Source organism: Deltaproteobacteria bacterium (assembly GCA_016218975.1).
Classification (GTDB): Bacteria; Desulfobacterota; Deferrimicrobia; order Deferrimicrobiales; family Deferrimicrobiaceae; genus JAENIX01.
Map to the genome: position 1 here is coordinate 54439 of JACRCO010000069.1, position 57279 is coordinate 111717.

Consider the following 57279-nt stretch of genomic DNA (forward strand, 5'->3'; position numbering starts at 1 on the left):
ATGCCCGCACCTCGGGCGAGGGGTCTCTGAAAAGCGCGGCGGTGAGATACGGAACGTACGCGAGCTTTCCCATGCGGCCCATTGCGCGGGCGCATTCCGCCCGGACGAGAGGGTTGGAATCGTTCTGGAGATGTTCCGTGAGGGCAGGTTGAGGGCCGGGAAATTTAAGCAGGCCGATCCCTTCGGCGGCGGCCCGCCGAACCGCCGGGGATGGATCGGAAGACAGCCGGCCGAGGAACACTTTATGCGCCTCGGAATCTCCGAGGATCGCAAGGGCGCCCAGGCTTCGCTGCCGTACCCTTTCGTGCGCATCCCCCGCCGCCATCGTTCTCAGGAATGGGATCGCTTCCTTGTCGCGGCTCCACATCACCTGCTCTATCCAGGGTATCCGGTCGCAGGAATCGGCGGCCGCCCTGCAGTTCGGGGGACGAGGCAGGACTGCGGAAGCGGAATTCGCGAACAGGCAAAGAATGGCGGATGCGGCAAGCGCCGGGGCGAATTTGAAGGAGCGTCGTTTCATACCGTCCGCCTACATTTCCGGGTGGAAGACGAACGGGAAGACGACACGCACCGCCGTTCCGCGGGATTTGGGAAATTTCCAGTGCGCGATCTTTTTGACCACGGCGTCGTCCAGTGCCGGCCAGTTCACGCCGCTCTGGCGGATCTCAGGCGATTCCACCGATCCGTCCGGGCGGATGACGAACGACACGACGATCTTGCCGCTCAAGGAGGGATTTTTCAGCAATTCCCTGTTGTAGGCGTACCGGATGCCGCTTCGGTAGCTCGACACCCTGGAAGCGATGGCGCCGGTGGTCCGGTTTTCATCGTCGATCCCTCCGCTGATTTCGGCGTCCAGACCGGAATCGGTCCGGAAAACCTGCGAGGAAAGGACGCGCGAAGCCCTCGGCGCCGTGGCCACCTGCTTCCCGATTCCGGGAGCCCTGCCGACTTTCGCCGGGTCTTCTCCTCCCGATGCGGGATTGTACGGGACAGTCTGCGCACCCTTCGATGCGACGCGGATCTCGCGGGGGATCTTTATCCCGCTTAGCGGATCGGCCCCGGCGTCACCCCCTCTTTCCCTGGCGAGCATCCTGAGGATTCCCCGTTTGGCGACCTTCTCGCGGATCGCCTCACGCGAAGGAACGGGGCTCGGCGCGGGAGGCGCCCCTCCCGGGCCGACATGCGCAGCCGGGGGCGGGGGAGGCGCCTTTTCCACCGGCAGCATGGGTATCTTCGGAAGCTCCTGCGAAGGTATCTCGGCGATGTCCACCTGCAGGAAATCCTCGGGAGTCGCCGGCCGCGATTGCCAGTATGGACTGGTCAGGAGGCCCGCGATGTGAAGAGCGACGGACAACAGGAGCCCTATGCGGAAAAACCGCTGCTGCCTCGAATCCAACGAGCAGAAGAATCCGGCGGAATCAGGGCCGGGATCCCCGTTCATTCCGGAAAATCCTCCGTGCCGCGGCATTCCCGCAGGAGGTTTTCCTTGCCATCCCGCCGGTAGCGAACGGGAAGGAGGCGGAACCTGGCCTTTGGGAGGAAAAAGAGGACGCCGGGATGTTCTGCGCTTCCCGTTATCCTCACCTCTTCGAGACGGTGGATGTTCTTTCCGTCAGGCCTTCGCTGCGGTTTCGCGGCCTTCGGATTCTCTCCGAAAGCGAGTGAGACCGAGAGAAGGAGGATCACCGCCGCGGCTGCGATTTTTCCAGCCATTCGATCCACTTGCCGACCTCGTCCTTTCTCAGGCCCCCCAAAGTAACATATCGGCGATAACATTCCAGGGCTTCAGCCGTTCTCCCCTCGTAGATCTCGCGGAAAATGCCGAGGCCGATCCAGCCCTGCGGCATCTCCGGTTTCTCCTTCACGGCTTTTTCGAGGCTTTCGCGGGCCTCTTTCCATTTCCCCCGCTCCATGCGCACAAGCCCCGCGTTGGCGTGGATCTCCGGGAAGAAATCCGCGTCCTCCGGGTTCCGCGTGAGGATGATTTCCGCTCCGGGAAGGTTCCCCTTTCGGTATTCCATGAACGCTGCAAGGTTGGCCGCCTGCGCCGCCATTCGCCGCTGGGCGGCCGGGACGTTGTCCAACGGAGGAAGCCGGTCGGATTCCCTTTCCCATGCGAATCGGGATGCGGCGACGGGCAGCAGGCCGGCGGCTTCCGGGGACATTTCCGATGCGTAACTGCGGGCCGCCGTCACGTTTCCCTTACGGTAAGCGAGGACGGCCATGTTCCAGGGAAGGGAGGGAACGGCTGACTTTCTTGCCCGCATCGATAAAAGGAGCATGGCCGCACGGTCGGTGTCGCCAAGCTCCACCAGGGCGGCGGCCACGTTCGCCGCAAGCTCGGGAAGCATCCCGGGCGGGAGCCCCGCTCCGGCGGGCAGGACACGGTCGGCCAGCATGCGCGCGTTCCGCAGGTCCCCCCGCATTATGTAGATACCAAGGAGGTTCGCCGCGCCCGCCTCGTGCACCGGGGTGCGTTCCGCGAGCCTGCGATACCGGTCGGCCGCCGCCTCGATATCCCCTCCGAGGTGCAGCAGGACACCCTGGTGGAAGATAGCGTCCGCCTCCCAGGGGCTTCCTTCCAGCGCTATCCACAGCGGAAGCGCATCCTTCCCCGCGCCGCGCGAGATCGCCTCCTTCGTCCGTTCGATCGCCGACGCGTAGGCTTTGGCGTATTCCTGCCGTTTCTTCGCCTCGTCGGCAGGCGCCGCGGCGGATTCCTTCCTGACTTCGCTGGGAGGCGCCGGCAGCAGGACGCCTGTCCTGGGGGCGCATGCGCAGAGGAACAGGGCGGCCGCGATAGCCGTCGCCGGGGCAGCGAGGCGTAATATCACGGCGCGCTCCTCTCTATTATTCCGCGAAATACCGGGACGGCCAGGACGGGGAATGCGTACTCCCCCTTTTTTCCGTAGCGCGCGGGGCGGAGGGCTTTCAGCCGCTGCAGGCTTTTCTCCACCCATTCGGAACGGAAGTCGCCCGCGACGGCCTGCCGGAGGTTCCTCGCATACGCCTCCACCGCCTTTTCCTCGATCGGTGCGGCTTTTTCCTCGAGCAGGAAACCGTACTCATCACGCTCCGGATCGGACAATCCTTTAGGCGGAGGAGAAGACAGGATGGCGGAACGGAAATCCTCGAACGCCTCCCCGAGCCTGTGCAGCGATGCGGAAACGATCGTTGCGTCTCCCCATCGGATCGCCTCGACGTAAAGATTCGCAGAGACCTCAAGGGCGCCCTGTTTTGCGGGGAAAGACTTTTCGAAGGGCGGGGCGATCGATAGCTCCCGGTATTTCCGTAAACGGAATTCCGCGCGCTGGAACAGCGCGCTGCCCGCAAGCGCCGGAGCGGCCTCCGGCGCGGCATCATGCGCGGAGACCGCCTCCCCGTAATAACGATCGGATTCCTGCATCCTTCCTTCCGCCCGGGCGCTCTCCCCTGCGCGAAAAAGGCATTGCACACGAAGCGCCGGAGTTATCCCGGGCAGGCCGGCGGCCGCCGCAAGGTTTTTTCTCGCGCGCTGTTCATCCTTTCCCCGGGAGAACAGCCCGGCGGCCCGGAGCAGGTTCTCCGTGCGGTCCTCGAGCGATGCCCCGGCAACGGACGCGAGCCGTTCGTATCGGTCTCCCGCGGCCGGCATGTTCCCCGCCTTTTCAAAAATGCTCGCCAGCCTCCTCGTTGCATCGATGGAAAGGTCCGGGTCCGAATTCGACGATTCGACCGTAAGCAATGCCGCAACGGCCTCCGCGCTCTTTCCCGCCTGCGCATAGGCCGTTCCCGCCCGTAACCGGGCGACAGGCGCGATTTCCAGCGAGGGGAACTCCCGATCGACGGCCGAGAAAATCGCCGCCGCCTCCGCCGCCCGGGAGGAGGGGAGCTTTTCGGCACGCCGGAAGAGCGAGAAGCCAATCCACTTCGCGGCTTCCTTCGCCTCTTCCGGCGCAGGTCCCGCCGCAAGGAGGGCCCGGAACGCTTTCTCGGCTTCCGCGAAGTCCTCCTTTTCGAAGTACGCGTCGCCTGCGAGGCGGAGGGCGGCGCGGAGTTCGACCGGAGTGCGGGCGAGCACCGCAGCCCTGTCGGCGGCTTCGGCCGCAAGAACAGGCTGCCGGAGGTTTGCGTGCGCCCGTGCCCGGTCCATGCTTACAAGGTATATCCGCTCGCCTCGGGGAAAGGATCGTTCGTACTCCCGGCAGAGACGAATGACCTCTTCCCGGGAAGGCGCGTCGGCGGGGGATGAGACGTCCTTGGCGGACTGGACGGCCATATACCGTGAGGCTTCTCCTCTTGCACCGCGGGGACGGAGGGCGACCGCCTCGAAGGCCGCGGCAGCCTCGCGCTTACTTCCGTCCTCGAACAGCAGCCATGCCCGCTGGTAAGCGATCTCCTCCGCCTTCGGCGATGATGGATACAGCGAAAGGGATGCGTCGTAAAGCGACAGCACGGTGCGGCGGTCGCCCGGAGGCGACTGCCGGGATCGCGCGTGGAAATAAAAAGCCGCGGTGCGCAAGGCCTCCTCGGAAACGGCGTCCGCCCTGACCGCTTCTTCCCGGGTCCTTAAGGTATGCGCACGCCATGCGCTACCGGTACCGAAGAGCAGGTGGAACTTCGCCTTGCGCGCGTGACTTTCCTCTTCCCTGCCGGCCTTCAGGAGCGCATCCGCCGCGGTCATTTCCGCGGCGATCCTTTCCGCCGCCGTGGAGTATTTCCTCCCCAACCGGTCTGCTACCGATACCGCCTCCGCGTAATGATTCTGCGTCACCTGGAGATCCTGTATAAGGAGCAGGAGGGCGGGCGCGTATGCCGATCCCCCGCGCCGCTCGAGCAGCGCCTCCGCATCGACGTCCATCTTCCCTTCCACAAGAGAGCGTGCTGCCATCGCGAGCGCTTCGGCGGGGACTCCGCCGGTGCGCCGCGCGTCCGGCGATAACAGAATGGAGGAAAGGAACGGCTCGACCGCCTCCCGGGGGCGTCCCTGGAGAAATATGGACCAGCCCGCCTTGAAAAGGGCGGTTGACCTTATTTCGGGGGCGGCGGCGCCCGACACCCGACCGTAGGATTCTTCGGCGCCGGGAAAATCGTATTCATCGAACGCGTATTCTCCCAGCCTCAAGTTGATCTCGTCGGCGAACCGTGTGCCGGGGTTGCGCGCAAGCAGCGCCTTCATGGTCATCACTGCGTTGTCCGCCTCGCCGTTTTCCTGGAAGGAGAGCGCTAGCCCGTAGGCAGCCTGCTCCCAATAAGGGCTGTCCGGATACTCCTCGATCACCCTCCGGAAGAGGGATGCCGGAACGGAGTAGTCGGATTTCCCCCCGGGAACTTCCTCCTTCCCGAGGTACCGGGATTCCTCTTCCTCGTAGCGCAGCTCCGCAAGGGCGTACAGCGCTTCGTCGGCTACGGGGCCGCGGTCGCCCGGAGCGGGAAGTATCGCTTGCCAGTGCCCGATCGCTTCCGCGAGAAGGTCCTGCCTCCGGTCTTCCAGCCGCCATTCCGTCGCCGCCCGCGCTGCAAGGTACCGCGCATTGAACTCGCTCCGGCCGATCGCCGCAAGCAGCTCCCCTACCGCACCGGAAAGCTCGCGCCGGGCCGCCGCATGCGTTTCCGATTTTCGCCCGGCGAGCTTCAATGAATCGTCGTCGAGGCGCTTGCGGTACGCATCCAGCGTCGCCTCCCATACGGCAAGCTCCTCCCGCGCCGCTTTCAGGGACGGATCGGCTCCCTGCGCCTTCGAGGCCGTCATGGCCATGGCCTCTGCGGCGATTTCGGCCTTCTCGAGCTGGACCGAAAGGCGGGCCACGTATTCCGCCTTCCAACCGTTCCTGATCACCGCCTTGCGGATCGCCGCCATGCCCTCAAGGGCGTAAAGCGCGTCTTCGATCCCCGCGAGCCGCCGCCGGGCGTAGAGGAGCATCCTCCTGTCATCCGGGCGAAGGGCATGCGCGGAATCCCCGCTTTCCACCGCGTCAGCCGCGGTCCGGATGCGCGCGATGCGGTCGTGGATTTCCATGGATTTCGCGTCCACCTTCCCGATCAGCGCGGATCGTCGAGGATCCATCTTCGCTCCCCACGAGGGCAGCGAAAGGGAACGGGCGGATTCGCGGAGCCTCTCCCTCATGGCCCGGATCTCGCCGCCGCCGTCCTGCGCCGCCTTGACGATCTCTCCGGCGCGGCGAATCCCTCCTTCCACGGACCGCTTGCGCAAGACCGTTCCATCCTTCGCGGCGGCGATGCGGCGGGAAAGGTCCACGATTTCCGACTCGAGCTTGCGATGCCCTTCGTGGAGCGCGGATGCGGAGAGGAACCGCCCTCCCGCCGCAAGGAACCTTCCCGCGTCCTCGTCATACGGAAAGAGAGCGGACAAGGATTTCCAAAGGCGGTCCGCTCCATCCACGGTGCCGTCCCAAAAAGCTCTGCGTTCCGCCTCCGTTTTCCAGCGGGCCGAGGTAGAGAGCGCTTCCTTCGCCGCGGCGAGGGAGCCGTGATGGTCCTTCCGCGCTTGTAGCGCAAACGCCAGCGCTTCGAGCGTCGCCGCCCGTTCAGGGAACCTTTCCGCCGCCATGTTATCGACGGCGGCCTTCAGGTCCCTGGGGTCCGCCGTCGCAACCCCGGCGCGGGAGAGCGAAAGGGCATTTGCGGGGAACGACGGGAATCCGGGCTTCGCGAGCGGCCGGAAGGCGGCTGCGGCATCCGCGGCGTCTCCCGCAGCGAGGTATCCGGAAAGGAAAGCGGCCGCACCGGGGGAGAAGGCGGACACAGCCGATACACGGCGATAGTATTCGGCCGCCTTGTCGTATTCCTTTCGCCGCCGATGGATGTTTCCGGCTTCGAAGAATGCCTCCGAACGTGCCGGTTCCCTCGTCGCCTCAACCTCTTCCGCGAGAAGGAAGAGGGCAAGGTCGGAACGGCCCGCATCCGCAAGCCGGCGCATCAGAACCGGAAGCAGGGGGGAACCGGCCCGGGCTGCGGGAGGAAGCCCAAGGAAATTCCGCATCGCCTCCCTCGGCATCCCGCGTCCCAGAAATGCTTCGGGGGAGAGAGCCACGGGCGAAGAAGGGGGGCCTGCCCAAGCCGCGCCGCACCACAGGAATAACGAGGCGACGATAGCGAGGCTTGGGATTATCGGACGTTCCCCCGGCAAGCGCTACTTTTCCCGGACCGGGGCGAGGACCGGCTCGGATTTCCCGGGAATCGGGGATACGTTCAGTTTAAGCACGAAGGTTTCGCCTTTTTTAAGGATTGCCTGGAAGTCGGCCGACGGCGCGACGGTCCAGGATGGATGCACGATCTCGAACCGGGCGGAATACGTACCGGGGAGGAGCGGGGCCTGGAAGCCAAGCGGAGCGCCACCCGAGAACGCGTCCCTTTCGGACTTCGTCCAATCCCGTTCATTTTCCGTTTTCCCGCCGATCGACAGGCGTCCGGAAAACGGCGCGGGGAACCCGGCCCCGCCGACTATTTCCACGCGGATCGCGGTGGCCTTGGGCGCAGCGGCCAGGTCCTGGATGCGGTCGAGCTCCGAAGACATCGCGTCCATTTCCTTGATGATCGACGAGAGGTCCTTTTCTATCGCTTCCAGGGAATCTCCTTCGGCAAGCAGGATTGCGGGATGGAGCAACAGGAGCAGGAGAACGGCGGTTCCGAATCGGTTCATGGCCATTCCTCGCACTAATTAATGTTTCAGTTCCCGGATCGTTCCCGCCGGGAGAGCCACCTGGACCAGTTCCACGCTTTTCACGGCGGGAGACACGACGATCGGACCGAAGACGCGGACGCATTTGCGGGAAGGGGAACCCGCGAACATCACGACGGTCAGGTAGGCGCGGCACGGTTTTTTCCCCCGATAGTACTCGACGGAAAAGGTGTAATAACCCGTCGCGATCCTGTCGATGGTGAATACTTCCGGTCCGAACCCTGCGCGGTTGTCCAGCAGCAGCTTTCCTTCGGGGATCGCCCTTGCGTGCTCGAGGACGCTGGGGGCGTCGTACCAGGTGTGGCGCCCGCGGTCGTCGGTTATATGGAGATCGAGATCCACGTCGTCCTCGTCCCAATGCAGGATCGCCATAAGCGGGCGCTCGGCGATCCCTCTTGCGGTTACCCTGCGCTCCTCGCTCACGCCGGTCCTGCCTTCACGGTCTTCGGCTTCCACCGTGAAGACGTCCTCATCGGTTATCATCGCCGCCGGCTGCTCGAATGTTCCGTCCCGGCGAAAACGGATCCGTATCGGGGTATCGTTCTGTATCAGGTACGCCGCCTGCAGCGGGGTCCGGCTTTCGATCCTGCCGTGCACGTTTATGACGGGGGAGCGGGATACGTCCACCACGGCGTTCCTCGGCGGTGAACCGAGCTCGATGGAAGGCTTCGGCGGCGCGTAAAGAACGGTGCGGGAAGCGTGCAGGGCGCGGCCGTAAGGGTCCAGTCCCGTGACCACGATCCGGTTTTCGCCGGGACGGAGCGATATGGGCACTTCGAATTTCCCCCCGTACACGGCGGCGGTCTTCGTTTCCTGGCCGATCGAAATGGAAACCGTGCGCACGTCGCCTTCCACGGAACCCGAGAGGACATGGCGCGCCTGCTCGGTCTTCTCCACGGCCGGCTCGAGGATGCGCAGTTTCCCCTCGGGAGGAAGCTCCTCCCGCTCGTCCGCCGCGATCTCGCGGTCCATGAGCCACGGACCGCCCTGTACGCCCTTCATGGTGACCTTTTGCGCTGCGGCGAAACCGTCCCAGCGGGGGCGCTCGAAGAGTCCTTCGTCCGCGATTCCCGGCACGATCAGTATCCTGTCCTGCCGTATGCCGGATTCGCGCAGCCTCTCCGCAACGGCGTGGGAAAGTTCAAGCGCGAAATCGGCGTTTTCCTCCTTCCGTCCGATCGGGTCGATGGAAACCTGCACGATCAGGAAAATTCGACGGTCCTTTTTCATACGTTCGCGAAAATATGAAACATCGCGAAGCTGGGCGGGAGACCATTTCGACGGGAGTAGTTCATTGAGCGGGAAGGCCGTCTCAAATAGAATGTGGGGAGTGATTTCCGGTCCGAGGACGCCGGGATAAATCGCCGTGCGTTCCCCGGCCGGGACGGCGCCGGGGGCGAACAGGCATGCCGCGCAAGCCAGAAACACAAGGATGGCGGCGCGAAGGATCATGGTTCTCCTGTCCCGAGGGGTCCGCTCCGATAGACATCATAGAATACCGGGGGCGTTTTACAACCCAAGGAAGGCGGAAAAACGTGAGGAATACCGGAAAGGCGAGCATGGCCGACGTTTCGGGAAAGCCCGCCACCGCGCGGGAGGCGATTTCGGAGGGATGGGTGCTGCTGTCGGGCAGGGCTTGGGAAATGATCGGGAAAGGGGAGATCCCCAAGGGGGACGTCCTTGCCGTTGCGCGTGTCGCGGGGATCATGGCGGCGAAGTCGACCCCGCGGATCCTCCCGCTTTGCCATCCCCTGCCGCTTTCTTCCGTGAGGGTGGACTTCTCGCTTCCGGAACCGGGGAAGGTCCGGATAGAGGCGGGAGTCAAGACGGTCGCATCCACGGGTGTGGAAATGGAGGCCCTGACAGCCGTGGCGGCCGCGGCGCTGTGCATCTACGACATGGCGAAGCCGATCGACAAGTCGATAGAGATAGGAGGGATACGGCTCCTGCGGAAGACGGGCGGGAAAAGCGGAGACTACGCCGCCCCGCCGCGGCTTATCCCGCGCGCGAGGAGGACAGCGACACGGACGGCCTCGCGGGCATCGTCGGGCGAAAGGGGGACCGCGCCGAAGCGGTCGCGATGATACAGCGACAGAAACCGTGAGGCGTCGCCTGCCAGGGCCGGACGCGCCCGCACGGCCCGGCGGAGCATCTCTTCCAGCGTAGTACCCGGCGCTCCGCGGCATCCGGCGGCGGCAAGACGCGCGAGAAGCCGCGCATACGGCCTCGGGAGAGGCGTCGTTCCGTCGCCGCGCAGCCTCGCAATGGATCCTTCCGGGCCGCCGAATCGCCTTATGACGATCCACGCTGCAATGGCCATTGCGAGGAACACAGCGACGACTGCCGCGGCGTGCCGCCGGAATTCCTTCATCGGCCCGAACGCTCCGGACAAGCCCGTCCCTGCCCTGCGGAACACGCCCCATCCTTTCGCAACCCCCTGGGCCTGCATCTTCAGGGAGTAGTTGACCACGTACTTGTCCCACCGCTGGCGCGCCCAGTCGAGATAAATCGCCGCCGTCCCCGTCCTGGCGAAGAACGGCGATTGCTCGCCGAGCGGCGGCGTGGCGTCCAGGGTCACCCACTTTCCATCTATCCACGCTTCGGTCCACGCGTGCGCGTCGGATTGCCGGACGATGAGATATTTCCCCGGGTCGCTCCATTCCCCGCCGAGGTAGCCGGCGGCGATCCGCGAAGGGATCCCGGCCGCCCTGAGAATGAGCGTGAGCGCAGTCGCGTAGTGCTCGCAGAACCCGGCGTTCTTCACGAAGAGGAAGTCCCGGACCGAGGAAGCCGGATCGGTTACGGTGTAGCGGAAGCCGGTTCCGAAATGCCGCACGGCAAGCTCCGCCCGCTCCGCGTCCGTTCTTCCTCCCGCGACGATCCGCACGGAAAGTTCCCTTATATCGTCCAGGCCGGGCGGCAGTTCGAGATATTTGCGCATCGTTTCCGTGTCCATGCCGCCGGACTGCGCCGTTTCAGGCGAATACATCACGCGGTATCGAAGTGCGGGATGGGCGGACCACCCGATGGAATAGCTTCCATCCCCCTCCATCCAGAGGTCTCCCAGGTTCCCTTCGAAGTAGACGGGGGTTCCGTAAACGAAAATCGCCGGGTTCTCCATCGCTTCGAGGAAGATTTCCGCTTCCGAAAGGCGGACGCGGGGGGGGGGAGGGGATGCGCTGTAATAGAAGCCGACTCTCTGGATCCGCTGGGGGGACCGCTTGCCGCGCATCCACGTCTTGCCGTCGAACTGCGAATAAGTCGCTCCGCGCAGGTAAAGGCCGGCGGTCGATGCCGCGCCTGCCGATCCGGGGAATTCGATCCGTGCGGCGACGCGCCTGTCGGCCTTCACGCCGGTCACGCCCCGGAGGGTGATCGTGTCCGGGAAGCCGGTGATGCCTTCCGTGCGACGGAAGCTGCGCAGCACCTGCCCGAGGCCGATACGCGGCGTCACGAAGAAGAGGATCGCCGTGAACAGCGCTCCGCCGACAGCCGCAAGGAGCAGGATTTTCGCGGCGAACGCGGGCCGGACGATATGGTAGGCCGCATCGCCGTCCCCTCTTTCCCCTTCCGCCTGGAGAGCCCACATCGCCCCGGCGCAAAGGCCGAGGTATCCGAATGCGAAGGCTGCAAACTGGATTTCAGTGGTGGAAGCCGCCGATGCGAGGAATTCGAGGAAGGAGATCGCGGAAAGCTGCCACCCGTCGCGGACCCCCTTGGGTAGAAGGAACTTTACCGCCTGGATTCCGAGGATGAGCACGGAGATCGAGAAGAGAAGGTCCCTGCTTCCGAAAAGGAAATCGGCCGCCGCCGCCGCCATGGCGGCGAACAGGAGGGGCGTTGAAGCGCGAAGCCAGAGTTTCCTTTCCGCCCCTTTCCGGTCGAGATGCACTCCGGCGAGTAGGGCGGCGGCGGATGCCGCCAGCGCCGCGCGGGAAACTTCCGTGAGGAATGCCAGAGGGAGGAGCCCCCACGCCCACTGGGCGCGCAGGATCCACCAGAGAGGTCCCGTGGCTGCTGCGGACGGGCGATCGCCGCTCATGCCGCGTCTCCGCCGCCGGCGGTGCCGTCCGGGCGGACGAGGGCGAGGACCGTAAGAGCGTCGGTTCTCCGGCAGCCTCCGGAGGCATCCACGCGGAGGCGGCCGCCCGCGAAGATGCGATAGGGGCGCCCCTCCCGCTCGCATCGCAGGACCGCCGCGCAGGTCCTGGAAACGGCCCGCTCCAGTTCCTGCGGGGTGCAAGGGACAGGTATGCGCAGGTCGGCGACCCGCGCCGCTTCCTTTTCCCGTTCCTTGACCATCAATCTCCCCGCCTTGGCGGATGCCTTCCAATGGATGTCGCCCACGGGATCGGCGGGCAGATGACGCCGGGCGCCCCGGATCCCGTCCCCCCGCCTGCCGGAGGGGGCTGCGCTTCCCGATGCTTCCCGGGCTTGCCTTTTTTCCACATGTTCCAGGGCTTCGTCCGGTTCGGGGTAGGCGACAAGCGCGGCTCCGGGATCCACGTCCCTTGCCTTCTCGAAAAGGGCGAACGGAAATTTCGTGGAAATGGAGCACGACGGAACGGCTATCGGTCCTCGGCGCTCCGGGCGGAAAGCGACGACGCGGGTCGCCGTCCCTCCCGCGGGGATTTCCGGAAATCGAACCGCCGATGCATTACCGCCGAGCGGAAGGGACACCTTCAGCGAGATGGACGGGAAACGTTTTCCCGCCGCGGAGCAGGTGACGGCGAGGAGGCTTTCCCGCGACGCGAACGCTTCGTTGGCGTGGCGGACCCGCACGTCCGTCCTCCGTATGCACCACTCCGAAAGGAAACCCGATACGAGGATGAGGCTCAAGTTCATGCTGAGGGCGACGTAGAGGAGGTTGTTGCCGGTGTTGATAGCCGCCGCCCCGACGCCGAGGGTGATCAGCAGGAACCATTTTCCCTCGGGAGTCACGCGGAGCCTTCGCGGCGGCCGGAGGCGCCGCCGGAGGTCGGAAAGTCTCATAACGGCGCCGGTACGGCCTCCAGGATCTCCGCGAGGACCGCCGCCGCGGCGTCGGCGGCCGAATCGGCTCCCGGGGACCCTTTCAGGAAGATGCGGTGGCAAAGGACCGCAGGCGCAATCCTCCGGACGTCGTCGGGAATCACGAAGTCCCGTCCGGAAAGCAGCGCCATCGCCTGGGAGATGCTCTTAAGTCCTATAGCCCCCCTGGGGGACGCGCCGAGGCGGACGGCGGGATGGGTGCGCGTGGCTTCGACGATCCGGAGGATGTAGGAAATGACCGGCTCGCGGACCGCTACCCGCGCGAGCGCACGGCGGCACTCACGCGCCTGCTCCGGTGTCAGGACGGGGGGGATCCCGTCGCGGGTGGTGAACAGGTTGTTTTCCCGGATCAGGCGCAGCTCCGATTCCCGGTCCGGGTAGGAGAGCCGAAGTCGCAGGTTGAACCGGTCGAGCTGCGACTCGGGGAGGGGATAGGTCCCGTGCTGGTCGAAGGGATTCTGCGTCGCGATCACCAGGAAAGGGTCGGGCAGCGGATAAGTCCTGTCGTCCACCGTCACCTGCCGTTCGCTCATCCCCTCGAGAAGGGCGCTCTGCGCCCTCGGGTTGCTCCGGTTGATCTCGTCCGCGAGGACGATGTTCGCGAAAAGGGGGCCTGGGGCGAAGGTGAAGCTTCGCTTGTCCGCGTCGAAAACGTGGACCCCCACGACGTCCTGCGGCAGAAGGTCGCTCGTGAACTGGACGCGGCGGAACGTGCCCGCGATGCTTGCGGCGACTGCGCGGGCGAGCGTAGTCTTGCCCGTCCCCGGGATGTCTTCCAGCAGGATGTGCCCTCCGGCGAGGAAAGAAGAGAGGGCAAGCTCCACCGCTTCCCGTTTCCCGAGGAGCACCGACTCGACGTTATCGCGGAGACTGCGGATAAGCGTTCTGGCTTCTTCGAAGTCCATTTGATCATTATCGCCGAAAGAAGGGGTGAACTTGCCCGATTTTTTGGAATGGTTCTTGAATCGCATGCGGGAATCCAATGGCGGAGGAAATCCCGGTGGGAAAATCGCCCGGCCGCGACGGAAGGCCGCTGGAAGCAACGGAGGAGGAATCGCTCTTCCGCATGGCGTTCCCCGAGGATTGGCAGGGGATGCGGGCCGCCGCGCGCGGAGAGCCGCACGCCGGAGATTCCCGCAAGGCGAAGTGGGAAGCGTCGGTGGAGATCGTCCGCCGGGCCCTCTCGGCCCCGCGCTCCTTTCCGGAGCCGTTCCGGACCGCGGCCGACGCCTTCGACCGGTATCGCTACCTTCTGTCCGATTACCCTGTCGAGGTCTTCCTGGCCGTTCTCCTGGACGTCAAGAACCGCCGTATCGATGACGTACGCGTTTCGACGGGAATCCTGAACGGCAGCCTGATCCACCCGCGGGAGGTGTTCGCCCCCGCTGTGCGGGAGCGTGCCGCGTCGGTGCTGCTGGTCCATAACCATCCGAGCGGAGATCCATCGCCGAGCGCCGAGGACAGGGAAGCCACCCGGCGCCTTCGCTCCGCGGGCGGAATCGTGGGAATCGCCGTGCTCGACCATGTAATAATAGGGGACGGCTCGTTCTACAGCTTCCGCGAGGAAGGAGACTGGTGATCCGGGGAATCCTCACGTCCGTCGCGATTCTGATGCACACCCTCGTCGGTTCCCTGCTCATCTATATTTGCGGGGCCGTCGCGCGCTCGGAGCGGGGTTGTTCACGCCTCATGGACTGGTGGGGAAGATGGTTCGTCCGGCTCGGAGGTTGGAGCGTGCACGCGGAAGGGATCGACCTCCTGCCCGAGGGCGGGGCGATCCTCGTATCGAATCACCAGAGCCTCGTGGACATCCCTCTGCTCATCACCGCGCTGAACCGCGGTGTCGGGTTCCTGTCGAAACGCGAATTGGGCAGGATCCCTCTCTTCGGGAAGGCGATGGCGTACGGCGGAAACCTGTTCATCGACCGGGACGACCCCCGGGACGCGCTGCACCTTATGCGGGACGCGGTCAGGCGCATCAGGGAAGGAAAACCCGTCGTGATCTTTCCGGAAGGAACCCGCAGCGAGGACGGCACGATCGGCGAATTCAAACCCGGCGCATTCTACCTGGCCCAGAAGGCCGGCGTACCCGTGGTGCCCGTGTTCATAGACGGGGGACGTCGCGCGCTTCCCAAGGGCTCCCTCCTTTTTCGTCCGGCAGGGCTGGTCGTGCGCGTCCTTCCTCCGCTTCCGCCGGAGGCTGGATCCACCTTTTCCCGGCAGGAGATCGCCTTCGAGGCGAGGCGCAGGATCCTCGCCGCGGCCGCCGTTGAGGAACGCGGCGCCGCATTGTGATATTTTTATGGTTATTTTTGCGGTGAATTTCAGGGAGAGGTGAGGATGCCGCTTCGCGTCGTGCCCCTGGGCGGGCTCGGGGAGATCGGTCTGAATTCCATGCTGTTCGACGACGGCGGGTCGGCGGTTCTTGTCGACGCGGGCCTGATGTTCCCCGACGACACGATGCTGGGCATCGATTTCGTCATCCCGGATTTCGGATTCCTGCGTGAATCGGCGTCGCGGCTTTCCGGCCTTCTCCTCACGCACGGCCACGAGGACCACATAGGAGCGGTCGCCTTTTTCCTGAAGGAGTTCGACGTTCCGGTATACGGGACCGCGCTGACGCTCGGGCTCCTGAAACACCGCCTCACCGAATACGGATCGAACGGATCGGCGCGCCTGGTGGAAATCGGCCGGTCGGAGCGGTTCCGGGCCGGGAGCTTCGACGTCGAGGCGTTTCCCGTCTGCCACAGCATCCCGGACGGAGTCGGCTACATCCTGCGCTGCGGGGAAGGGGTTTTCGTGCACACCGGGGATTTCAAGATCGACTCCCGCCCGCCCGACGGCGTGCCTACCGCGATAGACCGCCTTGCGCGGCTGGCTTCCGAGGAGAGCGTCACAGCGCTTTTCTCCGATTCCACGAACGTGGAACGGGAGGGGCACACGCTTTCGGAGTCGTTCGTGGAGGAGGCGCTGTCCGATATCTTCGACGTGGCGCGAGGCCGTGTCATCGTCGCGATGTTCTCCTCGAACATCCATCGCATCCAGGGGGTTCTTACAGCCGCCGCCCGCAACGGACGCCGGGTTGCGCTCTGCGGAAAAAGCATGGTGCGCAACGTAGCCACTGCGCTCGATCTCGGATACATGACGCTGCCGCGGCCGGATATCCTCCTTCCCATCGAGGATGCGGAGACGCTTCCCGACCGCAGCGTGGCCGTGCTGACGACCGGCAGCCAGGGGGAGCCACGGTCGGCTCTTACCCTCATGGCGCTGGGAGAGCACAAGCATTTCCGTATCCGGGAAGGGGATACCGCGGTGCTCTCCTCCAAGTTCATCCCCGGCAACGAGAGGGCGATCGCGAGCGTCATGAACCATCTTTATCTCGCCGGCGCCGAGGTGCTGCACGAGAGGATTTCCGAAGTCCACGTGTCGGGGCACGCAAGCCGCGAAGAGCTGAAGGTCATGATCGAAACGGTGCGGCCGAAATGCTTCGTGCCGGTCCACGGGGACCCCCGCTTCCTCTTCAGGCATCGGAACCTCGCGCGGGAGTCGGGGGTCCCGCATGCATTCGTGGCGCAGAACGGGGACATCCTGGAATTCACCGGCGGGGAGGTATCACTCGCGGGGAAGCAGGCCGTCGGGCGCTTCTTCGTGGACGGGAAGGGGATGGGGGACGTGGAGAGCTTCGTCCTCAAGGACCGTTACAAGATTTCCCAGGTCGGCGTGGTGATCGTTGTGCTCGCCATTTCCTCCGCAACGGGGGAGATCCTGTACGGCCCGGACATCGTGACCCGCGGAGTCGTGACCGAGGACGGCTCCGAGGCCAGCATCGAAGAGGCCCGCGAGATCGTTATGAACGCCTGGGAGGAGACGGGTGTCGAAGCGAGGAAGGATCTCTCTGAGGTCCAGACCGATCTCAGGCGGGCGCTGCGGCGCTATTTCAACAAGCGGCTCGAGCGGAAACCGGTGATCCTTCCGGTCGTGATGGAACTGTAACATGGGGGACAAGATCCGGCGGGACGCTCTGGCTATCCTGTTCCTGGCTCTCGGGGTTCTGCTCACCGTGGCGCTGGTATCGTTCCACCAGGTGGATCCGTCCCTTTCCGCATGGAGCTCAGGCGGCGGGGGCATCAGGAATTGGGGCGGGTGGATCGGCGCGATTCTCGCCGACCTGCTGCTTCAGCTATTCGGCATCGGAGCCGCAGGCTTTCCGCTTCTCTGTCTGGCGCTGGCCTACTGGACGTTCAGGGGCGAGGGAATCTCCGGGAAGTGGGGGCGCGCGGCAGGGGGGCTGATCGCCGTCTGTTCGCTTCTGGGCGTCTTGAGTTTCTTCACCGGGCACATACGCATATTAGAGCAGGACATCTTCCTGCCCGGGATCGTGGGGTATCTGATCGGCGTCAATTTCTTCGGCAAATTGCTGAATCCGGTGGGAGGGCTGATCTGCCTTTCCGCGCTGCTTCTCTTCTCGGTGATGCTGTTCACCGGCATGCCCCTTTCGGGGATGCCCGACCTGTGGAGGAAGAAGAAGGGACCCGAACGGGTGCGGGCCATGGTCAAGGAGAAACTGCTCACCGCGGAAGAACCGGAACCGGAAATGCCGCCGGAATCGTCACGGAGCAGGGAGCAGGAACTTCCACCGCGGATCGTCGCCTCGTCGCCGGCGCCTGCCGATCCCGGCCGGGCTTTTCGGGCGGCCGGAAAGGAATTCACGCTTCCGCCGCTCGAACTCCTGGAGCCGTCCCCGGCCGGCGGAAACGGCGCGGACGAGGAGACGCTGCAGAGGAACGCCCGGGCACTCATCGAAAAGCTCGCGCAGTTCGAGATCGACGGCACCATCACCGAGATCCGGACCGGCCCGCTCGTCACCACATACGAGTTCCGGCCCGCTCCCGGCATCAAGGCTAACCGGGTGGTGGCGATGGCCGACGACCTCGCGCTCGCGATGCAGTGCGAGTCGGTTCGCGTCGTCCCCAACATCCCGGGGAAGGGCGTGATGGGATTCGAAATCCCCAACGAGGGGCGCGACCGTATCCTTCTCAGGGAGATCCTCGGCAGCCGGGCGTACGCGGAAGCGGACGCGGTGCTTTCGCTCGCTCTCGGGAAGGACATCTTCGGCGAGCCGGTCGTCCGCGACCTTTCCAGGATGCCGCACCTGCTGATCGCAGGTGCGACCGGCTCCGGCAAAAGCGTCGCGCTGCACACCATGATACTGTCGATTCTCTTCCGGGCGACGCCCGAAGAAGTGCGTTTCATTATGGTGGACCCGAAAATGCTGGAGCTCACTCCGTACGAAGGCATACCCCACCTGCATCACAGCGTCATAACCCAGCCGAAGGAAGCGGGCCGGGTGCTGAAGTGGGCGGTGGGGGAGATGACGGGCCGCTACCAGCTCATGCAGGAAAACGGAGTCCGGCACATCGACGCCTACAACCAGCTCGTCGAGAAGCGGTCCCGCTCCGCGTTCCGGCCGAAGTCGAAGAACGGAGAGGGGGAGGAGCTCGCCCGGCTTCCCTACATCGTCATCGTGATCGACGAGCTGGCGGACCTCGTCATGACGACCGCCTCGCGGAGGGAGGTCGAGGACACCATCACCCGTCTGACGCAGATGGCTCGGGCGGCCGGCATCCACCTCATCTTCGCCACGCAGCGTCCCTCCGTGGACGTTCTCACGGGGGTTATAAAGGCGAACTTCCCTGCGCGGATCTCCTTCAAGGTGGCGTCGCAGTACGACTCGCGGACCATCCTGGAGCAGTCCGGCGCAGAGACGCTCCTTGGATTCGGGGACATGCTCTTCCTCCAGCCGGGCGTGGGGGGGATACTGCGCCTCCACGGTCCTTACGTGAGCGAAGGGGAGATCCAGCGGGTCGTGGAGCACCTTCGCGCCCAGGGGGCGCCCGTGTTCGAGCCGTCCATCGCCGTCCAGGCGCCCGACGAGGAAGAGCCCGATCCCTCCCGCGACCCGAAGTTCGACGATGCGGTGGAAGTGGTCGTGGCGGCCGGGCGAGCGTCCGTGTCGCTGCTTCAGCGCAGGCTTCAAATTGGGTTCAACCGTGCCGCCCGCATCATAGAGGAGATGGAGCGGCAGCGGATCGTCGGTCCCTCCGAGGGAGGGAAGCCCCGAGAAGTTTATGTTGCGCGCAAGGATTGACCCGGAGAGTCTAAAGGAATGAGGAGAAGCGCATGGCGATCCGGGCGGTGATCTTCGATTTCGGGAACGTGATCTGCGCGTTCGACAACGACGTATTCCTGCGGGCGCTTTTGCCCTGCTCGGGATTGGGGCTCGACGCGCTCAAAGAGGCGATCTACGGCTCGGATCTCCCGCGGAAATACGAATCCGGACGGATATCTTCCGGCGAGTTCTATCGCGAGGCTGCGCAACGGGGGAGCCTGTCCGTATCGATGGAAGAATTTTTCCGGGCCTTCAACGGTATCTTCACCCCTATCCCTTCGACGTCCGCACTCATCAGGGAGCTGAAAAAACGGTACAAGGTCGGGCTCCTGTCGAACACCAACGAATGGCATTACGAGCATTACTTCAAGAACGTGGAAGTCTTTCCGCTGTTCGACTCGGTGACCCTTTCCTTCGAAGTGAAGGAGATGAAACCGGGAGGGAGGATATACAGGGACGCAATCGAAAAGCTGGGCGCAAGGCCGGAAGAGTGCGTATTCATCGACGACATCGAGGACTACGCCGAGGGTGCGCGGCGCGAGGGGATGAAGGGGATCCGCTACGTGTCTCCCGAGTCCCTTCTGGATTCGTTGCGGGCGCTCGGTGTCACGACCGGCTTCCGGGACGCTTCTGGTGTAAACTTGTAATTTAAAGTCCTGTTGCAGGAACAGGGGGTTCGGTGTCGGCATATCGGGGATTGCGGGTCGCGGTCGCGGCCCTCTTTATTTTTCTGGGCGGTACCGCGTCGGCCCCGGGCGCCGGGGATGACCCCGGCGAAGCGCTGATTCGAAAGGTCGCGCGTAAATACGCGGCATCGAAGACGTTCTCCGCCAGGTTCCGCCAGGAGATCCCGTTGCAGAACCTGGGGATCGTGCGAAAGGCGTCCGGGCAGGTCTACTTCGAGCGGCCGCTGAAGATGCGGTGGGATTACCATGGGAAGGACGCGCAGATCTTCCTTGCCGACGGGGAGTACTTGTATTTCCGTCCCGCCGATTCGCCGCAGGTGTTCCGGCGCAAGCTGGACGAGAAGTCGCTGGGGGGGAGGGTTCCTCTCCTGTTGCTCTTCGGAAAGGGCGAGATCACCGATCTCTTCCGGGTGGAGCAGGCGGTTCCGAGGAAGGGGGGCGAGGAAACAGCTCTGCGGCTCGCGCCGCGCGGAGACGGCGCGCCCGAGGTCCGGCGGATAGACCTCGTTGTGGGAAACGGGGATTTCCTGGTCCGGGAGATACACATTTACGACCGGATGGGCGGGGGGAACCACCTTTTCCTTGACGGGACGCAGCTCGACCCGTCGCTTCCCCCGCGCCTGTTCAGGTTCCAGCGGCCGGCGGGAATGGAGGTCGTCGACGGATGAGTCATGGAAGGGCCCCGACGGTGCGCATCCTGACTCTCGGCTGCGCAAAGAACACGGTGGACAGCGAGGTAATGACCGGACTCCTTGTCGAGGATGGTTGCCGTGTCGTCTCCGGAGGCCGCGCCGACGTGGCCGTCGTAAACACCTGCGGGTTCATCCGCGACGCAAAGGAGGAGTCGATCGAGGAAATCCTTTCCCTCGCTCGCGCCAAGGAGAAGGGGCGGATTCGCCGGCTGGTCGTGGCAGGCTGCATGGCTACGCGTTACCGTAACGACCTGCCGGAACTGCTGCCGGAGGTGGATTTGTTCATCGGCCCAGGCGATCTCCCTGCGCTTCCGGGCCTGCTCAGGAAACTGATGGATGGAGACGTTCCGCGGACGCGGATCGAAGGGGGCGCGCTTCCCGACGAGTCGTATGCGAGCCGCGTTCCGGCGAATGGCGGCGCATCGGCCTTCCTGAAGATACTGGAGGGGTGCGGCAACCGCTGCTCGTATTGCACGATCCCGGCGATACGGGGGCCGCTCCGGAGCAGGTCGAAGGAGTCCGTCATGGCAGAAGCCGGGATGCTGTTGAAAAGGGGAGTGCGCGAGATCAACCTTATAGGGCAGGACATCACATCGTACGGTGCGGACCGCGGCGAGAAGGGGGCGCTGGCGAAGCTTGTCCGGGATATCTGCCGGTTGCGCCGCGTACGATGGGTGCGTCTCCTTTACCTGTACCCGTCACGTATCGACGACACGCTTATCGACCTGCTGGCGACGGAGAGCAAGGTCTGCCGGTACCTCGACGTGCCCGTCCAGCATATCGACGCGGGCATCCTTTCCCGTATGGGCAGGACCTACGGCCCGGAGGACGCCGCAAGGCTCGTCGCCCGCCTGCGGGAACGCGTGCCGGGCATCTTCCTGAGAACATCCCTGATCGTGGGATTTCCGGGAGAGACCGCGTCCGCGTTCGAGCGGCTGCTCCGGTTCGTCCACGAGACCCGCTGGGACTATCTTGGCGTTTTTCCGTATTCGCGGGAGGAGGGGACGCCCGCCTTTTCGATGCCCCGGCAGGTTCCGGAACGGGAAAAGCGGGAGAGGGCGCGCCTCATCCAGGACATGCAGGCGGATCTCCTGGCCGCGGGGAACGCGGCGCGGAAAGGTATGGAAGTCGAGGTCCTGGTCGAAAAGACTCTTTCCGGGGGGCGTGCCGTCGGCCGCCACCGCGGACAGGCGCCTGAGGTCGACGGAAACGTTCTTCTATACGGCTACGCAGGAGAGGCGGGAGGGTTTTGCCGGGCTGAAATCACCGGGGCGCGGGAGTGGGACCTGATCGCAAAACCCGTTGACACCGGCGCATCTCCGGTTATACTAACGTAATTTTTTCGTTGCCATGGATGGCGACGTGCCGCGAAGGCCAGGGAGGGCCGGGAGCGGCCACACCGTTTCTGGGGGGTTGCGACGCATGAAATCGCTTAAGGACATGTTATTCCACATGCGCGAGGACCTGGTGCGGGACATCGCGCGGCGGTCCAGGACCACCACCGAGGGAACCACGCCGGACATCGGCGACATCCTGGATTCGGTGTCGGAAGAGCGGACGCGCGAGCTGGACATGATCCTTACCGACCGGGAGAAGAAAAAGCTTCTGCAGATCGACGACGCGATCGACCGGATCGAGGAGGGCACTTACGGACTCTGCGAAGAGTGCGGCGTGAAGATTCCCAAGGGCCGCCTGAAGGTCATGCTCTTCGCCAAGTACTGCGTGGAGTGCCAGGAAAAGCTCGAGCGGGAAGAAAAGTACATGCGGGATGAAATGGATGAAGGGTTGAAGAAAGCGCCGGCTGGAGAAGTCGAGGAATAACGGCGGCCCGAAGGTTTATTCCGCGGATTTATCCCTCCTGTAGGAAGCCACACCCCTGTTGTGCTCCTGCAATGTCTTCGAAAACCTGTGGGAGCCGTCGTTGCGCGAAACGAAGTACAGGTATTCCGCGTCGGCGGGGAAAAGCGCCGCCCGGATGGCGGAAATTCCCGGGTTGGCGATAGGCCCGGGGGGAAGGCCCCGGTTCAGGTAGGAATTGTACGGCGACGGGGTTTGAAGGTCCTTTTTCGTGAGTTCGTCGCCGAACCGTTTCAACCCGTAGATCACCGTTGGATCCATCTGAAGGGGCATTCCACGCGCCATGCGGTTCCGTATCACCGCGGACACCAGGGGTTTTTCCGATTCGACGCCCGTTTCCTTTTCGATGATCGAGGCGATCGTAACGATTTCGAGCAGGGAGAATCCCATGTCCCGCGCCCGTCCTTCCCACTCCGCCGGAAGCCTTCTGCGGAACAGCTTCACCATAGATTCGAGGATATCCTCGGCGGTCATCGACTTGTCGAGCTGATATGTATCCGGGAAGAGAAACCCTTCCGCGGTCGCACCGGGAATCCCAAGCCGGCGCAGGACCGCGCGGGATGATGCGATCTCGATGAATTTGACCGTTTCGGCGAGCTCCTGCCCGCCCAGGATCTCCGCGATATCGTAGATGTTCGACCCCTCGGGGATCGTCACCTCGTAGCGGTTTATCTCCCCGCGATACAGCTTCCGCCAGACTTCGAATACATTCGGCGGTTCCTCGAAAGAGTATTCGCCGAATTTGATTTTCCTGCCTGTCCCTGTCGCCGTAACGAGCAAACGGAAAACGAGGGGATGCTGAAGGATGCCCTTCTCCGAAAGGAGACGCGCTATTTCGGCGGAAGAACTTCCGCGTGGAACCAGCGCCTCGGGCGAATGCCAATTCTTCGAAGGGGGGGTGTCCATCAAGAGGAATGCGAAGACGGTGACGGCCGCCATTACAGGTACGAGGAAGAGCTTCAGGCGCTGCGAAACCACAGGGGCCTATTTCCGGTTCCGGGCGTCCAGCGCGGATTGCAGAAGCAGCGCGGCGGCGAGGCTGTCGCGGACCTCTTTCCTCTTTTCCCTGCGCACTCCGGCGTCTATCAGGTAACGCTCCGCCTGGACCGTCGTCAGGCGCTCGTCCCACGGCACCACCGGAACGCCGAGGCGCTCCCGCACCTTCTCCCCGAACGACCTGGCCCGGGCCGCCTGGGTCCCTTCCGTGCCGTCGGCGTGCATCGGCAGGCCGATCACGACGGTCTCGACGCCGTATTCCGCCGCCGTCTTCGCTATGGCTTCGATGTCCTTCCGGTCCCCTTCCCTGCGAATCGCCGGGAGCTGCAGAGCGATTATGCCGAGCGGATCGGAAACGGCCACGCCGATGCGGCGGCTGCCGAAGTCGAGCGCAAGTACCTTTCCGCGGATCGTCTCCATACGATAATCTCCTCCGGAGAGTGTACGTTCGCCCGCCTCGAACCGTCAACCATCGGACCGGTCCCGAGGGATGCGTTTCGGAATAGACCGGGCAACGAGAGGGTCGATGCGCCGGTCCTGCGAGGCACCCTACTGAAGCGTACCCGCCGAGTACGGTGAAGGAGGGTAACGAAGCAGGAACGGATGCAGCGGCCCTCGAATGCCGGTATCTGAGGAAATGTATCCCTTGGGACCGGCGATTGACGAACCCGCCACCCTCCGGTATGACTATACGAATTGCGGAGGGAGGATGCCGGGAGCGATCACCGACGTGGCCGGAATCCTGCTGGGACACGCGCACGATGCGAGGCGCGGCTCCGGGGTGACGGTATTGAGGTTTCCGGGCGGAGCCGCCGGGGCGGCGGACATCCGGGGGGAGGCCGCCGGGACCCGCCAGATGGATTCCCTGCTGCGTTCCCACCCGGCGTCGCGGATGCACGCGCTGGTTTTCGCGGGAGGGAGCGCCTTCGGGCTCGATGCGGCATCGGGCGTCATGCGTTTCCTGGAGGAAGCCGGAGAGGGATTTCCGACCCCTGCGGGTGTGGTTCCCATCGTCCCTACCGCCGTGATATTCGACCTCGGGTTCGGCGATCCCTCATTCCGGCCAACCCCGGAGATGGGATACACGGCGGCTTCCGCGGCGGCGGCGTCGCCGCCGGAACGAGGCTCGGTCGGAGCGGGCGCGGGCGCGACGGTGGGGAAAATCCTGGGCATAGGCCGCGCGATGAAGGGCGGGTTCGGCACGGCCTGCGAGGAGGGCGGCGGCGTGCGCGTGGGGGCATGCGCGGTCGTGAACGCTTTCGGGGACGTGGTGGACCCGGACACCGGGGAATGGATAGCCGGCGCAAGGAGCGAAGACGGGCTGGGTCCCGCCGGGACCGAGCGGATGTTCCGGGCGGGATTCCGCAGGGAGCCTTTCGCGCCCGGGAACACGACGCTCGGGGTCGTCGCCACGGCGGACCGATTCTCAAGGGACGAGCTCGCGGCAATCGCCCGGATGGCGCAGGGCGCCTTGATGCGCGCCATTCGCCCGATCCACACTCCCATGGACGGGGATCTGGTCGTGGCCCTTTCCACCGGGCATTCCGGCCGGAATGGAAACGTGATGCAGGCCGCCGTCCTCGGTGCGCGCGCGCTGGAGAGGGCGATCGTCGACGGCGTGCTGAGCGCAAGCGGCACGCCTGACATCCCTTCGGCCAATGAATTGCGGGAAAAGGGGGGAAGGCGTGATTGACCGGATCGAGGAAACCCTTCGTAAAATGGCTCAATCGGACCCTTCGCAGCCCGTCAGGGAGGCCGCATCCTCCTCCCTGGACCGGCTCAGGGCGAAACGCTCGGTGGATTCCTGCCTGCAGGTTCTCCGGACCGGCGCCCTGGCGGAACGGATGCGGATAGTCCACTCCGCCGAGGACATCGGCGGAAGGGAAGGGGTGACGCTCCTCCTGGCGGCCCTTTCCGATACGGAGGCCGAAGTGCGGGGCGCCGCAGCCCGCGCGCTCGCTTTTTCTCCCACGGTACCGGTACTCAAGGCCCTTGCGGATAGGCTTCAGAAGGAACAGGGGGTCGTGCTGGGAAACATTCTGGAGACGCTCGGGAAATCCCGCCGGAAGGAGCTGGCGCCCGTCATCGGGAGATACCTGGCCCATCCCGATCCGTTCGTATGCGGCAAGGCGGTGCAGGCGTACGCGCTTCTGGCGGAAAAGGAGGATTGGGAGAAGATCCTTCTCCTCACGGGCTCGGAGAACGAAACGGTGCGGGCCGCCGCTGCGGCCGCACTGTCGGAATGGAGCGCGGCGGATAGCCCGGGCGCCTGACCAAGGTGAGAAATGCGGATTAAGCAGGAGTCAGCGTTATGGCGAGGGCTCCGGCGGCCGCTGCGGAGTACAGGTTGGGGTTTACCGTTCCCACGATCGATCGCCGCGGGCCACCGGCCGTTCCTTCCGGGTATCCAAGGTCCACCTGCTCCGGGTCGGGAAGCGCTCGGCCGTCCGGATCGAGCAGCAACAGGATCTTCGGCGGATCCTCGCCGCCTTCCCCCTGCCCGACGACCAGTCCGATCTCCATGGTGTTCAGCCTGACCATCGTACCGATGGGGTAGATTCCCATCGTCTTCGCGAACGCCTCCACTATGAATGGGTCCAGCGATTTCCCCGCGAGTTTCATCATGATCTCCAGCGACTGGGCGGGGTAGCGCGCCTTCTGGTAAGACCGCATCGTCGTCAGGGCGTCATAGCAGTCGGCGACGGGGATGATATTGGAGTGCGCGTGCGTTTTATAGCCCGGTTCCGGAGGCGGATATCCGCTTCGGTCGAACCGCATGTGGTGTTCGAGGACGAGGTAGGCCGAATCGGGGCGTATGTTCGACATCTTTCCCAGCAGCGTGAACCCTTCCCGGGGATGTTTCTTTATCTCCTCGAACTCCTCCACGGTAAGCGTGCTGGGCTTCCGGATGAGATCGAGGGCGAGCTGCGTTTTTCCGATGTCGTGGAGGAGTCCCGCGACGCCCACGTCGATCTTTTCCTGCGACGGGAGGCGAACCACGTCGGCCAGCGCGAGGGAAATGACGGCGACGTTGACCGAATGGTTGTAGGTGTACTCGTCGTAGTTCTTGATGAGCGTGAGCGCCAGCATCGCGTCCCGGTTCCGCGCGAGCATGCTGCTGATATCCCGGGTGACGCGCTCCGATTCCGCACCCGACGGGACCCGCCCCAGCCGCACGTCCCGCATGACCGAGGACACGACCGAAACCGCGTTGGTGTAGATCTCGTTGGCGATCTCCCTGTCGTCCTTGTCGCTTTCATCGACCGGTTTGAACCTGACGTGCTCGACCCCCGCCTGCGTCAGGAGATTCTGTAGTTCACCCGCTGAAAGCCCCACCTCCTTCAAATCGTTCAGGAAACGGACGAAGTTCTCCAGGTCCTCCTGCGTCAGCTCCTTCTCGAATATGATCGCCGGGGCTCCGATCCGCGTGAGCTTCGCCACGAAGGACTCGAGAGGAGACGTCAGGTTGAAGATCGGAACACCCTCGAACACCAGGGTGCCGTCCGAGATGGCCAGCGCCAGTTCGGAGCGTTCGGCGAAAAATACGCGCAGTTCCTTGAAGACCTTCTCCACCGGTGTTCGCACAAGCGGGTGCGAAGCCGGATAAAGCTTCCGGTTCTTAAGGGACGTTCCGAGCGACCTGATGAGGCCGGCGATCAACTGTTCCTGGTCGCGCCGTTCCATGGGACGTTTCCGCTACCCTTTCCTGACGAGACGTTCCGCTTCCATCCGGAGATACGGCTCGGGGGAGCGCAAGGCGTTCTGTAGCGCTTCGCTCGCCCGGCCCCCGCTTATTTTTGAGATGCTCTTCAAGGCGTGGATTTTCATGATCCGGAATTTTTGCGTCTCCCAGACCGCCTTGGTCCGAAGGATCTCCTCAAGCGCCGTGACAGCCTCGTCGGTCCCGATCGCCCGCAGCGAATCGATCGCTTCATGGGCCAGCCGGTAGGCGGGATAAAGGAACCTGCGGTGCACGACGCGCCGGTATAGAACCAGGACGGCTTCCGGTTCCTTCTTCGACGCCATCGCACCGGTGGCCGTGAGAGCGACGGTTTCCTCCGGGAAGAAGCACAGGTCTCCGAGCGAGTTGACCGAGGATGGGTGCGGAAGCTTCGACAGCGCCTTGATCGCCTCCTTTTTCACCCGGAGGTCCGGGTGGGTGAGGACTGTGGCGACGTGGGGCGCGAGGTCGGGCAGACCGAGGCTTCCGAGGATCGTCACCATGTTGCGGACCATGAACCACCTGGCGTCGCCCAGGTTCTCGAGGATGGCGGGAACCGCGGGCCTGCCGATCCGCGCGATGATTTCCACGATCGATTTCCGGATCAGGAGGTCCTCTTCATCCGCGAGCGTCCGCAGCAGAGGCTTGACTGCCCGATCGTCGAAGGCCGCGAGGATCGTTTCCACCTCCTTGTTCCCCCTGCCGCCCTTCTCGCGGAGGAGATAGACATAGTGGGAAATCAACTCCTCCGAGGCCATCTCCTTTATCCCGAGGCGGGCCAGCTTGGCTATCTCCTCGTTCTGCATGGGAGGGCGGTCGATGTGGTTGGCGAAGATCTTCAGCGCCCGGGTGGCGTATTCGATCTTCCGGTCCATCCGCTCGTAGTAGAGAGCCCTCGAAATGGCGATGAGATAGTCGCGGTATTCCGCGGGGTCCGTTTCCTTTTCGATCAACGTAAGGAGGTCGTCCAGCGTCAATTCCTCCGGAAGGATGTTCTGAAGGGCGGACGACTGGTCGTCTTCGTCCAGCGGCGCTTCTCCTTCGGCCGGGACCTCCTCCTTTTCCTTCTTGAGCATTTCCGTCAGCCCCTCGTAATCCACCCGGTTCACCCAGATCCGCGATATCTTTTCCCGCAGCAGCACCCGCTCCATGCCGCCCTCGTCCTGGATACGGTCGATGTCGCGCCCGAGGATCTTCAGGAAAGCCACGATCTCCGCCGGTTTCAGATCGGGCAGGAAGATGACCTTGCTTGCCCTGCGGAAGTACAGCTCGCGGTTCAGGTCCGTGACCGATTTGTTCGTTGCGGGGAGCGGCGTGTCGTTGAACAGGAGGGCGTTCTTGGTGACGTCGATCTCGAGGCCCGCCTCCGGCAGAGGTATCTCTTCGAAAAGGGAGATGATCCTGGAAACGGCCTGGATCAACGCCGGATGGCCGTCGGGGTAGAATGAAACGCTCTTCATCCCCTTGGAAAGCTCGGTGACGGCCCGGGTTATTTTCGGTACAAAATCGGCGTCAAGCTCGGGCATCGGCGTTCGGGTCTCCGCGCGGACCGGAAAAGACGTTTTATTCATTCCGCGGTCCTATATATGCATGTAAAATTGATAACCTACTTATGTCTATCTTACAAGATAATCGTTTCCGGGGGAAACTTGCCTGGCGTGCCGCTGCCTCCGGGCTGGGGCTCGGTTATCTGCCCCTCTGCCCCGGCACCTTCGGATCGCTGCTGGCCCTTCCGCTTTGGTATGTCGGCTGCGGATCCTGGGAGGCGCACATCGGGATTCTCGCGGCCGTGCTGCTGCTTTCATTTCCGGCTGCCGCCGTGGAGATAAGGGAAACGGGCAGCAAGGATCCGCCTTCCGTAGTGATCGACGAAGTCGCGGGTATGCTGCTGGCGGCCACGGGAATTCCCTGGGGGTGGAAGCCGGCGATTCTCCTGTTCCTGCTCTTCCGGTTCTTCGATATCGTGAAGTTCGGGCCCGCCGCGTGGGCGAACGCGCGGGAAGGAGCGGCTTACGTAGTGGCCGACGATCTTGCGGCCGGGGTATATGCGCATATCGCATATCGGGGGATCGCGTGGCTGACAGGCTGACAAGGATGCTGGCGAAACGGGTTGGAGAGGCGCTTGGGCGGCCCGGATACACTCTGGCTGCCGCCGAATCCTGCACCGGGGGCTTGTTTTCCGCCGCGGTCACGGACATCCCCGGGAGCTCAGCCTATTTTCCGGGAGGATTCGTCGCGTACTCCAACGCTTCCAAAACAAGGGACCTGGGAGTGTCGAAATCGCTGATCGAATCGGCGGGAGCCGTCAGCGAGAACGTGGCCCTGGCCATGGCGGAAGGCGTGAAACGGCGGTTTCGTTCGGCAGTCGCCGTGGGGATCACGGGGATCGCGGGGCCCGGGGGCGGGACGCCGGAGAAGCCTGTCGGAACCGTGTGCCTCGGCATTTCCGCGGGGAAGGTCCGACGGTCGTACCGCCGGAGGTTTTCCGGGGGCCGTCAAACGGTCCGGCGGAAAACCGTTGCATGGGCGTTCGAAGAACTACTGGCCGTCCTGCAGGAGATCCGGGAAGGGGGAAAATGAGGGTCTTCATCGGAATCGGGCTTCCTCAAAATTGCCGCCGTGCGATCGCGGAGGCGATTTCACCCTTACGCGGGAAGCGAACGCCGATCTCATGGACGCAGGAGGATAACCTTCATGTTACGCTGAAATTCCTCGGAGAAACACCCCCGGAGCGTATCGAGGATATCGGTTTGCTTCTCGACGGGGCGGCGGCCGGAATCCCTCCGTTCGAACTGGCGGTCGAGGAAGCGGGAGGGTTTCCCGGCCTTCGAACGCCGCGCGTGCTATGGGTCGGAATCCGGGAACCGCTTGAATTGGTCGGTAAGTTGCATGAGAATATTGAAAATGCGCTTTCCGCCGCGGGTTTTCCGCGCGAGGAAAGGCGGTTCCACCCGCACGTTACGGTCGGCCGCGCCCGGGACCGGCTCCCCGAGGGTTGGGGAGAGCAATACGCGAAAGCCCTGTCCGGAAAACGGTTCGGCGTCGTCGGCGTGAATTCGTTCCAGTTGTACGAGAGCCGGCTTTCCCCAGGAGGAGCGGTATACCGCGTCCTGCGCGATGTGCCGTTGTCTTAAGCGACCTGCGAGCAAGGGATGAGAGGAGAAAAAGAAATGAGCCAGGATGCAAACCGCAGGAAGGCGCTCGACATGGCGCTTTCGGCGATCGAGAAGAATTACGGGAAGGGCGCGATCATGAGGCTCGGGGCCGACATCCCGGCGAAGGATATCCCCATTATTCCGACGGGGGCGCTCTCCCTCGATGTGGCGCTGGGAATCGGCGGCATCCCGCGTGGAAGGGTCACCGAGATCTTCGGGCCGGAGTCATCCGGGAAGACCACGCTCGCGCTGCACATCGTCGCCGAAGCCCAGAGGCAGGGGGGGATCGCCGGATTCATCGATGCAGAGCATGCGCTGGATCTGTCGTATGCGAGGAAGCTGGGGCTGAACACCGAGGACCTGCTTATCTCGCAGCCGGACACGGGAGAGCAGGCGCTCGAAATCGCCGAGATGCTGGTGCGCAGCGGGGCGCTCGACGTCCTGGTGGTCGATTCCGTTGCGGCGCTGGTGCCCAAGGCCGAGATCGAAGGGGAGATGGGGGACGCGCACATGGGGCTGCAGGCGCGCCTCATGTCCCAGGCGCTCCGCAAGCTCACCGCGACGATCAGCAAGTCGCAGACGGCAGTCATCTTCATCAACCAGATCCGGATGAAGATCGGAGTGATGTTCGGCAACCCCGAGACGACGACCGGTGGTAACGCGCTGAAGTTCTACTCTTCCGTCCGGATGGACATCCGGCGCTTGACGCAGATAAAGAAGGACGACGAGGTCACGGGGAGCCGCACCCGCGTGAAGGTGGTGAAGAACAAGCTGGCGCCGCCGTTCAGGGAGGCCGAATTCGACATCCTGTACGGGGAAGGGATCTCGAAGGAAGGGGACCTGCTGGACGTCGGGACCGAGCTGGGCCTTGTCGAGAAGAGCGGGGCCTGGTATTCCCTCGACGGGGAGAGGATCGGGCAGGGTAGGGAGAACGCCAGGGGTTTTCTCAAGGAGCACCGGGAAGTCGCCATCGAACTGCGGAAGAAGATCCTGGCGCACTACGGCATAGGGGAAGCCGGCCGCGCCGGGCAGGAAGGAGCGAAATAGTTGGAGCTTACGGAGATCCTCAAGGCCGCGCTGCACCACGGGGCCTCCGATGTCCATCTGAAGGCCGGGCTGCTCCCGGTCCTGCGGATAAACGGCAGGCTCGTGCCGCTGAAGGTGGAGGAATCCCTCCGGCCGGAGGACCTTGTCGCCATGAGCGCCTTGATTCTCGGAGAGGAACAGCAGCGGCGGTTCGAACGGACCCACGAGATGGACTGCGCCTACAGCGTATCCGGACTGGGACGTTTCCGCGTCAATATTTTCATCCAGCGCGGAACGATCGGTATGGTGTTCCGCGTCGTCCCCGTCGGGGTCCAGTCCTTCGAGGAGCTGCACCTCCCGAAGGTGCTGGAGAAGGTCGCGCTGGAGAACAGGGGGCTTATCCTCTGCACCGGGACGACGGGCTGCGGGAAGTCTACGACGCTGGCCGCCATCATCGAGCACATCAACTCCCACCGGAGCTGCCACGTCATCACGATCGAGGATCCAATAGAGTTCCTGTTGCGCGACCGGAAGAGCATCATCAACCAGCGGGAGCTGGGTGTGGACACGGTGTCGTTTTCCGCAGCGCTCCGCAGCGCCCTGCGGCAGGACCCCGACGTGATCCTTGTGGGCGAGATGCGCGACCTCGAGACGATGGAGACGGCCATAATGGCAGCCGAGACGGGCCACCTCGTCCTTTCGACGCTGCACACGCTCGACGCCGCAGAGACGATCAACCGTATCGTCGGCTCGTTTCCTCCCTACCAGCAGAAGCAGGTAAGGAACCAGCTCGCCGTGATCCTGCGCGCGGTCATCTCCCAGCGGCTGGTTCCGCGCGCCGACGGAAAGGGGCGTGTCCCCGCCATCGAAGCCATGATAAACACCGCTCGCGTCCGGGAGTACATCGAGGACAAGGACAAGACGAGGAAGATACGGGAGGCGATCCTGCAGGGCTATGTAAGTTACGGGATGCAGACATTCGACCAGTCCCTCATGTCATTGTACAAGGACGGGTTGATCACGCTCGATGAAGCGCTGCGGCAGGCCTCGAACCCCGACGACTTCGCGCTCCGCGTCCGCGGCATCTCCTCGACTTCGGATCTGAGCTGGGAGGATTTTGACAAGTCCCCGCCTCAGCCGAACAAGCCGGAGCCGCAGCGCGCCGGGGGCGGCCCCGTCCCCCGGCGGCGCCATGGATGCGGCCATGCGGATGCTCGCCCGGCGGGCCTTGAGCGAGGAGGAGATCCGCGGCAAGCTGGAGAAGAAGGGGTATCCCGGGGGCGAGGCGGAAAGCGTTGTAGCACGATTGCGGGAGCTCGGCCTGGCGGACGACTCGGGGCTTTGCGGGCGGTTGGCGGCCCAATACCGGGAGACTCGAGGCTACGGTCCGGCGAAGATCGCATGGACATTGAAGAGGCGGGGTTTCCCGCGGGACCTGGTCGAAGAGACCGTGCGCCGGAGTTTCCCGGGGGAAGACGAGCTGGAGGCTGCAGCCGCCGCCCTGCGGAAGAAGTTCCGCGGCGTGCCGCCCCCGGGCCGTGAAGGGGCCGTCCGGGCGTACCGCTTCCTCGCAGGACGCGGGTTTTCCCCCGGCGTCTGCCGGATGGCGGCGGGGAGATGGATGAAAGATTTCCTGGAAGGAGAGGACTAAACCTGTGACGACCGGAGCCGATCTTCGCGCCGCATTCCTTTCCTATTTCGAGCGGAACGGACACAGGGTCCTTCCCGGGTCCTCGCTGGTCCCGGGGAACGATCCCACCCTGCTGTTCACGAACGCCGGGATGGTGCAGTTCAAGGACAACTTCCTCGGGATGGGCCCCCCCGACCTGAAACGGGCCGCCACGTCCCAGCGCTGCCTGCGCGTCAGCGGGAAGCACAACGACCTCGAGAACGTCGGCTACACGGCGCGCCACCATACGCTTTTCGAAATGCTGGGGAACTTCTCCTTCGGGGACTACTTCAAGACCGACGCCATCTTCTTCGGATGGGATTTCCTTACACGCGAGGCGGGGCTCGACGGAACGCGGATGACGGTTTCCGTCTTCCGGGAGGACGACGAGGCGTACGACATCTGGCACGGGAAAATGGGGATCCCGGCGTCACGGATCGTACGGTTCGACGAAAAGGACAATTTCTGGGCGATGGGACCGACGGGGCCGTGCGGCCCGTGCTCCGAAATAATCTACGATCAGGGCGAGGGGATCGGCTGCGGCCGCCCCTCCTGCGCGGTGGGCTGCGACTGCGACCGGTTCCTCGAGATCTGGAACCTCGTGTTCATGCAGTTCAACCAGGACGAGAACGGTACGAAGACGCCGCTGCCGAAGCCGAGCATCGACACGGGTATGGGTCTTGAACGGCTGGCTGCGGTGTCTCAGGGGGTGAAAAGCAATTACGACACCGACCTGTTCCGGCCGATTCTTGCCGAAATCTCCGCCTTAAGCGAGGTTCCTCCCGGTAAATCGAGGGAGACCGACGCCGCGATGCGCGTGATAGCCGACCATGCCCGGGCGACGGCGTTTCTCATCGCGGACGGCATACTGCCTTCCAACGAAGGGCGCGGCTACGTGCTTCGCAGGATCATGCGGCGAGCGCTGCGGCACGGCAAGAAACTCGGGTTCGACGGGCCATTCCTCCATCGCGTGGCCGCCTCCGTGGTGAAGGAGTTTTCGCAGGCGTATCCCGAGCTGGGAAAGAGCGCCTCGTTCATCGATACCGTATCGCTGAACGAGGAGAAGCGGTTCCTGGAGACGCTCGACGCGGGGCTCCGGATGGTGGAGGAGGAGTTCGCGCGCATCGGGAAGGCGGGACGCGCCGTCTTCGCGGGAAGTGTAGCGTTCAAGTTGTACGACACCTACGGTTTTCCCGCGGACCTGACGGCTGACCTCTGCCGGGAGCGGGGCGTCACGCTCGACACTGAAGGGTTCGAAACGGAGATGGAGAAGCAGCGGGCCCAGTCCCGGACTTCATGGAAGGGTGGAGAGGCCGCCGCGTCGGATGCCGCCGCGTCGTACCTCGCGGGGACGGGGAACAGAGTGGAGTTCGTCGGATACGAACGCCTGGAGGCCGCCGCGAAAGTTACGGCCCTGTTCCGCGGAGGAGAGCGGGTCGCCAAGGCCATGGCCGGGGAGGAGATCGACCTGGTGACCGATGTGACGCCCTTCTACGGAGAATCGGGAGGGCAGGCCGGGGATGTAGGCATCGGGGCTGGAAGGGGGTTCCGCCTGCAGGTAACTTCGACCCGCAAGCCCGCCGCCGACATCGTCGTCCACCGCGCGAAGGTGACTGAGGGGACGGTCGGCGAGGGAGTGGCCGTGGACCTCGAGGTCGAGGCGGGGAGCCGCAGGCAAACGCAGTCGAACCACACGGCGACGCACCTGCTGCAGGCGGGGCTCCGCAAGGTGCTGGGCTCGCACATCCGGCAGGCCGGCTCTTACGTGGGTCCCGACAAGCTCCGGTTCGACTTCACCCATTTCGAGGCGGTTTCCGCGGAAGCGCTGGGCAAGGTGGAGGAGTTCGTCAACGAGGCCGTCTTCGCCGCCACGCCGGTCCGTTGGGATTACCTGCCGTACGACCAGGCGATCGCCGCCGGCGCCATGGCCTTCTTCGGCGAAAAGTACGGCGATACCGTGCGGATGGTGAGCGTGCCGGGAGTGAGCCGCGAGCTGTGCGGGGGAACCCACGTCGGGAACACCGCGGAGATCGGGCTCTTCCGCGTAGTATCCGAAGGCGCCCTCGCCGCGGGCGTGCGCCGCATCGAGGCGGTCACCGGAATGGAGGCGCTGCGCTCTCTGAGGGAGGAGGCGGAGCTACTTCACGTGATCGCGAGGGACCTCAAGGTTTCCGCCGCGGACACGCCGGAGCGCGTGCGCAAGCTCTTCGCGCAGATAAAGACGCTCGAGAAGGAGTTGCAGGAATCGCGGCGCAGGGCCTCCAGGGACCTCGTCGGAGAGGTCATGGGCAAGGCGACGCAGGCGGGCGGCGTGACCGTCCTCGCCGCGGAGGTCGAGCCCATGGACGCCGCCTCGCTGCGTGAGCTGGCCGACCGCGTGAAGGCGAAGATGAAAAGCGGGATCCTGCTCCTGGGCAGCGTGCAGGAGGGCAGGTGCCATCTCATAGCGGGGGTGACCGCGGACCTGACCGCTACATATTCCGCGAACGACATCGTCAAGAAGGCGGCGGCATTCGTCGGCGGCGGAGGGGGCGGTCGCAAGGATATGGCGCAGGCCGGCGGGGCGAAAACCGGCGGGCTCCCGGAGGCGCTCTCGACGCTCGCGGCCTGGGTCAAATAACCCCGCGCTGCTTGCCGGGTTCGATACGCCCAACAGGATATCGAATGATGCAGGGGCCCCGCCGGAGTCGGACGCCTCCCCGCGCGTACGCTTGGCGGACGTCCCTGTCCGCCTGCGCTGCGGCTGGCTCCTCGTTCTCGCCCTCCCTGGCTTCACTCGGAGCGCACGCTCGCGCGGTGAGGCATCCGATCTCCGGCGTCCCTGAATAACAGTGCACTCCGTTTCTGCGGCGGCACCCGCAGTCGTTATTCAGCAGGTTGCATTACGGAAATATTGTTGGAGTGCAGCAGGATATTTTTCTGGGGGTCCTTAGGGAGCGGCGATTTCGCGGTCGAGGGTGTTGAGGTATAGCTGGACGAGTTTATTCGTCGGGTCCTTGTAAATGGCCTCTTCCCACGCCTGGCGGGCCTCGGTCTTCTTCCCCGTGAGGTATAGCAGTATGCCCTTCTGGATCATCGCCTGGATGCTGCCGGGGTGGGCGGCGAGGACCCTCCGCACTTCCTCAAGTCCGTCCGCCGGACGCCCCGCCTCACGCAGCGCCACCGCCATACGTATGCGCAGGTCGGGATATTCGGGGGCGACGGTGAGGGCCTGCCGGTATTCCCTGATGGCGTCATCGTACTGCTTGAGCGCGAGGTAGAGCTGGCCCAGCTCGGCGTGGAGATTGGCGATCTTCCCCCGGAACATGTTCCCTTTCGCCGAATCTCCGGACCGCGCGGTAGATGCGCTTGCCCGATGGTAGACGATCCTGGCTTCTTCATATCGCCCCATGTCGTTCAGCGAAATGGAGAGCGAGAGAAGGGCCTCGGTGTAATCCGGGTTGAGTTCGATCGCCTTCTCGAAATGCTCGACGCCCTGGTGCAGCTTCCCCCACTGGTGGTAGATAAGGCCGAGTATATAGTGGATGTCCGCGTAATTCGCCCCGCCCTCTATCGCTTCGCGTAGCAGCTTCTCGGCGCGGGAGAAATCCTTCTCCTCGTAGGCGCGCTTTCCGATGGTCGTCAGCGTCGCAAGGTCGCGGCTCACGGCTTCTTCTTCCCCCGGGAGGGGAACTTCTCCTCCAAGGTCTTCCGGAGTTGCGCCGCCTCCTCCTTTTTCCCCTGTTTCTCCAGGGACTCGGCAAGAGAGGACAAAATGAACGGCGCTGCGGCGGTCTCCGGGTACTCGGAAAGGGCTCGCCGCGCGCGCACTTCCGCGCTTTCGTATTTCTTTCGGCTAAGGTAGTGGTCCACAATGCGCAATTCGTGCACGGCCAGCCGGTTCCTGAGCTCGATGATCCGGGCGGCGGCTTTTGCCGCGTAGGGTCCCGACGGGCTCTTCTCCCTGGACAGCGTCAGGGACTTGACCGCTTCCCCCGTCTTGCTCTGGTCCCTGCCGGGATCCGGGGCCTGCCGCGCCAGGAGCTCCCCCTTTCTGTACAACGCATAGGCGACGTTGTCGCTTGCGGGGTAAAGACGCAGGAAATCGTCGAACGCGACCTCCGCTTCGAGGTCGTCCTTGTTTTCCATCCTGGAGTCGGCAAGTCCGATCTGGGCTTTCGCCGCCAGCGGGGAGTTGGGGAACCGGTCCAGGAGTACCTGGTAGGCTTCGACGGCGTCCTTGTATTTTTTCGCCGCCTGTTTCTGGTGTCCACGTGCGTAAAGGTCCTGCGCGGTGAGTCCCGTTTGCCTGGCGAGCTTTTCGGAGCATGCGGGAATGAGAAAAATCAGCGAAAGTAACCCGAGGACGGGAAAGACACGCATCCTGAACATGGGGGGAAACGGTAGTATAGCCAGCGGAAATTGTCAATGTTACCCTGCTTCGGGGGGACGCTCCTCGCGATATAAGGCGCTAAGATCAGGAATGTCCCCCGGACAGGAGGTTTCTTTCATGAGAGGGAAGGTCGCGGTGGTCACCGGGGGATCGCGAGGAATCGGTTTCGCCATCGCTCAACGGTTTTTAAGGGAAGGGACTCACGTGGCGGTCGCGGATATCCACGACCAGACGGCGGACCATCTTCGCCTTGTCGGGCAGAAGGCCGGATCCCGCCTGCTGTTCCTCGAGGCGGACGTGGGGCGAATGGACCAGATGCAGGAAGTCGGTAAGCGAACGGTACGTGAGTTGGGCGAAATCGATATCTGGGTGAACAACGCCGGATGGGATCGCATCATGCCGTTCCTATCCACCGTCCAGGAGGATTGGGCCAGGGTGGTGGAGGTGAACCTCATGGGGGTCGTGCACGGGACGCGCGTGGCGCTGGATGCCATGGTAGCCCGGAAGGAAGGCGGCGCCGTCGTCAACATCGCGTCGGACGCCGGCCGGGTAGGCAGTTCGGGCGAGGCAGTATACTCCGCCGCCAAAGGGGGGGTGATCGCCTTCACGAAAGCGATCGCGAGGGAGGTGGCCCAGCACGGGATCAGGGTCAACTGCGTATGCCCCGGGCCGACGGACACGCCGCTCCTCGCCGAGAACTTCGGGACGGAAGAGGGGAGCAGGATCATCGAGGCCATCAAGCGGGGGATACCTTTCCGGCGGCTCGGGAAGCCCGAAGAGATCGCGGCTGCGGTGCGTTTCCTGGCTTCCAGGGAGGCCTCCTACATAACGGGACAGGTGTTGAGCGTCAACGGCGGGCTCAACATGGTCGGGTGACCAAGAGCAGAAGCATGGCAAGAATTGCGGGCTTAAAGTGAGGCTCCGCATCATCCTCGTCGTCCTGTCGCTGCTGTCCTTTCTCTCGGTGTCCGCGGCTGGATACATCTATTATTCTTCCCTGAACGAATCCGCCGTCAGGGAGGCGGAGAAGGAAATCGCCCTCCAGGCCGAGCGAACCGGCGGCAGTCTCTCGTCCTTCCTTTCGGAGAACCTGAAGACCGTCAAGGCGCTCGCCGGGATGAAGGAACTCGGACGCGCCCTGGTCGGCGGCGGGCGCGGAAACCTGGATGGAGCCAATTCCGTCCTCGATCATTTCCGGGACGCGCTGAAAGTGGACGTATGCTACCTGATGGACCGCAACGGGGACACCGTCGCATCGAGCAACCGGCTGGCGGCAGACAGTTTCGTAGGAAGGAATTTTTCTTTCCGGCCGTACTGGCATCAGGCGATCCGCGGAAACCCGGCCTCTTACCTGGCGCTGGGAGTGGCTTCGAACGTTCGCGGCGTCTACTCCAGCCATCCCGTCTATCGAGAGACGGGGGGTGCTCCGGTCGGCGTGGTCGTGATAAAGGCCCCGATCGAAAGGATCGAGGAGGAGTTCCGCAGGGAATTCGAAGGCATCGTCCTGCTTGCAGACCCCCACGGCATCGTCTTCTCCTCCAACCGCAAGGACTGGCTCTACCGGTCCCTGCGCAGGATTTCCGGCGAGGAAGCCGGAGATATAGCCCGCACGCAGCAATTCGGTCCGGGCCCATGGGAGTGGATCGGCATGGATATGGGCGAGGGGAACACGGCGATCGACAACACCGGGGGGAAATACCTCGCCTACCGGATGACGCTCGAAGATTACCCGGGATGGAGCGTCATCTACCTGCGCAGCATGGCCGACATCACGAAAAAGATTTCGGCCCCCCTGGTGCGCGCCACCGTTCCCATCACAGTGACGCTGTGTCTGCTTATCGGGATGTCGGTCTTTTTCATCTATAAGGGTGCGAGCGAAGACATCGTCCGGCGGATAGAAGCGGAGGAAGCCCTCCGGGAGGCCAGGAAAGCCCAGGACCAGGTAAGGCGTCTTTCGGACAGCATCCTCGCAAGCCAGGAGCGGGAGCGGGCCGCGGTTTCCCGGGAGCTTCACGACGGGCTCGGACAGGTGCTGACCGCCCTGCACCTCGATACCGTCTGGCTGCGGGAACGCCTCAAGGAGGCGGATGCGGGCGCCTCCGGGAGGGCGCAGGAGATGTGCGGTCTGATCGACATGGCGATCGACGAGGTTCGGGGCATGGCCACGCGGCTGCGCCCCGGGGTCCTCGACAACCTGGGGCTTGTCGACGCTCTCGACTGGTACGTAAGCGACTTCGGAAAACGCACCGGGGTCGCCAGCGCTTTCCGCCACTTCGGCGTTCCGATGGCGGAAGACAGGATCGCCACGTCCGTATACCGGATCGTCCAGGAGGCGCTGACCAACGTAATCCGCCATTCCGGCGCTTCGAGGGTGGATGTCTTCCTCAAGGGGGAAAGCGGAATCCTGACGCTGTCCGTGGAGGACAACGGGAAGGGGTTCTATCTCCGCGACCTGTCCGATTCCGTGGGTCTGGGCGTGGTCGGCATGCGCGAGCGGGCGGAGCTGATCGGAGGGACGCTGGAAATCCGGTCGGAACCGGGAGGGGGCACGGTGGTTTTCATGAAGGTGCCGGCAGTCGTGAAGAGCGAGGTCTCCGCGTGATCCGGGTTCTGCTGGCAGACGACCACAGCGTCGTCCGTGACGGATTGCGCCGGCTTGTCGACGGGGCGGGAGACATGACGGTCGTCGCGGAAGCCGCAGACGGACGCGAAGCCATCCGGAAGGCCCGCGAGACTTCCCCTGATGTCGCCGTCGTGGATATATCGATGCCCGGACTGGACGGTCTGGAGGTCGTCCGAAGGCTGATCGCGGAGCGCCCGAAGCTTCCCGTGCTGGTCCTCACGATGCACGAGGAAGAGCAATACGTTGTCCGTGCGATAGGCGCGGGCGCGAAAGGATACATAACGAAGCGTTCGGCGGCCGAGCAGCTTCTGCAGGCGATCCGGAAGGTCCACGCCGGAGGGCGCTACTTGAGCGAATCCGCCTCCGAGGCTCTTGCCGAGCGCATGGCCAAGGGCGGCGAGGCAGGTTCGCTGCTCGATATCCTGTCGGACCGGGAGATACAGGTGCTCCGCGGACTGGCGATGGGCAGGAGCAACAGGGAAATCGCCGAGGCGTATGACATCAGCATCAAAACCGTCGATACGTACAGGTTCCGGCTTCTGAACAAGCTCAACCTGAGAAACAACGTGGAGTTGACGCGTTTCGCGATCAGGAAAGGGATCGTGGAATTGTAACGCCGTAGACAAGAATGCCGCGCCGTAAGAAAATTTCTTACGATATTATCAAAACAGGCCTGATTTCATCGCGTGTTACCATTGTTGTATATTTCATGCTATCGCTTATCCCTGCCCGGGCATCCAGGATCTCTTCCGCAAAGTTGATAGCGGTGCGGGAACTGGGATATATTTTGAACATTCGGCATTCCGTCGCCCGCACCGATCCCGAAAGGGCTTAGGGAGGCGGAAAAAACAGGAGGGGAGGGCCTCATGGGATTCGGAAGGAAATCGACATTCATGGTTTTCGCACTTGTCCTTTCAATGCTGTTGATCAACGCGGCGGAAGCCGCCAATATCAAGGTCGGCATTGTGCTCCCGCTGACCGGAGAGCAGGCGAAGTTCGGCGAGATAGAGAAGCGGTCTTTCCAGATGGCTGCGGAAGAGATCAACGCGAAGGGCGGCGTCAACGGGAACAAGCTCGAGCTTCTCTTCGAGGACGATACGGGGAAACCCGATGTGGGCCGCTCCGCGGTCGAAAAGCTGATATCCCGTGAGAAGGTTCCCGTCCTTACCGGAGCTTATTCCAGTTCCGTCACCGCCGCGATCACCGCTGTCGCCCAACAGTTCAAGGTTCCATTCCTGGTCACCACGGGGTCGGCGGACGAGGTCACGGAAAAGAAGTACGATTACGTCTTCCGGATCAACCCGCCCGCCAGCGAGTACCCCTCAGCGGTCATCTCCTTCCTGCAGGACGTGGTAAAGCCCAGGACGGCCGTTATCCTCTTCGAGAATTCCCTCTTCGGCCAGTCCAGCTCGAAGTCCTTCGAGGCTGATTGCAACAAGATGGGAATCAAGGTCCTCACCAAGGAGGGGTACAACAAGGGGGCAGTCGACTTCAAGCCCCTGCTGACGAAGGTGAAGGCCCAGAATCCGGACCTGGTATACATGGTTTCGTACGTCATGGACGCCGCGCTCCTGATGCGCCAGGCTAAGGAACTGAATTTCAACCCCAAGGTCTACATCGGAGGCGGGGCAGGGTTCACCCTGCCCGAGTTCCAGAAGAACGCCGGGCCGGCCGCCGAATACGTATACTCGGCCACCCTGTGGGTGGAGTCCGTTCCCTATCCCGGAGCGATGGACTATTTCAAGAGGTATCGCGCGAAATACAAGGAAGACACCGAGTACCACGGGGCCGAAGCGTACGCCTCGCTCTACGTCGTCGCCGACGCATTGAAGAGGGCGAAGAGCATCACTCCCAAGGATGTACGCGATGCCCTTGCCGCAACAAACATGATGACCGCATTCGGGCCGGTCAAGTTCGTATCGTACGGGAAAAAGACACAGCAGAACAAACTTCCCACTTTCATGGTCCAGTGGCAGAAAGGCAGCCTGGAAACCGTGTGGCCCAAGGAAGTGGCGAAGAAGAAGTACGTGTTCCCCGTTCCGGAGTGGAGCAAGCGTAAATAACGCGCCGAAGCATGCGGCACGATGATCATTTCTCGGGACCGGGCGGCTTGACCGCCGCCCGGTCCATTGACGAACCGTAGTCAGGGAAGGCCCGGGAGCGGTCATGGACGTCTTTTTGCAGACACTCGTTGCAGGCGTACTTAAGGGCGGTTTGTACGCCCTGATCGGGATCGGCATGACGCTCATCATGGGGGTCATGGGAATCATCAACCTGGCTCATGGGCAGTTGATGATGGTCGCAATGTACATCACCTACATCCTGCACGTGGCGGGCGTGGATCCGTACATCTCCCTGTTCGTCGCCATGCCCGCGCTTTTCCTCCTCGGCTGCGTGATCCAGCGTTACCTGCTGAATCCCCTGTTGAAAGTGGAAACGATCCTTCCCGAAAACCAGGTTCTCATGACGGTGGGGATCGGCATGGTGCTGACGGAAGTCGTCCGGTTCATTTTCAAGTCCGACTACAAATCGGTGAGCACCGATTACTCCAACGCGACCTTTTTCCTCGGAAACATCTCCTTCAGCGTGGCTCTGACGATCTCCTTCCTGATCGCCATAGCCTTCACCGTCGCCATGTTCTTCTTTCTCATCAAGACGGATATCGGGCGCTCGATCCGCGCAACCGCCCAGGACAAGGACGCCGCGGTCCTGATGGGGGTGAACACCGGGCGGATCACTATCGTCACCTTCGGCCTCGGTTCGGCTCTTGTCGCTGCAGCGGGAAGCCTGCTCGCCCCCGTCTTCTACGTGTTTCCCGACATCGGCGGGCCGTTCACCGCCAGGGCCTTCATCATCACCATCCTCGGCGGCCTCGGCTCCACGGTGGGCGCAATCTTCGGCGGAGTCACCCTGGGGCTCGCGGAGAGCTTCGGCGCCACATACATCAGCATGGATTACGAGAACATCATCGGCATGACGATCTTCGTCCTGGTCCTGCTCTTCCTTCCGGGCGGGTTCAAGCGGCTGACGAAGGTGTAGGGGAAGCAAAACGGATGAAAAAGAACCTGGTTCCCTTGATCGTCCTCGCCGTTCTCGCGGTCTTCCCCCTCGTCGTCGAGGACAATTATTACAGGCACCTGATGATCATGTTCCTCATGTGGGTGGTCATCGGATCGGCGTGGAACCTCATCGCGGGGTACACGGGCCAGGTCTCCTTCGGGGACGCCGCCTTTTTCGGAAGCGGCGCCTACGCGGCGGGGCTCCTTTCCCATCACCTTCAGCTTTCGGCGTGGTGGGGGCTGGCCATCGGGGGATTCGTCGCGGTGGCCGTGGGCATGCCTTTCGGCTGGATATGCTTCCGGATGCGCGGCGCCTATTTCGCGCTGGCCACCCTGGCGCTGAACGAAGTCCTCCGCCACAGCGCAGCCATCGCGGAAGGATTCACGGGGGGAATGGTCGGCATCCTCATCATGCCCACCTTCGTGTCGAAGATCCCTTACTATTACGTTGCGCTGGCGCTGGCGGTCGCCAGCATGCTCAGCATCCAGTGGATCGTCCACTCCAAGCCCGGGTACTACTTCGTCTCCATCCGGGAGGACCAGGACGCCGCGGAGAGCCTCGGGATCGACACCCATTTCTACAAGATGCTCTCGCTGGCGGTCGCGGCCTTCTGGACCGGGGTGGCGGGCTCCCTCTACATGAATTACATGGGGTTCATCGATCCCGATGTCGTGTTTTCCCTCCATGACATTTCCATCATGGCCATCCTGGTGGGCATCGTCGGGGGCGTGGGGACGGTCTACGGTCCCGCCGTGGGCGCCTTCATCATGGTGACGGTCCAGGAATTTTTCCGTTCCGGCTTTTTCGGCCTCTTCGATTTCCTGGGGCGAGCCACCGGGTCCGCCGCCGTCGAATCGATGGCGAAGACGATCACCGGAGCACACGTACTTGGGTTCGGCATCCTGGTCGTAGTGGTCATCCTGGTCCTGCCGAACGGGATCGTGGGTGACTGGCCGAAAATCCGGAACGTTTTCGCCCGGAACAAGATCGCCGCTTAGAGGAGAGGATCGTTGTCATTTTTCCGCGTAGATAATCTGGTGAAATACTTCGGAGGGCTCGCCGCGGTCAACGGCGTTTCCTTCCAGGTGGAAAAAGGGGAGATCCTCGGGCTCATCGGACCCAACGGTTCCGGCAAGACGACGACGTTCAACATGATCAGCGGGTATCATCGCCCGACTTCCGGCTCCGTGCTGTTCAAGGGACAGGAAATCCACCGGATGCCGACCCACAGGATATGCAAGCTGGGGATCGGCCGGACTTTCCAGGTGGTCAAGCCGCTCGGACGGATGAGCGTGATGGACAACGTCACGGCCGCCGCCTTCTCACGGGTGAACACGATGAAGGAGGCACGGGAGCTGGCAAGGTCCGCAATCGAGTTCTGCGGACTTTCACAGGTCAAGGACGTACTGGCCAAATCGCTGCCGATAGCCGGGCGCAAGCGCCTGGAGATCACGAGGGCCATGGCCACGAGGCCGGAGCTTCTCCTGCTCGACGAGACGGCGGCGGGGCTGAACCCGACGGAGCTTCTGGACGCTATCGAGCTCATCAAGAAGATCCGGGAAAACGGGACGACGATCATCATCATCGAGCACATCATGCACGTGATCATGACGATATCCGACCGCATACACGCGATCAATTTCGGTCAGACCATCGCGGAGGGGACGCCGCAGGAAGTGGCGCAGAACAAGGCGGTCATCGAGGCGTACCTGGGGACCGACTATGCTTAGGGTGGAAAACATCGACGTTTATTACGGCGACCTCCAGGTGCTGTGGGGCGTCTCTTTCGAGGTCAGGGAGAAGGAAATCCTGGTCCTCGTCGGGGCGAACGGCGCGGGGAAGTCGACAACCCTGAAAGCGATCTCGGGGATACTGAGACCCCGGAACGGCTCCATCTACACCGACCACGTTCGGCTCGACCAGGTGCCCCCCGACAAGATCATCGGGCACGGCGTCGTGCATGTTCCCGAGGCGCGGCGACTCTTCCGGGAGATGAGCGTGGAGGAAAACCTCATCATGGGGTCCCTTTCCCCCGTCGCGAAACCGAAGCGGAAGGAGACGCTGGAATGGGTGTACGGTCTCTTCCCGCGCCTGCGTGAGCGCCGCAAGCAACCCGCCGGAACGTTGTCCGGCGGCGAGCAGCAGATGTGCGCTATAGGGAGGGGTCTCATGGCCCAGCCGAAGCTGCTCATGCTCGACGAACCCTCACTCGGGCTCGCTCCGATCCTCGTGCAGGACGTTTTCGAGATCGTGAAGAAGATCAACGAGGAAGGGGTGACGGTCCTGCTCGTCGAGCAGAACGTCCGTCAGACGCTGGCGCTCTGCGACCGGGCCTACGTTCTCGAGAACGGCCGCGTCGTCCTCCACGGCACCGGCAGGCAGCTCATGGCGGACGACCACGTCAAAGAGGCGTACCTGGGGCTCTGAGTCCTCGCGTTCATAAGTTCGGCAACATCAATAAGCGTTATGCCCGGAAGACGCCACGCTTTGGAAGATCAATTGCGGGCTACGCACGCCTCACGGGGTACCCCTTTGCGGGGGACGCCTTGCCCGGCCGTCCATGGCCGGTCTACGGCTCGCGAGCTCCTCGCTCGCTGCCATGGAGGGCAGCGTGCCGCGCGCGCATGGATGCGCAGGAGCGGCCCGCCCTCCCTGGCTACCGCTCGTCGCTACAGGCCCCCGCAAGGGGCACCCCGTCTCGGCGGCTCGCCCGCGGGACATCGTGCAACGTGCGCCTTCCAGGTATCGTGGAGAAATGTTACCGCGATTTTGAACGCAGGTTACGCGAAGCAGATGCAGTAGCCGTTGTCCATCCCGGTGGCGGAGAGGTCCTTCGTCTTCCGAACGCCGGCGCAGGCGATCCGCGTGCGGGCCATCGAGGAATATATCTTCGGGCGCGGCGACTCCTTCGATGGGTCGTCTGCGGGAATGTCCTTCGTGGCGACGTGCAGGATCGCCTTCTCCGTCAGCGATTCGTAGGCGGCGTAGAACGGGTGCTCCTTCGAGATGTCACCTTGCGGGTCCCGCATATGGTACCAGCAGCCGCCTCCGTGGAAGTAACGCAGGTCTTCCACCTTTCCGCCGCCAGGCAGGACGGTGAAGGAACGGATCCGCCGGACTGCGGCGCTTTCCCGCCACAGCCGCCCGATTTCGCCGGTGAGATAATCTCCCCCCTCGTCCAGCAGGTACCCGAGGTTGCAGGAAGGGTCGTGCATGGTAGTGGCGCACGGGTGAAGCATGCCGTCCGCGTTGATCCCGAGGATGGTGTAGCCCGCGCCGCACATGTCCTTGCGGGGTCCGTTGGAGGCGATCGCCTCGAATATCTTGTCGTTGGTAATCTTGAGTCCCGTCCGTGCGCCCACCCCCTTGGCCAGCCGGAGGGCCTCCTTGCATCCGGTGATCACATCGATCAGATCGGAAGCGGAAAGCCCGGCGGTGTTTCCCTCCCTGGCGTTCCCCGCGTCGAGCACGTAAATGATGTGATGGTAGTCTATTCCGCGGCTTCCTTCGCGCAATCCCGCCAGAAGGCGCGTCAGGTCGGGCAGCCTTGGGGCGGTTTGCGGCGTGGGCGTGGAGCTCACGCCGACCCGAACGCCTGCGCGTAGAAGGTTGCGTATTCCCTCCATCGCCGCGGCGAACGATCCCTTTCCCCTCAGGAGGGAATTCGTTTCCTCGTCGGGCCCCTCCATGCTCACCTGGACGACGAGCCTTTCACGGTACGCCGCAAGCCGCGAAGCCCGCTCTGCGGTGACCAGAGTCCCGTTGGTGAACAGGATCGCCCGCGAACGCGCCGTCGCTCCGGCGATCAGGTCGAGAAGATCCGCGCGCAGGAACGGCTCCCCGCCGGTAAGGTAGAACACCTCCGCTCCGAGGGACCTGCATTCGTCCATCATGGCAAGCAGGGCCTCCTTCCGGATGCGCCTCCGGTCGTTGGCCACGCGGTCGTAAGTGTAGCAATGGCGGCAGGCCTGGTTGCACTCGTAGTTGGTGACGATCCAGACTTCGTGGAGCCGCTCCGGCCCCAGCAGGCGGCTGCGCTCCACGAGTTCGGATGAGATCGGATGCGTCGAGAGGAACTCCTTCCGTGCGAGTTCCGCCGTGAATTTACGGAGGAATCTTTCCGCTTCATCGGGAGACGCCGCGCAGCATGAGGAGGCGAACGGGATCGCATCCGTAAGCGTCATCCCCTCGAGACGCCCCAGCAAACCGATTCCGGCCCGGTTCAGGCAGATCCAGTTTGCGTGCTCCGGGTCGATCGCGATGAACGCCCCGTCCTTTTCGCGGACGGCGAACCGGGGAACGTGAAACCTGCCGTCGGGATCGAGCGGAAACGCCATCGCGGGGTACCTCCCGTCAGTCTTCGTCCAGCGATTGAAGCGCCTGCACGCCGTGGACCAGGGACGCCCCGCCGCGGATGACGGCGGCGACATGGATCGCTTCGGTCATTTCCTCGCGCGAGGCGCCGGCCGAAGAAGCTCCTTTGGAATGGACGTCGATGCAATAAGGGCACTGGATGGCGTGCGCGACCGCGAACGCGATCAACTCCTTGGCCTTTTTGCTCAACGCCCCCTCCGCGAACGCTGCGGCGGACCAGGCGTTGTACGCCTCGAATGCGTCCGGCGCGAACTCCTTGAGATCGGGAAACGCGTTGAGGTCGGTGCGTGTGTAGAAAGGTCGCGACATGGCGGAAGTCCCCTCCCTGCGAATTCGTGCGTTCTTTCAAGTTTATCATGCGCGATGGGGCGGCCCGGATTTCTTGACAATGCATTCCGGCCCAAATAACGTTTAATGAAACCTGCGGGTCGGCAGTCGCGTCTTGATAACGATTCGCCGCGCCGTTCGAACAGGAGATCGTTCATTAACGGGAGAGCCCTGATGAAAATCGAGTTGGTCGCCGGAGATATCCGCAAGCACAAGGCGGACATTATAGTCGTCAACCTCTTCGAAGGCGTGAAGAAGCCGGGAGGCGCCACCGGGGCTGTCGACGCCGCGATCGGCGGCGCGATTTCGGCAGCGATCGCCGATGGAGATTTCGACGGGAAATGGGGTGAAACCCTCCTCCTCCGTCCCGGCCGGGGGATCGCATCGCCCCGCGTGCTGGTCGCAGGCCTCGGCAAGAAGGAACAGTTCACTCCCGATCGAGTACGGCAGACGGCCCTTCCCGTGCTGCGCATCGCGAAGAAACTGAAGCTTAAAACCGTCGCATCGGTTCTCCATGGCGCCGGGATCGGCGGACTGGACCCCCGGGAGGCGGCCCGGTTCGCCGCGTTGGGCGCATCGCTCTCCTCGTATGAATTCGACCGGTACAAGTCGGAGAAAGCCGGCCGCGTGGAAAGATTCCGGATCGTCGAGTTCAACCGGGCGGTCGCAGGGACGGTAAAGGCGGGGTTGGAAGAGGGCGCCCGGCTGGGAGAGGCGATCAACTGGGGGCGGGACCTCGTGGCCTCTCCCCCGGCGGACCTGCGCCCCGACGGGCTGGCTCGCGCCGCAAAGGGAGTTTCGCAGGGCCTGGGTGCGGATGCGAAAAAAAGGATCCGGGTACGGGTGCACGGAGTGGAGGACATCCGGGCATGGAAGATGGGAGGGATCCTTGCGGTCGGGAAGGGGAGCGAAGTTTCCCCGAGGCTGATCGTCGTGGAATACCGCGGCGGCCGGCCGGGTGGACCGTGGACGGCGCTCGTGGGCAAGGGCGTCACCTTCGACACCGGCGGGATCTCGCTGAAAAAGTGGGAAGGTATGGAAAAGATGAAGTACGACATGGCCGGCGGCGCGGGAATGCTGGCGACCGCCCGCGCGGCCGCGGCTCTCGGGATCCGCAGGAACATCGTCGCGGTCGTCCCCGCCGTGGAAAACATGCCCTCCGGCACGGCGTACCGGCCGGGGGACGTCCTTCGGACGATGTCGGGGAAAACGGTGGAGGTGCTATCCACCGACGCGGAAGGGCGCCTCATCCTCGCGGATGCCATCACCTACGTTAAGATGAAGTATCGCCCGGCCGAAATGATCGACGCGGCCACGCTGACCGGCGCGTGCGTCGTCGCTTTGGGGAGCGTGACGATGGGCATGATGGGGAACGACGAATCGCTTCTCTCCCGCATGAAGGAAGCATCGGCCGCCTCCGGCGAGAAGGTGTGGGAACTGCCGCTGCACGAGGAGTATTTCGAGCAGATAAAGAGCGACGTCGGGGACCTCAAGAACATCGGAGGCCCGGAAGCGGGGACGATAACCGCCGGGTATTTCCTGAAGGAGTTCGCCGGCGACACGCCGTGGGTCCACCTGGATATCGCCGGCGTTGCGTGGCGGGAAAAGGACAGGATGGGATACGCTCCCGGCCCGACAGGCGTTCCCGTCCGGCTTTTAGCGCATTTCCTCTCACGGGAGAAGGAGCAGAAGGCTTTTCCCCGCAGGTAAAAACGATGGCAGATCTGCCGCCTTTGCAGCCGGAAGACCGGGAATACGCAACCTGTCCGTACTGCACTCTTCAAATCGCGGTCGATGCCGCGGAATGCCCTCATTGCCGGAAGATCCTGCCGCCAGGCGGGAAACTCCGGGATAAATACGGCCCGACGGGCGAAAGGCGCGATCGCTTCCGCCTCCTTCTCGCCGGCGATCGGCGGTTCGGACGACTCGCCGACCTCTGGACCCGTTACGGCAGGTGGATCAAGGTCGCGGGTCCGGTCCTTGCCGGTTTCGCCACGCTTTTCCTCGTATACGGCGTCTGGGTGGACTACAACGTGAGCATCGTGCCGAATGCGACCCTTCCTGTCGAGGTGAAGAAGGACAAGCGGGACCAGGCGGATCTGCTCACGGTCTTCGTGACGAACCGGGGAGAGGATATACCCGACCTGTCTCTCAAGTCGATCGGCATCGTGGTGGAGTTCGTCTACCGGGACGGGCGGCGGGAGAGGAAAACGGTATTCCCGAAGGCGGAACATCATGGCGAGGGGGCGATGCTGAACGGAGAAACCGGAAAATACGAAATCGCCGTCCCATCGAAGGGGTTGAAAGAGGTCATACTCCGGAGCGAGGTCGTCGACCTCGGCATGGGCAGGACGATCGTTCCTTCCGGAGTTAAGAGGTGATTCTGCCGGTAACCGGGGAGACCCTGCGGGAGGCGATCCCGAGCCATTCCCGCGTCCGCGGGCATGCGGGACGGGGGCCGAGACGCATCCGACGGCGAAGTTCGTCCAGGGATTCCGCCGTATCGATATCCAACTCCGCGGGAAGCAGCGCATAAGCCATCCCGGCATTACGACATCTTGAAATCACTGCGGCGAGAACGGTCCGGGTGCTCCAGGCAATCCCGCGCAGCAGGTCCGGGGAGGGGGCGCAAAGGCCGATGAGGTAGAAGCCACCGTCTTCGGCCGGGCCGAAAACCGCATCGGCCCCATCCTCGAGTTCCCGGAGCGCCGACCGGATCCGTCCCGCGGAAAGCGCAGGGCAATCGGCCCCGATGACCGCAACCCTTCGTGCCCCGCTCGAGAACGCCGCATCCATCGCATTCGTCATCCGTTCCCCGAGATCGTATCCTTTCTGGTCCATCAGGATGAATCCGGAAAAGGGAGCTGCGAGGAAATGGCCCCTCGCTTCCGGCGGAGAATGGAAGAGGAACTTGCGGAGCCTTCGCAGGGATACCGCTTCGGCGGCGGTGTCTTCGAGGAGGCACGCATAAAGCCCCGCGGCCTCTCGTGGTGTTAATGGAGGGCAGAGCCGCGTCTTGACCTTACCGGAAACCGGCGCCTTGCACATAAGTACCAGCGCGCTGTCGCCGCTCATTCGGATCCTCCGGGCGCGTCACAGTTCGTTGCCCTACCCCATTTTATAGGGAAGGGCGATCGGGCAAGTAAATAAATCCGGGCGGAATGCCGATATATGTATCAAAATGGGCATGCAGTAATAGCAACTGTATGCGGGGGAAAATCAACTGCGAAGCGCCGTTGCCCGATACATCATCGCCGTATTGCTTGTTCTGTCGATTCCGTCCGCCGTTCGGTGCGCCGAGCACCGCACGAAAGATCCGGCCCGTGCCGGAGTGGCGGAGATCGACGAGCATTTCGTGAAGGGCGGGGCTGCAGCCGCCGAGGGGATCCTTCCATATCTGAAGAACCGCGAGGCGGGAGTGCGCGCCCACGCCATGAAACGGCTTGTGGATCTCGGGCCCGCCGCGGTCGACGCGCTCCTCGGCGCGCTCGAAGATGAAGAGATCCGCTGGCTGGTCTGCGGAACCCTTGTAAACATCGGAGACGAATCCGTCGCGAAGACGACGTTGGCGTTGAAGCATAAAAATCCCCTTGTCCGAGGCAACGCCATATTCATCCTCAGGCAGCTCGATGCCCGTTCCGCCGTCGTTTCCATACAGGCGGCGCTTTCCGACCCCGTCCCGTCGGTCCAGGTGCATGCGATACAGGCGTTGGCGCAGTTCGGAGGCGAGGGCAACCTGAGGCTGGTCATGGGAAAGGCCGACAGCGTCGTCCCCTCCGTACGCGATGCGGCGATGGAGTCACTTCCGAAATTCGGGGAGGGGGCCGTCCCCCTTCTGGCCTCTTCTCTGACCTACGGCAGTTCCGAAGTCAGGATGGGCGCGATCCGTGCGCTGGGAGCGATCGGCACGGGCGAAGCTCTCCGTTACGTCCGCAAGGGATTGTCCGATCCCCTCCCGCAGGCCCGATATTACGCGATACAGATCCTGGGGGAAAAGGAAGATCCCTCGATGCTCGAGGTCATCGGGGGATATTTCGATGATCCCGATCCGGATGTGCGGGAAGCGGCCGAAGATGCCTTCGCGAGGATACCCGACGCCGGAAGCGGAATCCTGCTCCGGTTCCTGAGGGAAGGGAACGCCCTTCAGAAGATCGGTGCAGCCGCGGCTGTCCGTAAAGCAGGATACCGCCCTGCGCTCCCTCAACTCCTGGAGACCATGCGCGGTCCCGGCGCGGAAGTCAAGGTTGCGGCGGTGGCGGCGCTGATGGCGCTTTCCGAGCCGTCTTCCGTTGAAAAACTTGTCGAAGGCCTCAAGGACCCCGAGGTCCGCTGGATCTGCGTTATCGCGCTGAAGCAGTTCGGCGACACGAACCTGCGCCCGCTTCTGAAAAAGAGCGGCGACCCCGAAACCGATCACTGGAAGGAGGTAGTTCTCGAAGGGATGGGGGACCGCGTGCTCGCCGGCTGCCTCGATACCCTTAAACGGAAAGAGGAAGACGTCGGCATCAGGATCGCCAGCATCTGCACGCTGAAACAGGTCAAGGACACGCGCGCGGTCATTCCGCTGGTCGAACTTTTGGGCGACGAGAAACTCGGGTACGTCGCGGGCTTCGTCCTGTCCCGGATGGGCGACGCCGCGGTGGAGCCGCTTCTTTTTTCGCTGAAAAACGAAAACCCCTCCGTGCGCGCCCGCGCTGCCGCAGCTCTCGGCGATCTCGGGTGCGGCGACGGCTCCGGGCCGCTCCGTCCGTTGCTGGCGGATTCGGACCTGCAGGTGCGCAAGGCCGCCGAAGACGCCATCCGCAAGCTCGAAAGCAAGCCGCCCGTCTCCAATTGATCACGATCCGCATTCCAGGCGCCTTGATGCATGCCGCCGTCGTTTGACGGTTGCGGAAGGCGAGCCGGCGCGGGTAGAATTACCTTCTTACGATTTCGAAGAGGTGAGTCATGAAGGAGAAAAAGAGGAACGTCCTGTCCATTGGACTTCCGAAGGGAAGCCTGCAGGATTCCACGCTCGCGCTGTTCCGGAAGGCCGGCTTCACGATCACGGTGGGATCCCGCAGTTACATCCCTTCCATCGACGACGAGGAGCTTTCCGGGCTTCTCATCCGTGCCCAGGAGATGGCGCGGTATGTACAGGACGGCATCCTCGACGTCGGGCTTACCGGGCGAGACTGGGTGATGGAGCAGAACGCGAAGGTGAAGGAAGTGTGCCCGCTGCTGTACGCCAAGGGCGGCCTGCGCCCCGTCCGGTGGGTAGTGGCTGTTCCGAACGAATCGCCGATCAGGCGCATCGAAGATCTTCAGGGAAAGCGTATCGCCACCGAGCTCGTGCAGTACACCCGGCGGTACCTTAAAGATCGCGGGGTCGAGGCGCTCGTCGAGTTTTCCTGGGGCGCGACGGAGGTGAAGCCGCCGCGGCTTGCGGATGCGATCGTCGACCTGACCGAGACGGGGAGCTCTCTCCGGGCAAACAACTTGAGGGTCGTCGAGACGATCCTGGAGTCCACGACGGTCCTGATCGCAAACCGGGAAGCGTGGAAGGACCCGTGGAAACGCCAGAAGATCGAAAACGTCGCGATGCTCCTCACCGGCGCGCTGCGGGCGCAGGAGAAGGTCGGGCTGAAGATGAACGTACCGCGGAACAGCCTCGACCATGTCCTGAAGGTGCTTCCCGCGATGCAGAACCCCACCATTTCATCTTTAAGCGAGGCGGGATGGTTCAGCCTCGAAGTGATCGTCGACGAAAAGACAGTGCGGGAACTCGTGCCGGTCCTGAAAAAAGCGGGCGCGTCGGGAATCGTGGAGTACCCGCTGAACAAGGTGATTCCGTAGGCTCCTCGGCCGCACTGAAGAAGGCCCTGTCGGCCGCCGTCGCGGAGCGTGGGAGGGAGTTCCTGCCCTCTGACCCCCTGGAATTCGCGCACCGGTTCCGCTCCTTCAAGGACCGTGAGGCTGCCGCCTTCATCGCCGCGTCTTTCGCCTTCGGCAACGTCACCCAGATTCGTTCATTCCTGTCACGCTTCTTCGATGCGTTGGGCCCATCGCCGCACAAGGCGATTGCAGGACCGCTCCCTCTCCCGGAACGGCGGATCGCCGGGCTGTACCACCGTTTCATTTCGGAAGGCGGGGTCCGCCGTTTCCTCGGATGCATGCGAAAGGCATATCTAGCCCACGGAAACCTCGAGTCGATGTTCCGCAAAGGCATGGACGGTCCGTGCACGGATATGCGGGAAGCTCTCGCACGTTTTCTCGACGGCTTTCGCGCGGCCTGGGGCGGAGCCCTGCCGCGCCAAAGGAACTTCCTCTTTCCCGATCCGCGAAGGGGATCGGCCTGCAAGCGCCACAACCTTTTCCTGCGGTGGATGGTGCGCGGCGGCGACGGGATCGACCTGGGGATCTGGACCGCTCTTTCCACGCGGGACCTTGTCGTTCCCCTCGACACGCACATGATCCGGATGGGGCGGCTGCTGGGTCTGACGCGCCGCGTCACGCCCGGCTGGAGGATGGCGGAGGAGATCACCGCCGCATTCCGCGCCGTCTGCCCGGAAGACCCGGTGAAGTTCGACTTCGCACTGACCCGGATCGGAATATTGAAGGAGTGCTCTCCGGGAAGGGTGGAGGCATGCGCGATTTGCGCGATAAAGGGAGTCTGCGCGCGGGCGCGGCTCTCCGGCATCGGAAATTGATATTGCCGTTTTTTCCCCGCCTGCGATAGATTTGGAACATCGGTTCCGCATTCACGGTGTACGGGAGGAACCATGCCTGACAAACGGATGAAGATCGGCGAGATTCTCGTAGCGGCGGGAGTAATTCAGGAAGAACAGCTTCAGCAGGCGCTGACCGTCCAGAGCCAGCTCGGCGGGACCCTCGGAGAGAACCTCATCCGCCTGGGATTCCTGAACGAAGAAGCCCTTCTGAACGCGCTTTCGGAACAGATGGGAATGCAGCACATCAACCTGGAAAAGGTGGAAATCCCGCCCGCCATGCAGCGCCTGGTCCAGCTGGAAACCGTCCGGCTGCGCCGGATCCTGCCCATCGGTTTCGAGGGGAAGAAGCTGGTCGTCGGGATGGTCGACCCCACGGACCTTTCCGCGCTCTCGGACATCGAGTTCCAATCCGGCCACAGTACAAAGGCCGTCATCCTCTCCGCGATCCATTTCGAGCGGGCGCTCCAGTTCTTCCAGGCGTACGGCTACGGCACGACGGCGTTGAATATCAAGGACGAGAAGGCGTCGAAAAAGGTCGCCAGGGTCGAAAAGAATCTGGACAGCCTCCTTGAAGCGCTGGTGTCCTGGAAGGGGCAGGACCTGCACCTCTCCGCGGGCGCGATTCCCTCCATCCGCGTCGACAACGAAATCCGGCGCCTGGGATTGCCCGCCTTTAAGCCGGCCGAGATCGAGCAGATGATCGTCGGCATCCTGACGCCGGAGCAGAAGAAGATCTTTCTGCAAAACAGGGAGCTCGATTTCGCCTATTCGCTCCACGGACTGGCGCGGTTCCGCTGCAACGTATACCGTCAGCGCAATTCCATAGCGTTCACGGCGCGGCACGTGGTGGAAAACATACCGAGCGCAGCCGAGCTCGGGCTTCCCGATTTCCTGAGGGACTTCGCGCTCAAGACCCAGGGGTTGATCCTGATAGTCGGCCCGAACGGTCACGGCAAGTCCACCACGCTCGCCAACATGGTGGAGACGATCAACAGGGAGAGGAAGGCAAACGTCATCACCATCGAGGACCCGATCGAGTTCACTCATCGGCACAAGAACTCCAACATCAACCAGCGCGAGGTCGGGACCGACACGCTCTCCTTCGCCGACGGGCTGCGGCACATCTTCCGGCAGAATCCCGACGTGATCGTTATCGGGGAGCTGCGCGACTACGAGAGCGTTTCCATCGCGCTCACTGCTGCGGAAACGGGCCACCTCGTCATGGGGACGCTCCACGCGAACAGCGCTACGGCCGCGATCGACCGCATCATCGACATTTTCCCGGGGAACCAGCAGCACCAGGTCCGGGCCCAGCTCGCGGAGTGCTTTCTTCTTGTCTTCTCGCAGCGCCTTCTCCGGCGGGCTGCGGGATCCGGCCGGGTCCTGGCATGGGAAAGGATGAGCACGTCAAGCCGCATCCGGAACGCGATCCGCGAGGGGAAGGTTACCCAGCTTCGCGCGGTGATGCAGTCCGCCGTCGAGGAGTTCGTCAACATCGACTGGAACCTTGCGGACCTGGTTTCCTCCGGCAAGGTGAAATACGAGGAGGCTTGCAAGTTCGCCGAAAACATCGGGTACCTTAACGAGCTGCTGAAGGTCCGAGGGGTGTTCAAGTAGGGCCGGACCTTCCGAAGCTGGAGGGGGAGGGGCGATGATCGGAAAGAAGGTCCGCCTGGAGCGGATCGTGGACCGGAACACGCGGAGGACGGTGATCGTCCCGATGGATCACGGGGTGACGGTCGGACCCATCCCGGGACTGATCCAGATCCCGCCCGCGGCGAACCTGGTCGCAGAGGGAGGCGCAAACGCCGCGGTCGTTCACCGGGGCGCGGCCATGTTCGGCCACCGGGGCTACGGGAAGGACCTCGGGCTCATCATGCACCTTTCGGCAAGCACGAACCTGTCCCCCGATTCCAACCGCAAGGTGCTGGTGGCCACGGTGGAGGACGCCCTGCAGATGGGCGCCGACGCCGTGTCGATCCACGTGAACCTCGGCGCCGACGACGAGGCGCAGATGCTCCGGGACTTCGGCGCGGTCTCCAGCTCCTGCCAGCGGTGGGGGATGCCGCTCCTCGCGATGATCTACACCCGCGGCCCGAAGGTAAAGAACGAGTTCGACGTGAGGTACGTGCGTCACGCCGCACGCGTCGGTGCCGAGATGGGCGCCGACATCGTCAAGGTTCCCTATACCGGCTCCCCCGAAACGTTCCGGGAGGTGACGGACGGCTGCGCCTCTCCGGTGGTCATAGCCGGAGGCGAAAAGATGGAGAGCGACGAGGAAGTGCTGAGGATGGTAAGTGATTCCCTCTCCGCGGGGGGCGCCGGGGCATCCATCGGCAGGAACGTCTTCCAGCACAAATTCCCGGCCGCGATGGTCAAGGCGATCGTGTCCATCGTCCACGGCGGTGCGACGCTCCCCGAGGCGATGGGGATCCTCAAGTCGAAGGGGAAGTGATGCCACCCGTCCTCTGGGCGCGGGTGATCCCGTGGGAAAAGGAGATGGCTGTCGCCGCGCTGGAATCAGGCGTCGACACGCTCTGGGTTCCCGATGGCTCGTCGGACCGGGCGAGGGAACTCGGCAGGGTCCGGACCGTCTGCGCCGAGGGAGACATCCGCGAGGGATGCGATTTCCGCGTCACCGGCATGGAAGGAAAGAAGGACGAGGCCGCGATACTCTCTTCGCCTGCGGAGATGATGTGGGTCGTTGCCCCGAAGGACCGCGAGGTCATCCCGCTGGAGAACCTCGTGGCGTGGCGGAGGAAGATCCTGGTCGCGGCGCGCACCCCCGAGGAGGTGAGGCTGTACCGTGGAATCCTGGAAAAGGGGGTCCACGGGATCGTCCTCGTCGCGGATACGCCCGGCGGCATGCGCTCCCTTGCCGCGTCGGCGAGAAAGGAACCGGAAAGCACGCCGCTTGTCGAAGGCAGGGTCGTCGAGATCCTGCCGCTCGGTATCGGCGACCGGGTCTGCGTCGACACCTGCACGCTGATCGAGGGGAACCGGGGGATGCTTGTGGGGAATTCCAGCGCGGGGATGTTTCTCATATGCGCGGAGAACGTCCCGAACCCGTACGTTCTCCCGCGTCCCTTCCGAGTCAACGCCGGGGGGGTCCACTCATATTGCCGGGTGC

The 57279-nt window shown here is 63.5% G+C and carries 52 protein-coding genes and 1 pseudogene (2 of these 53 cut by a window edge); 34 read left to right on the forward strand and 19 right to left on the reverse strand.

Features of this window, described 5'->3' with window-relative positions; genetic code table 11:
- The 7 genes from HY896_09550 to HY896_09580 form a co-directional block, all read right to left on the reverse strand.
- Positions 1-520, reverse strand: partial view of a HEAT repeat domain-containing protein gene (locus HY896_09550; GenBank protein MBI5576590.1) — the 5' portion only. 473 nt of this gene lie to the left of the window's left edge; 520 of the gene's 993 nt are visible here — the first part of the coding sequence; the start codon lies at positions 518-520; the stop codon falls past the left edge of the window.
- Positions 521-529: 9 nt separating this feature from the next.
- Positions 530-1441 carry a TonB family protein gene (locus HY896_09555; protein ID MBI5576591.1) on the reverse strand — a complete coding sequence of 304 codons (912 nt, stop codon included), beginning with the start codon at positions 1439-1441 and terminating at the stop codon, positions 530-532.
- The gene (locus HY896_09560; protein MBI5576592.1) at positions 1438-1722 is read right to left on the reverse strand and encodes a hypothetical protein; all 285 of its coding nucleotides are present in this window, start codon (positions 1720-1722) and stop codon (positions 1438-1440) included. Before HY896_09560 ends, HY896_09555 begins: the two co-directional genes overlap by 4 nt.
- Positions 1683-2834 (reverse strand): tetratricopeptide repeat protein, encoded by a 1152-nt coding sequence (locus HY896_09565; GenBank protein ID MBI5576593.1) that lies wholly within the window; start codon positions 2832-2834, stop codon positions 1683-1685. The genes HY896_09560 and HY896_09565 overlap by 40 nt, the downstream gene beginning before the upstream one ends.
- Entirely contained in the window at positions 2831-6982 is a 4152-nt protein-coding gene (locus HY896_09570) for a tetratricopeptide repeat protein (GenBank protein MBI5576594.1), read from the reverse strand. Before HY896_09570 ends, HY896_09565 begins: the two co-directional genes overlap by 4 nt.
- A gap of 150 nt (positions 6983-7132) precedes the next feature.
- Positions 7133-7642, reverse strand: a complete 510-nt coding sequence (locus HY896_09575; GenBank protein MBI5576595.1) for a hypothetical protein — start codon at positions 7640-7642, stop codon at positions 7133-7135.
- Between the two features lie 18 nt (positions 7643-7660).
- Positions 7661-9133, reverse strand: a complete 1473-nt coding sequence (locus tag HY896_09580) for a hypothetical protein (protein ID MBI5576596.1) — start codon at positions 9131-9133, stop codon at positions 7661-7663.
- Between HY896_09580 and moaC the strand changes: the two genes are divergently transcribed.
- The gene (moaC, locus tag HY896_09585) at positions 9088-9765 is read left to right on the forward strand and encodes a cyclic pyranopterin monophosphate synthase MoaC (protein ID MBI5576597.1); all 678 of its coding nucleotides are present in this window, start codon (positions 9088-9090) and stop codon (positions 9763-9765) included. The two genes, HY896_09580 and moaC, sit on opposite strands and share 46 nt — an antisense overlap.
- On the opposite strand, the gene HY896_09590 is transcribed toward moaC, so the two are convergent.
- From HY896_09590 to HY896_09600, 3 genes are read right to left on the reverse strand one after another with little or no spacing between them, the layout of a single operon-like run.
- Positions 9657-11723 (reverse strand): DUF3488 domain-containing protein, encoded by a 2067-nt coding sequence (locus HY896_09590; GenBank protein ID MBI5576598.1) that lies wholly within the window; start codon positions 11721-11723, stop codon positions 9657-9659. The two genes, moaC and HY896_09590, sit on opposite strands and share 109 nt — an antisense overlap.
- Positions 11720-12622: a DUF58 domain-containing protein gene (locus HY896_09595; protein ID MBI5576599.1), complete on the reverse strand. Its 903-nt coding sequence runs from the start codon at positions 12620-12622 to the stop codon at positions 11720-11722. Before HY896_09595 ends, HY896_09590 begins: the two co-directional genes overlap by 4 nt.
- 47 nt (positions 12623-12669) lie before the next feature.
- Entirely contained in the window at positions 12670-13617 is a 948-nt protein-coding gene (locus HY896_09600; GenBank protein ID MBI5576600.1) for a MoxR family ATPase, read from the reverse strand.
- Positions 13618-13694: 77 nt separating this feature from the next.
- Between HY896_09600 and HY896_09605 the strand changes: the two genes are divergently transcribed.
- From HY896_09605 to HY896_09640, 8 genes are all read left to right on the forward strand, one after another.
- Entirely contained in the window at positions 13695-14291 is a 597-nt protein-coding gene (locus tag HY896_09605; protein MBI5576601.1) for a hypothetical protein, read from the forward strand.
- Positions 14288-15007 carry a 1-acyl-sn-glycerol-3-phosphate acyltransferase gene (locus tag HY896_09610; protein MBI5576602.1) on the forward strand — a complete coding sequence of 240 codons (720 nt, stop codon included), beginning with the start codon at positions 14288-14290 and terminating at the stop codon, positions 15005-15007. Before HY896_09605 ends, HY896_09610 begins: the two co-directional genes overlap by 4 nt.
- Before the next feature lie 45 nt (positions 15008-15052).
- Positions 15053-16705 carry a ribonuclease J gene (locus HY896_09615; protein ID MBI5576603.1) on the forward strand — a complete coding sequence of 551 codons (1653 nt, stop codon included), beginning with the start codon at positions 15053-15055 and terminating at the stop codon, positions 16703-16705.
- A 1-nt stretch (position 16706) separates the two neighbouring features.
- On the forward strand, positions 16707-18860 hold the full coding sequence (locus HY896_09620; protein ID MBI5576604.1) for a DNA translocase FtsK: 2154 nt from the start codon (positions 16707-16709) through the stop codon (positions 18858-18860).
- A gap of 32 nt (positions 18861-18892) precedes the next feature.
- A complete protein-coding gene (locus HY896_09625) occupies positions 18893-19528 on the forward strand; it encodes an HAD family phosphatase (GenBank protein ID MBI5576605.1) in 636 nt (211 codons plus the stop codon).
- Positions 19529-19560: 32 nt separating this feature from the next.
- Positions 19561-20235, forward strand: coding sequence for an outer membrane lipoprotein carrier protein LolA (locus HY896_09630; protein MBI5576606.1), 675 nt, complete (start codon positions 19561-19563; stop codon positions 20233-20235).
- The gene (gene rimO / locus HY896_09635; protein MBI5576607.1) at positions 20232-21596 is read left to right on the forward strand and encodes a 30S ribosomal protein S12 methylthiotransferase RimO; all 1365 of its coding nucleotides are present in this window, start codon (positions 20232-20234) and stop codon (positions 21594-21596) included. Before HY896_09630 ends, rimO begins: the two co-directional genes overlap by 4 nt.
- A gap of 85 nt (positions 21597-21681) precedes the next feature.
- Complete coding sequence (locus HY896_09640; protein ID MBI5576608.1) at positions 21682-22080, forward strand: TraR/DksA family transcriptional regulator; 399 nt, start codon at positions 21682-21684, stop codon at positions 22078-22080.
- A 15-nt stretch (positions 22081-22095) separates the two neighbouring features.
- Here the strand turns inward: HY896_09640 and mltG are convergent, their stop codons facing one another.
- Entirely contained in the window at positions 22096-23094 is a 999-nt protein-coding gene (gene mltG, locus HY896_09645) for an endolytic transglycosylase MltG (protein MBI5576609.1), read from the reverse strand.
- A gap of 6 nt (positions 23095-23100) precedes the next feature.
- Positions 23101-23532 carry a Holliday junction resolvase RuvX gene (gene ruvX / locus HY896_09650; GenBank protein MBI5576610.1) on the reverse strand — a complete coding sequence of 144 codons (432 nt, stop codon included), beginning with the start codon at positions 23530-23532 and terminating at the stop codon, positions 23101-23103.
- Positions 23533-23821: 289 nt separating this feature from the next.
- Here ruvX and HY896_09655 point away from each other — a divergent pair, with 289 nt between their 5' ends.
- On the forward strand, positions 23822-24805 hold the full coding sequence (locus HY896_09655; GenBank protein ID MBI5576611.1) for a P1 family peptidase: 984 nt from the start codon (positions 23822-23824) through the stop codon (positions 24803-24805).
- Positions 24798-25385, forward strand: coding sequence for a HEAT repeat domain-containing protein (locus HY896_09660; GenBank protein MBI5576612.1), 588 nt, complete (start codon positions 24798-24800; stop codon positions 25383-25385). Before HY896_09655 ends, HY896_09660 begins: the two co-directional genes overlap by 8 nt.
- Before the next feature lie 19 nt (positions 25386-25404).
- On the opposite strand, the gene HY896_09665 is transcribed toward HY896_09660, so the two are convergent.
- Positions 25405-26796 carry an HD domain-containing protein gene (locus HY896_09665; protein ID MBI5576613.1) on the reverse strand — a complete coding sequence of 464 codons (1392 nt, stop codon included), beginning with the start codon at positions 26794-26796 and terminating at the stop codon, positions 25405-25407.
- 12 nt (positions 26797-26808) lie between these two features.
- The gene (locus HY896_09670; protein ID MBI5576614.1) at positions 26809-28359 is read right to left on the reverse strand and encodes a HEAT repeat domain-containing protein; all 1551 of its coding nucleotides are present in this window, start codon (positions 28357-28359) and stop codon (positions 26809-26811) included.
- A gap of 86 nt (positions 28360-28445) precedes the next feature.
- Between HY896_09670 and HY896_09675 the strand changes: the two genes are divergently transcribed.
- From HY896_09675 to alaS, 7 genes and pseudogenes are all read left to right on the forward strand, one after another.
- The gene (locus tag HY896_09675) at positions 28446-28922 is read left to right on the forward strand and encodes a phosphatidylglycerophosphatase A (protein ID MBI5576615.1); all 477 of its coding nucleotides are present in this window, start codon (positions 28446-28448) and stop codon (positions 28920-28922) included.
- Between the two features lie 5 nt (positions 28923-28927).
- On the forward strand, positions 28928-29413 hold the full coding sequence (locus tag HY896_09680) for a nicotinamide-nucleotide amidohydrolase family protein (GenBank protein MBI5576616.1): 486 nt from the start codon (positions 28928-28930) through the stop codon (positions 29411-29413).
- Positions 29410-29967 carry an RNA 2',3'-cyclic phosphodiesterase gene (gene thpR / locus HY896_09685; GenBank protein ID MBI5576617.1) on the forward strand — a complete coding sequence of 186 codons (558 nt, stop codon included), beginning with the start codon at positions 29410-29412 and terminating at the stop codon, positions 29965-29967. The genes HY896_09680 and thpR overlap by 4 nt, the downstream gene beginning before the upstream one ends.
- Positions 29968-30003: 36 nt before the next feature.
- Complete coding sequence (gene recA / locus HY896_09690; GenBank protein MBI5576618.1) at positions 30004-31035, forward strand: recombinase RecA; 1032 nt, start codon at positions 30004-30006, stop codon at positions 31033-31035.
- Positions 31036-32139: pseudogene (locus HY896_09695) on the forward strand (type IV pilus twitching motility protein PilT).
- 103 nt (positions 32140-32242) lie between these two features.
- Positions 32243-32665 (forward strand): regulatory protein RecX, encoded by a 423-nt coding sequence (locus tag HY896_09700; GenBank protein ID MBI5576619.1) that lies wholly within the window; start codon positions 32243-32245, stop codon positions 32663-32665.
- 4 nt (positions 32666-32669) lie between these two features.
- Entirely contained in the window at positions 32670-35303 is a 2634-nt protein-coding gene (gene alaS / locus HY896_09705) for an alanine--tRNA ligase (protein ID MBI5576620.1), read from the forward strand.
- A gap of 309 nt (positions 35304-35612) precedes the next feature.
- Here the strand turns inward: alaS and HY896_09710 are convergent, their stop codons facing one another.
- Together HY896_09710 and bamD are read right to left on the reverse strand one after the other, a co-directional pair.
- Complete coding sequence (locus HY896_09710; GenBank protein MBI5576621.1) at positions 35613-36329, reverse strand: tetratricopeptide repeat protein; 717 nt, start codon at positions 36327-36329, stop codon at positions 35613-35615.
- Positions 36326-37054 (reverse strand): outer membrane protein assembly factor BamD, encoded by a 729-nt coding sequence (gene bamD / locus HY896_09715; GenBank protein ID MBI5576622.1) that lies wholly within the window; start codon positions 37052-37054, stop codon positions 36326-36328. The genes HY896_09710 and bamD overlap by 4 nt, the downstream gene beginning before the upstream one ends.
- Positions 37055-37172: 118 nt before the next feature.
- On the opposite strand from bamD, the gene HY896_09720 reads away from it, so the two are divergent.
- From HY896_09720 to HY896_09755, 8 genes are all read left to right on the forward strand, one after another.
- Positions 37173-37931 carry a glucose 1-dehydrogenase gene (locus tag HY896_09720; protein MBI5576623.1) on the forward strand — a complete coding sequence of 253 codons (759 nt, stop codon included), beginning with the start codon at positions 37173-37175 and terminating at the stop codon, positions 37929-37931.
- A gap of 37 nt (positions 37932-37968) precedes the next feature.
- Entirely contained in the window at positions 37969-39657 is a 1689-nt protein-coding gene (locus HY896_09725; protein ID MBI5576624.1) for a hypothetical protein, read from the forward strand.
- A complete protein-coding gene (locus HY896_09730) occupies positions 39654-40292 on the forward strand; it encodes a response regulator transcription factor (protein ID MBI5576625.1) in 639 nt (212 codons plus the stop codon). The genes HY896_09725 and HY896_09730 overlap by 4 nt, the downstream gene beginning before the upstream one ends.
- 279 nt (positions 40293-40571) lie before the next feature.
- Positions 40572-41741 (forward strand): ABC transporter substrate-binding protein, encoded by a 1170-nt coding sequence (locus tag HY896_09735; protein ID MBI5576626.1) that lies wholly within the window; start codon positions 40572-40574, stop codon positions 41739-41741.
- A 103-nt stretch (positions 41742-41844) separates the two neighbouring features.
- Positions 41845-42717 (forward strand): branched-chain amino acid ABC transporter permease, encoded by an 873-nt coding sequence (locus HY896_09740; GenBank protein ID MBI5576627.1) that lies wholly within the window; start codon positions 41845-41847, stop codon positions 42715-42717.
- A 14-nt stretch (positions 42718-42731) separates the two neighbouring features.
- A complete protein-coding gene (locus tag HY896_09745; protein ID MBI5576628.1) occupies positions 42732-43736 on the forward strand; it encodes a branched-chain amino acid ABC transporter permease in 1005 nt (334 codons plus the stop codon).
- Positions 43737-43748: 12 nt separating this feature from the next.
- On the forward strand, positions 43749-44468 hold the full coding sequence (locus HY896_09750; protein MBI5576629.1) for an ABC transporter ATP-binding protein: 720 nt from the start codon (positions 43749-43751) through the stop codon (positions 44466-44468).
- Positions 44461-45165, forward strand: coding sequence for an ABC transporter ATP-binding protein (locus HY896_09755; protein ID MBI5576630.1), 705 nt, complete (start codon positions 44461-44463; stop codon positions 45163-45165). The genes HY896_09750 and HY896_09755 overlap by 8 nt, the downstream gene beginning before the upstream one ends.
- Before the next feature lie 353 nt (positions 45166-45518).
- Here HY896_09755 and HY896_09760 read toward each other — a convergent pair whose 3' ends face one another.
- The gene (locus HY896_09760; GenBank protein MBI5576631.1) at positions 45519-47075 is read right to left on the reverse strand and encodes a radical SAM protein; all 1557 of its coding nucleotides are present in this window, start codon (positions 47073-47075) and stop codon (positions 45519-45521) included.
- A gap of 16 nt (positions 47076-47091) precedes the next feature.
- Positions 47092-47421: a carboxymuconolactone decarboxylase family protein gene (locus HY896_09765; protein MBI5576632.1), complete on the reverse strand. Its 330-nt coding sequence runs from the start codon at positions 47419-47421 to the stop codon at positions 47092-47094.
- A gap of 192 nt (positions 47422-47613) precedes the next feature.
- Here HY896_09765 and HY896_09770 point away from each other — a divergent pair, with 192 nt between their 5' ends.
- On the forward strand, positions 47614-49149 hold the full coding sequence (locus HY896_09770; protein MBI5576633.1) for a leucyl aminopeptidase: 1536 nt from the start codon (positions 47614-47616) through the stop codon (positions 49147-49149).
- A 5-nt stretch (positions 49150-49154) separates the two neighbouring features.
- Entirely contained in the window at positions 49155-49820 is a 666-nt protein-coding gene (locus HY896_09775) for a hypothetical protein (GenBank protein ID MBI5576634.1), read from the forward strand.
- Here HY896_09775 and HY896_09780 read toward each other — a convergent pair.
- Positions 49810-50514, reverse strand: a complete 705-nt coding sequence (locus tag HY896_09780) for a TIGR04282 family arsenosugar biosynthesis glycosyltransferase (protein ID MBI5576635.1) — start codon at positions 50512-50514, stop codon at positions 49810-49812. The two genes, HY896_09775 and HY896_09780, sit on opposite strands and share 11 nt — an antisense overlap.
- Before the next feature lie 184 nt (positions 50515-50698).
- Between HY896_09780 and HY896_09785 the strand changes: the two genes are divergently transcribed.
- The 6 genes from HY896_09785 to HY896_09810 all read left to right on the forward strand — a co-directional run.
- Positions 50699-52276 carry a HEAT repeat domain-containing protein gene (locus HY896_09785; GenBank protein MBI5576636.1) on the forward strand — a complete coding sequence of 526 codons (1578 nt, stop codon included), beginning with the start codon at positions 50699-50701 and terminating at the stop codon, positions 52274-52276.
- Between the two features lie 110 nt (positions 52277-52386).
- A complete protein-coding gene (locus HY896_09790; protein ID MBI5576637.1) occupies positions 52387-53274 on the forward strand; it encodes an ATP phosphoribosyltransferase in 888 nt (295 codons plus the stop codon).
- A complete protein-coding gene (locus HY896_09795; protein ID MBI5576638.1) occupies positions 53157-54128 on the forward strand; it encodes a TIGR02757 family protein in 972 nt (323 codons plus the stop codon). Before HY896_09790 ends, HY896_09795 begins: the two co-directional genes overlap by 118 nt.
- Positions 54129-54200: 72 nt before the next feature.
- The gene (locus HY896_09800; GenBank protein MBI5576639.1) at positions 54201-55766 is read left to right on the forward strand and encodes a PilT/PilU family type 4a pilus ATPase; all 1566 of its coding nucleotides are present in this window, start codon (positions 54201-54203) and stop codon (positions 55764-55766) included.
- Positions 55767-55800: 34 nt separating this feature from the next.
- Entirely contained in the window at positions 55801-56604 is an 804-nt protein-coding gene (locus HY896_09805) for a class I fructose-bisphosphate aldolase family protein (GenBank protein MBI5576640.1), read from the forward strand.
- On the forward strand, positions 56604-57279 hold the 5' portion of the coding sequence (locus HY896_09810; protein ID MBI5576641.1) for a 3-dehydroquinate synthase II. It continues 323 nt past the right edge of the window; the window shows 676 of its 999 coding nt (coding positions 1-676); its start codon is at positions 56604-56606; its stop codon lies beyond the right edge, outside the window. The genes HY896_09805 and HY896_09810 overlap by 1 nt, the downstream gene beginning before the upstream one ends.

Coding starts and splice junctions, on each gene's coding strand:
- HY896_09555 (MBI5576591.1), bottom strand. CDS start 1,441: ATGAACGGGGATCCCGGCCCTGATTCCGCCGGATTCTTCTGCTCGTTG.
- HY896_09570 (MBI5576594.1), bottom strand. CDS start 6,982: ATGCGGAATTTCCTTGGGCTTCCTCCCGCAGCCCGGGCCGGTTCCCCC.
- HY896_09575 (MBI5576595.1), bottom strand. CDS start 7,642: ATGAACCGATTCGGAACCGCCGTTCTCCTGCTCCTGTTGCTCCATCCC.
- moaC (MBI5576597.1), top strand. CDS start 9,088: ATGCCGCGCAAGCCAGAAACACAAGGATGGCGGCGCGAAGGATCATGG.
- HY896_09580 (MBI5576596.1), bottom strand. CDS start 9,133: ATGATCCTTCGCGCCGCCATCCTTGTGTTTCTGGCTTGCGCGGCATGC.
- HY896_09590 (MBI5576598.1), bottom strand. CDS start 11,723: ATGAGCGGCGATCGCCCGTCCGCAGCAGCCACGGGACCTCTCTGGTGG.
- HY896_09600 (MBI5576600.1), bottom strand. CDS start 13,617: ATGGACTTCGAAGAAGCCAGAACGCTTATCCGCAGTCTCCGCGATAAC.
- HY896_09605 (MBI5576601.1), top strand. CDS start 13,695: ATGGCGGAGGAAATCCCGGTGGGAAAATCGCCCGGCCGCGACGGAAGG.
- HY896_09615 (MBI5576603.1), top strand. CDS start 15,053: ATGCCGCTTCGCGTCGTGCCCCTGGGCGGGCTCGGGGAGATCGGTCTG.
- HY896_09620 (MBI5576604.1), top strand. CDS start 16,707: ATGGGGGACAAGATCCGGCGGGACGCTCTGGCTATCCTGTTCCTGGCT.
- HY896_09625 (MBI5576605.1), top strand. CDS start 18,893: ATGGCGATCCGGGCGGTGATCTTCGATTTCGGGAACGTGATCTGCGCG.
- rimO (MBI5576607.1), top strand. CDS start 20,232: ATGAGTCATGGAAGGGCCCCGACGGTGCGCATCCTGACTCTCGGCTGC.
- HY896_09640 (MBI5576608.1), top strand. CDS start 21,682: ATGAAATCGCTTAAGGACATGTTATTCCACATGCGCGAGGACCTGGTG.
- ruvX (MBI5576610.1), bottom strand. CDS start 23,532: ATGGAGACGATCCGCGGAAAGGTACTTGCGCTCGACTTCGGCAGCCGC.
- HY896_09655 (MBI5576611.1), top strand. CDS start 23,822: ATGCCGGGAGCGATCACCGACGTGGCCGGAATCCTGCTGGGACACGCG.
- HY896_09665 (MBI5576613.1), bottom strand. CDS start 26,796: ATGGAACGGCGCGACCAGGAACAGTTGATCGCCGGCCTCATCAGGTCG.
- HY896_09670 (MBI5576614.1), bottom strand. CDS start 28,359: ATGCCCGAGCTTGACGCCGATTTTGTACCGAAAATAACCCGGGCCGTC.
- HY896_09675 (MBI5576615.1), top strand. CDS start 28,446: ATGTCTATCTTACAAGATAATCGTTTCCGGGGGAAACTTGCCTGGCGT.
- HY896_09680 (MBI5576616.1), top strand. CDS start 28,928: ATGCTGGCGAAACGGGTTGGAGAGGCGCTTGGGCGGCCCGGATACACT.
- thpR (MBI5576617.1), top strand. CDS start 29,410: ATGAGGGTCTTCATCGGAATCGGGCTTCCTCAAAATTGCCGCCGTGCG.
- recA (MBI5576618.1), top strand. CDS start 30,004: ATGAGCCAGGATGCAAACCGCAGGAAGGCGCTCGACATGGCGCTTTCG.
- bamD (MBI5576622.1), bottom strand. CDS start 37,054: ATGTTCAGGATGCGTGTCTTTCCCGTCCTCGGGTTACTTTCGCTGATT.
- HY896_09720 (MBI5576623.1), top strand. CDS start 37,173: ATGAGAGGGAAGGTCGCGGTGGTCACCGGGGGATCGCGAGGAATCGGT.
- HY896_09735 (MBI5576626.1), top strand. CDS start 40,572: ATGGTTTTCGCACTTGTCCTTTCAATGCTGTTGATCAACGCGGCGGAA.
- HY896_09740 (MBI5576627.1), top strand. CDS start 41,845: ATGGACGTCTTTTTGCAGACACTCGTTGCAGGCGTACTTAAGGGCGGT.
- HY896_09745 (MBI5576628.1), top strand. CDS start 42,732: ATGAAAAAGAACCTGGTTCCCTTGATCGTCCTCGCCGTTCTCGCGGTC.
- HY896_09755 (MBI5576630.1), top strand. CDS start 44,461: ATGCTTAGGGTGGAAAACATCGACGTTTATTACGGCGACCTCCAGGTG.
- HY896_09760 (MBI5576631.1), bottom strand. CDS start 47,075: ATGGCGTTTCCGCTCGATCCCGACGGCAGGTTTCACGTTCCCCGGTTC.
- HY896_09765 (MBI5576632.1), bottom strand. CDS start 47,421: ATGTCGCGACCTTTCTACACACGCACCGACCTCAACGCGTTTCCCGAT.
- HY896_09770 (MBI5576633.1), top strand. CDS start 47,614: ATGAAAATCGAGTTGGTCGCCGGAGATATCCGCAAGCACAAGGCGGAC.
- HY896_09775 (MBI5576634.1), top strand. CDS start 49,155: ATGGCAGATCTGCCGCCTTTGCAGCCGGAAGACCGGGAATACGCAACC.
- HY896_09780 (MBI5576635.1), bottom strand. CDS start 50,514: ATGAGCGGCGACAGCGCGCTGGTACTTATGTGCAAGGCGCCGGTTTCC.
- HY896_09790 (MBI5576637.1), top strand. CDS start 52,387: ATGAAGGAGAAAAAGAGGAACGTCCTGTCCATTGGACTTCCGAAGGGA.
- HY896_09795 (MBI5576638.1), top strand. CDS start 53,157: ATGGTTCAGCCTCGAAGTGATCGTCGACGAAAAGACAGTGCGGGAACT.
- HY896_09800 (MBI5576639.1), top strand. CDS start 54,201: ATGCCTGACAAACGGATGAAGATCGGCGAGATTCTCGTAGCGGCGGGA.
- HY896_09805 (MBI5576640.1), top strand. CDS start 55,801: ATGATCGGAAAGAAGGTCCGCCTGGAGCGGATCGTGGACCGGAACACG.